This window comes from Arsukibacterium sp. UBA5043 (genome assembly GCA_002415085.1).
In the GTDB taxonomy this organism is placed as follows: Bacteria; Pseudomonadota; Gammaproteobacteria; order Enterobacterales; family Alteromonadaceae; genus Alishewanella.
This window is the reverse complement of the sequence record DIBV01000005.1, coordinates 120,588-178,258: the sequence shown is the minus strand read 5'-3', so window position 1 is coordinate 178,258 and position 57,671 is coordinate 120,588. Positions and strand designations below refer to the sequence as shown.

The following is a 57,671-nucleotide window of genomic DNA, read 5'->3' as shown; positions in this document are numbered from 1 at the left end:
CAGCGAACCGGTAAGTCAAAACAGTTATCGCATTAAGCGCAGTCGCTTTACTGGTTGCAAATTCAATATTTAATCTCGCATTTAATCCAGGCACGGCAAGAGGTGCGACGGTAATCACCATTTCATCGTCAACTGAATAATTAGGAAGCAGCGCTTGTTGCTGCCAGTAAATGTTATGTAAGGTTGCATCAGGACTGTATTTCTCAAGTAATGCTTTGATGCTCTCAACCGGTAATAGCGCGACAATGGCTCCTGTTAACTTACTGCGGGGATCGATTGTTGTCGTGTCTGAAAGCTTTAGCGGAACCTGCATTACAATAAGCTCGGGCATTTGCTGATGTTGGTCGCTATCGGATGTCAGCAACGATTCAGTCAATTCTTTAGACGCTACAAGATAAGTACTTTGTGTTGCGGCATAATCTTGCAAAAATAGTGTTGTCAGCTGTGTCGAAATTGGAGCTAACGATAATAGCATTGCGTCAATTGGCACCGCCTCGACAACCCAGGAGCGGGTATCCACTAACAGTAACGCTTTGGCCAGCGAATGTTGATTTGCCACCTGCACCATTTTATTGCGTGCGTTCTGAGCAAAAATGCCTGAACTTGCTGCCAGTGCAGCATTGGAGTCTGCGGATAACTGTTGCAACTGCAGAGAAAGTTTTTCTAGCTCAAACTCCACTTGCAATATAGCTTTTTCGGTCTGGGCTCGTTGTTTTATGATTTGTTCCTCCGTTTGTATCGTGCGGAACTCCATAATTAACAGGCTGCTTAATACTAAAGATGGAATCATTGCACATAACACAAACTGGACAATTAGCAGGCTTTTTAACGACCATTTTTTTGATGTCATAAACCGGCTGCCAGTATCTGCTGATCGCGTGCTGACACTTTTTGCATAAATTCAGCTGCAGCCGACGCATCAAGGGTTTTGTTTTGATACAACAGCATCCCCTTTTGCATGCCATTCCATACCGAGACCATAGCAGCTGAGGTCGGCATCAGCTGGCTGAGCTCGCGTTGAGCGAGTACTTTTGGGTAAATACCATCTGAATCAGGATAATCTGCCGTGTTTGTTTGATAGCTCTGATAATAAGGGGTGATAAAATGTTTTGTCGCTATGGCTTGCACATTTTCGGGGCGTTGAAAAAACGCAGTCAGTTGTTTAATCTGTGGGGCTTTCTCTGAAGACAGTGACTGATTTGGAAATACCATAACGATATAGGATGCTAAAGGTTTAATTTGCCGGCCTTGTAACTGCGGAAACAATGTAACGCCCAGATCTGACCCTAAACGTTCTCGTGCTGCAGTCAGCGCCCAGGTACCATTGACGGCATAAGCGAATTTTCCCTGATAAAAATCTTCTGAAACACAGCGATAGCCACACTGCATGTTAGTAACGCCACTTTTAGCTAACTGTTGATAAAACTGCAATGCTTGCTGCATGGCCGGCGTGTTCAATGTTACGGTATCATCATAGGTTAAATTTCCACCAAATAAACTGACAAAGATGGAAAACCAGTAAGGCTCCTGATAGTTCAGGGCGAGGGTCTGCACTCCAGCAGCATTGAATAAATCGTGCTGGGCAATTAATTGCGGCCAGTCTGAAGCAGGTGTTTTAACCAATGCTTTATTGTAGAGCATAAGCAAATGATTTCCGGCAAAAAGTGGCACACTGTAATTTTTGTTACGAAACTGCAGGGTCTGCAACGTAGTCGCCGGCATCGCCGTATCTACCATTTCAGGCGGGAGTTCCGATAAGCGCATCAAGTCGGCGTAGCCGATGTTATCGGAAGAAATAATAATAATGTCAGGTGCCCCTTGTTGATCTTTCGCGCGGATCGCTGAGGCCTTTAACTCTTCATTTGGTAATAAATGTACTGCAACAGCAACCTCTGGATGTGAAGTGGTAAAAGACGTTGCTAACGCCGCAAAGTCGGCGTCCAGTTCTTTTGACATATGCCAGATAGTTAACTGCGTTGCGCCATTAGCCCCGCACGATAAAACTAAAAAACAAAGCAGGACAATTCGCAATGGTAACTCCTAAGTAACACATAGTTATTTGCGGGCTGTTAACACTTATTAAAATAACTATAAAGCAATCTACCCGGTACGTCATTACACAACATTAAGTATCCGGGGATTAAGGTATTCCATAGCCTGAACTGGTCCTACACTGATAAGCCAAGTACACTAATGGTTTAATTCAAATGAAGAAGTCATAATGGCAGAATTTAATGTCCAACATAGCCTGGCAGCGCTTGGCCCTACGTTCTCGCTACCATGTCAGCCAACTCCGGTTAAAGCACCAGAGTGGCTGGCTTTTAATTTATCATTGGCCGAAGCGTTGGGCTTACCTGAGCAATACCGGGCCAGTGATGCAGGTTTGCAGCTTTTCTCAGGCAATATGCTTGCCAGCTGGTGCCAGCCTGTAGCGCAGGCTTACGCCGGCCATCAGTTTGCTCATTATGTACCACGTTTAGGGGATGGCCGGGCACTATTACTGGCAGAAATTATCAGTTGTTCGGGCCAGCGGTTTGATCTGCAGTTAAAAGGTGCAGGCCCTACCCCGTTTTCCAGAGGCGGCGATGGCCGCTCGCCTATTGGCCCGGTAATTCGTGAATACTTAGTCAGTGAAGCTATGCATGCTTTAGGCGTGCCCACCACTCGTGCTCTGGCTGCGGTTAGCAGCGGTGAGAGGGTCTACCGCGACGAAACGCTTCCCGGCGCCATTATAACGCGGGTAGCAAAAAGCCATATCAGAATTGGTACATTTCAATATGTCGCTGCATTGGGTGACGAGGCACGGTTAACCGAGTTTACCGACTACGTCATAACACGCCATTATCCGCAATGTGCCAGCCAGAACCAGCCATATCTTGAATTACTGCGATCTGTTATTACTGCACAGGCATCAACCGTAGCACATTGGATGAGTCTGGGCTTTATTCATGGTGTAATGAATACTGATAATATGACCATCACCGGTGAAACCATTGATTACGGACCCTGTGCTTTTATGGAAGCCTTTGATGAAAATACCGTATTCAGTGCCATTGATCGACGCGGCCGCTATGCTTATCGCAATCAACCACCGGTCGCTCTGTGGAACCTCACCCGTTTTGCTGAAACCTTGTTGCCGTTACTTCATGCAGAACAGTCGGAGGCAATAACATTGGCCAGTTCAGCTTTAGAGTTGTTCAATCAGCAGTATCAAACGGCTTACTTAGAAAAAATGACCGCAAAATTAGGTATTCAGCAAAGCACGCCAGATGATGCGCAACTTATCAGTAGTCTGCTGGCATTAATGCAGCAGGACAAAGTCGATTTTACCCTGTTTTTCCGGCAACTAAGTCAGCCCTCGGCCGATAACGCGGGCAAATTATTCAGTGATCAAAACAAATGGCGTGACTGGTGCAGAAGCTGGCAGTCGCGGATAGCCTCGCAGGAGCAAAATGCAGAAGAACGTGCGCTGGCAATGCAGCAGATGAACCCGGCACTTATACCGCGCAATCATTTGGTGCAGCAAGCTATTACTCAAGTCAGCGAGCATGGCGATCTCAGCTTATTTAATCAGTTAAAACAGGCCTGGCTAACACCATTTGAAACTGAAGGCGCGCATGCGGCCTTTAGCCAGCCTGCTACAGAGCAAGAACGGGTTCAGCGAACATTTTGCGGCACCTAGCGGCGCTTTGCAATAATAAGCAATGTTGAGTTATAAACCCTGATTGCATATCGGGGGCTGGGTTAAACCCTGGCAGTCATAAATGTTTCATCTGCTTTTAACAGGCATGTCATCTTTAGTGCCTCTAATGGCTGCAGGTTTCGCCAGAGATATGACTGATGAATACACTGCAAAAGCTAACATTACTGGACACCAGATTGTTTTTCCAGGTCAATTTAATTGGCCAGCTACCTTCGGTAAGAAAACTTAGCCTGGGCTTATCCCGTTGTGGAGATGGCCCACTGTATCTGATTATCGCGTTGTTGCTTTGGCAGTTTGATCATAGCAAAGGCAGTCCGTTTGTTCAGCATGCTCTACTGGCGTTTGCTATTGAATTGCCGCTGTATTTATTGTTAAAAAACGCAATTCAACGCGAACGCCCATCAGGCTCGCAACAGCACGGCTGGGCTCCCGCGATCCGCCCTTCTGACCGGTTTAGCTTCCCTTCCGGTCACACAGCGGCTGCCTTTATGTTTGCCTGGCTACTGGCCGCTTACTATCCTGAATTTAGCTTCTATTACCTATTGCTGGCGTCGGGTATCGGACTATCAAGAGTGCTACTGGGAGTGCATTACCCTACTGATATTCTGGCAGGTGCCAGTTTGGGCAGCGTTATTGCCCTGGCGGTGCTACAAAGCGCACTTTTTATCTTTTAACCGCTAGGCAGGAATAAGATGAAAATACTTTATGGTGTGCAAGCGACCGGCAATGGCCATATTACGCGCGCCAGAGCGTTGTTACCGGCACTGCATCAACAGGGTATTGAGGTCGATTTTCTGTTTAGCGGGCGTCCGCAAGCTCAACTATTCGATATGGAAATGTTTGGCGACTATCGCTGGGCCAATGGATTTACCTTCGCCACTGCCGGGGGTAAAGTACAGCGTCTTATCACTGTTAAACAATTAAAGCCCTTAGCATTCTGGCGGGATGTCCGGCAACTGGATGTGTCAGCCTATGATTTGGTACTAACTGATTTTGAACCGGTAACGGCATGGGCAGCGAAATTACAGGGCGTAATGTCGGTGGGTCTGGCAAGACAATATGCACTTCGTTACCCACTTGCCGGCACACAGTCGGTAAGGTGGTTAAATACAGCGGTAAGCTACTTTGCCCCGGCCCGTCATATGCTCGGCGTGCACTGGCAACCGGCATTTCCTGAGTTATTGCCACCTTTACTGCCGTCATCACCCGCACCAGTTGCCGGTAGCCAGGATCGAAAGTTTCAGCCACCCTTCATTCTGGTATATTTGCCCTTTGAAGATAATTCAGCAGTGATCGCCTGGTTAAAACAGTGTCCCGCCTGGCATTTCAAACTTTATGCTAATGTCAGCAAACCATATTCTGAAGATAATCTCACCATATTGCCTTTAAGCCGCCATGTGTTTCCATTAGATTTACAGCAATGCAGTGGCGTCATATGTAATAGTGGGTTTGGTTTGTGCAGCGAGGCACTTATTGCAGGGAAAAAATTACTGATTAAGCCGTTATCTGGCCAGATTGAACAGGCGTACAATACATATTGTTTGCTGAAAATGGACAAGGCTGAACAGTTTAGCCAATTTACGTGGCAAAAATTATCGGGCTGGCTGGACATGCCAGCCCACTCCCCTCATTCATTACCCGACCCGGCGCCAGCCATAGCTCGTTGGCTTAAACAAGGCTGTGACATACCGGTTGCCGATCTGGCCACGGCAATCTGGCGACAACAACCTGCTACTCATTTTCAGTAATGCTGGTATCCAGCTCCAGTTTTGCCCGCTCAACCAGATCCGGATCTAGTTCAGTTTTCACCGCAACGCCCAATTCTTTAAATTCCGCAGCTTGTTTTATCAGATTACCTTTGCCCGTAACCAGCTGCCCTAATGCTTTGTCATAACTTTCCCGGGCCTTATCTAACTGCTTACCAACACCTTGCATACTGTCTAAAAATGTTTTCAGTTTCTGATAAAACTTTTCAGCCCGATTTGCCAGTTCAGCTGTGTGTTTATTTTGATCCTCAAAGCGCCACAGCTGACGAACGATATTTAGGCTGGTCAGAAGCGTGGTGGGCGTTGTGACCAAAATATTCCGATCTAATGCCTGTTGAAACAATTGGCTGTCGTGTTGCAATGCTGCCACATATGCGGATTCGATAGGAATAAACATAAATACTACCTCAGGGGAGTTTAAACCTGCTATTTGGTAATAATTTTTATCTGCCAGCTCATTGATCCGGTCCTTTACAGCGCTGATATGCGCTTTTAAAGCCAGCAACCGCGTTGTATCGTCCTGGGCATTAACATAACGGGTATAAGCCGATAGCGACGTTTTGGCATCAATAATTAAATGTTTATTCTGTGGCAGATAAATAATCACATCCGGTCGTTGCCGGCCGTTGTCGGTATTGAAGCTTGCTTCGCGCTGATAATCTTTTCCAGCACGCAGACCACTGTTATCCAGAACATTTTCAAGCATCAACTCACCCCAGTTGCCCTGAATTTTGCGTTCCCCTTGTAATGCTTTACTAAGTTGGCTGGCTTCGGTGGTTATTTGCAAATTCAGTGCCTGTAAATGCTTGAGTTCTGTTTTAAGCTCAGCACGCTGTTTGGTTTCTTCAGTGTGTAACGACTCTACTTTTTGTCTGAAACCTTGCATATCTTGTTGTATCGGCGTTAACAGTTGACGCATGCTTTCCTGATTCTGGTTTTTAAACACCTCACTCTTACGTTCCAGAATATTATGAGCTAACAATTCGAACTCTTGCTTTAACACCGCTTTATTCTGCTGCAGCAATTGTAGTTGCTCTTCAAAATGACGTTGCTTCTCTTGCAAGGTGCTGCCTATTCTGGCGTGATCAACAGCCAGCTGCTGATACTGTTGTTGTAGCTCATGATACTGGTGCTGCAGCTGCTGATACTGTTGTTGCCACAGCGAACCATGGTTGTCACTCTTGGCAAGACTAAACTGCAGTTCACGTCGCCGACGCTGCATGGCAGACATCACAATCAGCAACATCACTATCACTGTGGCCAGCACCATTATTGTTATATTGATCGGCGTAAACTGAACATTAGTCAAAGTTAAATCCTGCTGTGCATTATGGTTACGCGGTACGAAGTTGGATAATTAAATTATTATATTTCAACGCAGTTTCTACCTTTGCTTTTAGCGCGATACAAGGCATCATCGGCACGTTTTAAAATAACACTGACATCGTCATCACGCATAAAGCTGGCGACGCCAAGACTCACGGTTAGCGGTTTGCCATGAGAAAAATCAAAACTTTCCACCGCAGATCGTATTCTTTCTGCCAGTAATTTAGCACCCGTGATATCAGTGTGCGGACAAATAACTAAAAACTCTTCACCACCCCAGCGACCAGCAATATCGAGTTCCCGACACTGTTGCAATAAGATACTGGCAAACGAAATTAATGCCTGGTCGCCGGCCATATGGCCAAAGTTATCATTCACCGCTTTAAAAAAATCTAAATCAGCGAGAATGACACTAAACGGACTCTGATGACGAACCGAGCGAGTGATTTCCCGCGACAAAATGTCATCCAGTTTAACACGGTTATACAACCCGGTAAGCGTATCGGTCACCGACAACCGCTGTAATTGACGGTGCTGAGTAGCCAGCGCCTGCATAACCTCGTGTCGGCTGACTTCGTAATAATGAACCATCAACACTAAACAAACTGTGGCAAACACCACATTGAGCCAGGCTTCTAGCGGAAAGCTGTCTGCAGGCCAGGACGATGCACGCCAACTGAGCAGCAATATCAGCAACGTAAAGAATAGAATGGTCGCAATTAATCCTTTTTTACGGCCAAACAGAAAAAACACCAATGGTGGGAAAATACACAGCCAGTAAAGTGAATAAAAATCTGGAGCAGAAACGCCTAAATAAATCAGTAAGAATATGCCAAGTAACGTTGCCGTATGAAATGCCGCCTGACGCACATTATTAAATAGCTGAAAGCGTCGCAAAATAACTGACGCGGCCGCAGCGCTGATAAAATCCAGAAACGCAACACTATATAATGCAAAAAAAGCCAGGTTAATAAAAAAGAAAAAAGTAAATATGACCACCATGCTAAGTAGCATGCCATTGATAAGATAAACCTGCCGATATTCAGGATCGGAAGGTTTAAACTGATGGTTGTTGGTAATAAAGTGTTTTAACACTCAGACCTCTGCCACGTGACTACCCAGAACAAGATAATCAAAAGTTTGCACCACACTACATCACCTTTTAAAAATAGCAGAATATTAGCAGGGTAAATGATCATGCAAATATCGCTAAATACAAACTGCGGCCGCTTAACAGCAGCGTCAGCAACCATACCATAACTGCAATAATATTTTGCTTTATCGTATTTTTGTATTGGCCCATTATTGAAGAATTAACAGCTAACAGCAGTGCCAGACTTATCAATGGTAATAGAATACCGTTAGCAACCTGAGCAAACCAGATCACGGCCAATGGCTTTATTCCCATTGAAGATAAACCAATGCCAATTAATACAATAAGCAACCAGCAAGCACGGAACTGCCCGTTACTCAATGGAATTAACCCATTTAACGCGTAGGCTGCTGCCAACGGCGCGGTGATAGCAGAGCTGACGCCAGCGCCAAGTAAGCCGCCTGCCATTAACCATACCGCAGCGTCCCCCGCCAGTGGTTGAAGCGAGTGCGCCAAATCAACCGCATTGTCTATCTGGTGCGCCCGACCAAAAAACGCTGCAGCTGCTGTCGATAAAATAGCAATTGAAATCAAACCGCCAAGTGGAATTGCGGTTCGAATATCGGCATTGGACAGTGCTAACTGCTGTTTTTTATCCAGCGCAGAGCCTTGCGATTTCCGGGCACTGGCTGCTGCGTGTAAAAAGAGTGAGTAAGGTACGACAGTCGTGCCAACCAGAGCAATCACCGATAACACCGCGCCTGCTGGCAAGGAGGGCAAAAATAAGCCGCGAAGCAACGCCGGCATATCGGGTTTGCTTAAAAACAAGGTTGTCAGAAATGCCAGACTCATCAGTAAAACCAAAGCAATCAAACACCGTTCAATCAACAGATAATTTCGTTGCCACAACACCGTAATAGCCACTGCACCAATCAGCAGCGCCCAGGGGTTAGCCAAGCCAAGCTCGCGTAAGGAGGTAATCAGCCAGCTATGCTGCCACAACGCGTCGGCCCCCATGCTGGCACCACTGATATTTCCCCCCTGATATGCGCTATTGCCAATAACCACAGCCGCAATGGTCAACAACATCATTGGATATTTCAGCCAGGGTTGCTTGAAGACGACGCGTAGATTCTCACCCAGCCCTTGTCCGGTGACAATGCCCAGTCGCGCCGCCATTTCCTGTAATATCAAAGTGGCAATCACAGAAAACAGTAACGCCCAAAGCAACGCGTAACCATAATTTGCCCCGGCCAGCGATGCACTGATTACGGTTCCCGGACCAATAAAGGCAGCGGTAACTAACGTCGCGGGACCCAGCGTAAATAGCGGTGTTTTGGTTTTCATAAAGGCACTACTTATTATTAATCTTATTAGTGAAGGTGCAGCACTAAGCGTGGTAGTGTAGCGGTAATGTCTAAATACTGTCTATCACAGTGTTCTTCAACCAATTGCCGGAGTTGGCTGCACGTTCTCCACTGAGCCGTTATACTACGATAATAACTATAATTGTTTAGACATAAAAGGCACTGTTACTTAAAGCATATAGCTAAGGTTTTATTTTGCGCTTTTACAAGAAAGACATCGTCGTATTTATGCTGGTCAACATGCTAAGCATTGTGATGTTAATGCCATTATCGATTGCGGGCGCTGCTACATTACAACAGCAGCAATCAGACACGAGACTGACATTACGTTTTTGTTATGAAGATAAACAATTACTGCCATATTACGCAGGTGACTCGGTAAAAATACCTGAGCATCCTGGCGCTACGATTGAACATTTACAACACGCAACCGCCGCGGTCGGTATTGGTGTTGAGCTTATACGAATGCCATGGCTGCGATGCTTACAACTGCTGGAGCAGGGTAAAGTAGATGCTCTGGTGGCTGCTTATCATACTCAGCGCGCTCATTATACTGTTTATCCTCAGGATCAGTTAGGCCAACCCGATCCGAGCAAAGCTATTAACAGCAATGCACTGTGTCTGGCCTATCGGTTTGACAACAAACTGCCTGCTAAACTACTTAATAAAGATGCTATGCTAACCATCGCCAGACCTCTGGGTTACCAGGCTCTGCCATTGCCAGCCCATACCCTATTGGTGGATGCTCACTCGCCAGAGCAAGCGTTGGAACTGGTTGTTTCTGGCAGGGTGGATGCGACTACTGTTACATGTGAAATAAATGGTTTAGCGGCAAATCGGCAGGAGATAGACACTCTGCCGCTTAAGGTTCTTCAACCGCCAGTATATTATTCTGTTGGTTATCTGATGCTGAGTAAGCCGTTTTACCAGCAGTATCCTGTTATTTCCACCAAATTGTGGCAGGCTTTGCCGCAGTCTTTAGATCCTAACCGCTATATCGACTATTTGGCGTATCCTCTTGGTTTTTAGAAGCTGGGTTAAGCTATCGCATTAAAAAAAAGGCAGCTCACTGCTATTGATCGTATTTTTTGCAAAGCTAATCTTCTTTTACCCCTTATATCGTTAAATTGAAGTAGCATTACCAAACTAGTAGCGTATTACCAATGAGATAAAGATTATGGATAAGCAAAAGCTTATTACTGCCATGCAAAAAAGTATCATTGGCGTTTTACTGGGTATTAGTTTATTCAGCCAACAAGCCTGCGCCCATATTTTGAAAAATGATCCTGTGCAGGCGAGCGAGCAGACCATAATTCTTATTTCACTGGATGGTTACAGTCAGCAGTATCTTGGAAAGTACCCTGCCCCTAATATTGAACGGCTTATTACTGAAGGTGTTGTAGCAGAAGCTATGCAACCTGCATTTCCAACCAAAACATTTCCAAACCACTACACTATTGTCACTGGGCTATATCCCGGCAATCACGGCATTATTGAAAACAATATTTATGACGCCGATTTTGATAGTATTTTCCGAATGAGTAAGGCTGAAGAAGTTACCGCGGCCCGCTGGTGGCTTGGCGAACCTATCTGGGTAACGGCAGAACTACAGGGCATAAAAACCGGTACCTATTTTTATCCTGGTTCAGAGGCAGCGATTAAAGATGTCCGCCCCACTTACTGGCAGCCCTATGACGGCAAGATCAGGAATAGCGAAAGGGTTCGTTCCGTGTTGCAGTGGTTATCTTTACCTAAGCCACAGCGTCCACGTTTTCTTACGTTGTATTTCAGCACTATTGATGATGCCGGCCATCAGTATGGCCCTGATTCAGCTGAAGTGAAAGCAGCGGTAGCGGAGGTGGACGAAGCAATTGGCCAACTGATTGCCGGTTTAGAACAGCAGAATCTGTATAACGAAGTAAATTTATTGCTGGTATCAGACCATGGTATGGCAGAAGTACCCTCTGAGCAAACTATCATCGTCGATACGTTATTTGATAGCAGCAAAGCAATGCTGACGTTGTGGACCCCGGAAATCGTCTCTATTTTTCCTAAAACAGGTGAGTTAGAACACATTTATCAACAATTGCGGACAGCGCTACCCGATACTGCCCGAGTATATCGTAAGGAGGAATTACCAGCACGCTGGCATTATCAGCAAAGTAAAAGGGTCGCACCGTTACTGGTTATTCCGGAGCCAGGCTGGCGTTTGATCCAGCAAAAGCGCTTTTTTCGTGAGCAAAACAATCCTTCACCGCAACCCGTGACCGGCAGTCATGGTTACGATAATATCGCACCACAGATGCAAGCCATTTTTATCGGCCATGGTCCGGCCTTCGCAAAGGGCCAGACCATCCCTGCCTTTGCTAACATTGAATTATATAATTTAATGTGCAGTATCTTGGGAATTACGCCGGCTGCTAACGATGGTAATCCACAGTGGGCTCAGGCGTTGTTGAGAGCAGGTAAAAAACCTTAGTAAGTTGGACAATACTAAAGCGTTATGGCTATGCTGCAAAAGCTATGTCACGTTATAAACTTTATGTTATTTGAGGATGTCTGCTATGCGCCAACGCTCATTAAGTAATACCCTGCTAACTTCAAAGCTGCTGGCATTAACGCTGGTCATTGCACCTGCTTATACCATAGCGGATGTCAGTAAATTGCAACTTGACGAGCAAATAACCGTTTCAGGCTTATCTTCAGGTGCGTACATGGCAGTACAATTTCATGTCGCGTTTTCCGAACAGGTAAACGGAGCGGCGTTGATTGCCGGCGGCCCACTTTATTGCGCTCAAAATACTCTGGCTACAGCTTTTGCACATTGCATGGGCAAAGCAGATACGAACCCCGATCTTAAGGCGATTAATACTTATTTAAATGAACTGGAGCAAACACAATTGCTGCCAGACACAACACATTTAAAAGATGATAAGGTCTGGATTTTACATGGCCGCGCGGACACTACGGTTAATCCTGAAGTTGGCAAAGCGCTGGTCAGGCAATACCAGCAATGGGTGGCGCCAGAAAACCTGAAGTTTGTAGCGGATAAGAGCTTTGCTCATCATTTTCCGACAGATAACAACGCAGGCACAGCCTGCGACGTTTCTGAGCCGCCATTCATTGCAAATTGCCAATATGATGCAGCGGGTGCGCTGTTACAGCATCTGCTCGGCCCGCTTGATGCCAAAGCAGATACCAGCACCGGCGACATGTTGGAGCTTACCCAATCACAGGCTGGCAGTTTAATGGCAAAAACCGGCTATGCTTACGTGCCAAAGCGTTGCAAAGCTGGCGAGCCATGCCAGCTACATATTAGCTTTCATGGCTGCAAACAGCATGTGGCAGCAGTAGGCGATGCTTATATTACTCAGACAGGTCTTAATCTTTATGCAGACAGCAACAATCTGGTAATACTCTATCCCCAGGCAGCACCCAGTGCGTTTAATCCACATGGTTGCTGGGATTGGTGGGGTTATACCGGTGAGCAGTACATTACGACGCAAGCGCCGCAACTGCAGGCGGTAATGTTACTGGTTGAACAACTCATGGCTAAAGATTAACGTTCATTTCTGAAACGCGCCTTGCAGCAGCTGTTCAAGACACTGCTGTTTAATCCCGTAAAACTGTTTTATCGAAGCGATTTGTTGTAATGCTTCACTATTTACTACCGCATTTTTGCGTTTAGTCGCCAGGATCATTTTGTTTTTACTGGTATGTTCCAGCGAGATAAATTCAAATACTTTGGTGTGATAGCCGTGCGCTTCCAACAGCAATGCCCGCAGACTGTCAGTTACCATTTCTGCTTCCTGCCCCAGATGGATACCGTGGCTGAGCATGGGAGCCATGACGTCTGGCAAACGGATCTGTGGCCGGATTTCTTTATGGCAACAGGGTGAGCACATAATAATTTCAGCGCCAGTACGAACCCCCATATTGATAGCGTAATCTGTGGCGACATCACAAGCATGTAAAGCCACCATCACATTAATGCCGCGCGTCTGAAAATGCTTAACATCACCTTGTTCAAAATGAATACCCGATAGGTTTAGTTTTGCTACTGTGTTATTACATAAATCAACCAGATTCTGGCGTAGCTCTACGCCGGTAATTTTTGCTGTTAATCCCAGCGTATGACAAAAGTAATCATGCATCGCAAAAGTGAGGTATGCTTTACCCGAACCAAAATCTGCCACATGTAACTGTGTTGCTTGCAGTAAGCCGCTGTCTTTGACAGCAGCCTGTAATATTTCAATAAATTTATTGATCTGCTTCCACTTATTAGCCATCGCAGGAATTATTCTGCCCTGGACATCCGTCACACCAAGGGCCGTCAGGAATGGTCGGCTTTGCTCAACAAAACGCTGTTTTTCTCTGTTATGACTGATATCTGCAGTTTGCTTAGTGCTTATTTTTTTACTATTAAGCAATACCTTGCCTTTTTTACTTATTGTCATCTGGGTTTCACTGGCGTTTGCTTGTAATTGCGCGGCTTTAAACTCTTCAGGCAATAAAGTACGCAGTAGGGCAAGAGCGTCTGCCGCCCCATAATTTTGAGTTTGATGATTAGTCTGGTATTGCCAGACAAAACGCCAGCAGATCTTTGATTTAATTTCTACCGGACTGATTTCGAGCCGCCGTAATTGTAATGCAGGCCCCTGATACTTGCTAAGAACCAAACGGATCAATTGCTGCTCTTGCATCAGTTGTTCAATTAACGAGAAAAAACGTTGCAGCTCAGTATTACTGCTTTGTTCAGAGGATGTAAATGAAGTAGGCAAAGTAGCAGTCAACGTCTGATCCTGAATTTAAAACTATAACAAACAGCAATTATACCACTGTCAGCTGGTTTCAGGCACTTCGCGCTAACATTGTTGGTTGATTAAAAGGGCTAACTCGGTTGCGAAGCACACGCACAACACTCGCCCGCTTAATCACTTTACCTGCCAACGTTTGCACGTCAGCTAACATTAAACAACTTACACAGTCGGGATCTTCAGCAACAACCAACGCCGCTACCCTGCCATCGGCACCAACAATACTGACTAAATCACTATGCTGTACCGCTGAGGTTACTTGTTCAGGAAAGTACCAGCTTTTGTGAGCCTGCAACTGTAAATATTGAGCGCTAAGCGCGTGTAAACATAATTCCAACGTCTCAGCATAACCCAGGGTCAATGATTCCAGGCTTTCCAGATATTGCCAGAACAGCTCTGCTTCATTTACCGCGAAACGCTGCTGAACCGGCTTAACCGTTAATTGTTGCAAGGTTAAATTAGAGCAAAACTGAGCTTGCTCACTAATATCCAGTAGTAAGCGGTCGCGTTGTTCACAGTATGTCCAGCTCCAGCGCTCTGACGGCGTTAACATGGTCAAATCCTTTGCAATCAAGTTATTGAATTATCTTTTTATTTTCATCACTATAGCATGCTGATCAATACATTAAAGACTATTTCTTCATATCAAAGCCGGATCGTGGATTGATCTTTATAAGCCGTCAATGATCGTCTTTATCAACGTTGGTCCCCGGTAAATAAAACCTGTATATACTTGCAGCAAGTTGGCACCCGCTGAAAGTTTTGCCTGGGCAGAATCACTGTCATTAATTCCGCCTACTCCAATAATGGGCAGCTTCGGACCAACCGCCTGACGCAACTGGCTGATGATATCTGTACTTTGCTGCTGAACAGGTAAACCACTCAGCCCACCAGCTTGCTCCGCATGTGGCAATCCGGTTACTAAGCTTCTGTCCAAAGTAGTATTAGTCGCAATTGCACCATCCATTTTGCTTTTTAGCAGCGTTTCAGCAATCTGACTCACTGCCAGATTATCCATATCAGGGGCTATTTTAACGAACAATGGCACATATTTGTCATAGTGGGCTTGTAAATCCAGTTGCTCATTTTTGAGGGTTTGCAACAAATCAAGTAAAGCTTCACCAAATTGCAGATCGCGCAGGCCAGGTGTATTTGGTGATGATATATTGATGGTAATATAACTGGCGTGAGGATATACCTTACGCATGCAGCTGACATAATCGTCTTTACCACGCTCATTACTGGTGTCTTTGTTTTTACCAATGTTTATGCCAAGAACACCTTTATAACTGGCGTTTTTAACATTATTTACCAGATAATCAACACCTTTATTGTTAAATCCCATCCGGTTAATGATTGCTTCTGCCTGAGGTAGCCGGAAAATCCTGGGTTTATCATTACCCGCTTGTGGTCTTGGTGTTACCGTCCCTACTTCAATAAAACCAAATCCCATCTGGCCAAAAGCATCAATACAATCAGCGTTTTTGTCCAGACCCGCAGCCAAGCCTACTGGGTTCTCAAAACAAATACCCGCTACAGTTACTGGTTTTGGCGCAACCTGTTGGCGCCACAACATTGATGCTGGGGTATGAGCTAATCGTTTCAGGCTGCCCAGCGCCAGATCATGAGCCCGCTCAGCATCACAGGTAAACATTAGTTTTTTTGCAATAGAGTAAAACATAGACGCCTTCATTAATAAAAAAAATACCCCGGACTTACCGGGGTATTGTAACCATTGTATCGGCTTATTTCAGCATCAAACTGATTGACTTAACAACATCAGTTCACGCATGGCTACAGAAAACTTAGCAAACTCATGGCTCTTAGTTGTTTTAAACTCGGCCAGCATTAAGCGCCAGCGTTCAACCAGAATTTGATGTTGGGTTAACCAGGTTGCAATGACTTCATCTGCTGAACAGGCTTTACCACAATTTCGAACAACCACCGCCGTTAAAGAGCGCTGCTGCCAGTCCAGTTCTTCCCGGTACGATGCCCTTGCCAGTGCTTGCCAATGATTGGCAACGGGTTGCTGGGTAATCTGTTCCAGGAACCAGTGTAAATCCAGTTTGTCGCCAAGTTTGAAGTAAATCTCTGACACAAGAGCCAGAGAGGTTCCCTGATTATCACTGACCTGAGCAATATCCATTACCGAGAAAACCGTACTGAGCTGCGTTAAATAACGGGCTATATCAGCGGGGATACCTTTGCTGATCAAATCTTGCTCGTTATCACGAAGCTGAGCAAGTTCAGCGTCTGCGAGATAATTGGCCAGCTCATTTGATATCGCCTGATAAGCCGGTTTAAAGAAATCTACTGTTTGCTGAATGTCCATGGTTTTATTGCGATGGCGGATAAACCAGCGGGTTGCCCGGCGCATAGTGCGTCGCAACTGGAACAGTAACCGGTTTTGGAGCGATGCTGAAATATCATTATCCAGTAGCTCAAGCTGCTTCCAGAATTTTGACAAATCAAATAAATCACGGGCAATGGCGTAACACATTGCAACTTCACCAATTGTTGCACCCGTTTCTTCCAGCATTCGTTGCGCGAAATTAGGGCCCATTTCATTAACCAGCATATTGGCTAATTTAGTGGCAATAATCTCTGCTTTTAACGGATGGTTTTCCATCTCTTTGGCATACTGCTTTTGTAGTACTTCAGGAAATGCCGTAAATAACTGTCGTTTAAAGTAGTTATTATCAAAAATTTCGGGCAGTACCAAACGCTCCTTCAATACCATTTTGCCATAAGCGGTTAATATCGCAAGCTCCGGACGAGTCAGACCAATCCCTTTTACCATCCGCTCTGCCAGTTCATCGTCGCTGGGTAAAAACTCCAGTTCGCGGTTAAGCTTGCCGTCTTTCTCCAACGCATGAATAAAGCGAGTGTATTCCTTAATCTGCTCAGAACCCAGCAACGACGACAGGGTAATACTCTGGTTTTGCCGATAGCATTCTTTTAATACTAACGCTGCAACATCGTCCGTCATCTCATTGAGTAATTTATTGCGCTGTTTCAGGGTTAAATCACCACTTTGCACCAACGCGTTTAATAAAATTTTGATATTAACTTCATTATCTGAGCAGGTTACGCCCCCTACGTTATCAACAAAGTCAGTATTTATCCGCCCGCCGTTAGCAGCAAACTCAATACGACCGCGCTGCGTGGCGCCAAGGTTACCGCCTTCACCAAATATTTTCGCTTTTAATTCTCTGCCGTTAATCCGTAACGGTTCAGAACCACGGTCACCCACTTCGGCATGGCTTTCTGACGTCGCTTTAATGTAAGTACCAATACCGCCGTTCCAAATCAGATCTACGGGCATCATCAGACATTCACGGATCAGTTCATTTGGCGTCATGCTGGCTTTGGTGGTGCCTAGCATTTCTTTCATTTGCGCTGACAATTTTATTGATTTAGCGCTACGTGCGAATATGCCGCCCCCTTCAGAAATAAGGGACTTGTCGTAATCCTCCCAGGTAGAAGTGGGCAGATTAAACAAGCGCTCACGTTCAACATAGCTGCTAGCTGGATCCGGATTCGGGTCAATGAAAATGTGCATATGGTTGAACGCGACTTGTAAGCGAATATGTTTAGATAACAACATGCCGTTACCAAATACATCGCCAGCCATATCGCCAATACCCACACAGGTGAAATCTGTAGTCTGGCAATTAATACCCATTTCACGGAAATGCCGTTTAACCGCTTCCCAGGCCCCCCGGGCTGTAATCCCCATCTTCTTATGGTCATATCCATTAGATCCGCCTGAGGCAAAGGCGTCACCCAGCCAGAATCCATATTCTTCTGAGATGCCATTTGATATATCGGAGAAGGTTGCCGTGCCTTTATCGGCGGCCACAACCAGATAGGGATCATCTTCATCTAACCGGGTAACATTGGCAGGCGGTACTATGCTGCCCTTAACAATATTATCGGTAATATCCAGCAATGCCCGGATAAAGATCCGGTAACACGCTTTACCCTCTGCAATAAACGCATCGCGGCCACCGGTTTCCGGCAGCTTTTTACATACAAAACCACCTTTGGCACCTGAGGGGACAATAACGGTATTTTTAACTTGTTGCGCTTTTACCAGGCCCAGCACTTCAGTGCGGAAATCTTCCCGACGATCAGACCAACGCAGCCCGCCCCGTGCAACTTTACCAAAACGTAAATGTACCCCTTCTACCCGCGGTGAATAGACAAAGATTTCATACATTGGCAATGGCAGCGGGATATCAGGAATTAAATCGGGTTTAATTTTAAACGAAATATAAGGTTTATCAGTACCGTCAGCGGCTGGCTGATAATAATTGGTACGTAACGTCGCATTAATCATATAAACAAAACGACGGATAATCCGGTCGTCATCAAGATTCGCAACCCCTTCCAACTGGGTATTAATTTGCTCTTCTAGCTTTTCTATAGACTTAACAGTGGCTTTGGATGATGGCGAAAACTTTTTATCAAAAAGTTGCACCAGTAAACCTGCAAGCTCCGGATAACGGGTAAAGGTACTTTCAACATAATTCTGACTGAAGGTTCCCCCTATCTGCCGTTTATACTTGGCAAAAGCGCGAATAATAGAAGCCTGCCGTCCGGTCAAACCTGCCCCTAAAATAAGCCGGTTAAAACCGTCATCTTCCAGTTGCCCAGCCCATACTTTGGCAAATGATAACTGAAAGCTTTGCTGTGCTTCGGCAAAATCCAGCGGAACTTCCCCGTTGAGCTGCATGGAGAAATTTAAAATCCAGCTGACAGAACCATCAGGAGATTTGACCGCATAAGGTGTTTCACCTATAACCCGTAAGCCGAAGTTTTCCAGCATGGGTAAGACATCTGACAAATGGATCGGGTGATCCTTATGGAACAGGTTTAACCGCACCGCTTTGCTATCTTTACTTTCTTCTTGTGGCCGGTAAAACAACATCTCTAGCTTATTGTCGTCGTTTAATGCTTCCAGTTTGCCGATATCTACCAACGCATCGCTTGGCAGCATTTCTTCTTTATAGGCTCTTGGAAAACTATTAACATATTTACGTCCCAATTCCCGGCCCCGGGCTTCCCCATATACGCCGGTTAATGCCGTTTCTAATTTGTCTTCCCAGGTACGGGCTGCTTCGACCAGATTACGTTCAATATCTTTCACTTTATACTCAACATGGCTATCAGTGATCCGCACCAGATAATGGGTACGGGCCAACACGGATTCTGAAAAATAGGTAGTAAACTCTACCGGCTCGTCGGTGCCCAGTGCCCGTTGTAAAATGGCCTGAGTTTCTTTTCGTAGCTGAGTGTTATAACGCTCGCGCGGGACATAAACCATAGCCGTAACAAATCGGCCAAACGCATCTTTGCGCATAAACAAACGGGTCATGTCACGTTCTTGCATCTGCAAAACGCCCATTGCGACATACAGCAGTTCGTCGGCTGTTGCCTGGATCAACTCATCCCGGGGATAGGTTTCAAGTATATTTAGCAATGCTTTATAAGCGTGCGTGCCGGTAGCAAACTCAGACATTGCCATGACCCGGGCCAGCTTACTTTTAAGCAGTGGAATATCTGCAGCACTGTTGTTGTATAACGAGGATGAATATAAGCCGATAAAACGATGCTCGCCTACAACCTTGCCATCTTTATCAAACTGCTTAACGCCAACATAATCAATGTAAGCCGGCCGGTGTACCCGGGATTTGTTATTTGTTTTGGTTAACACCAAAATTGTCGGGCTTAATGCTTGTTTGCGACCGGCATCAGGCAAAGCGGATAACATCAGGTCGCGGGAATCAGAGCGACGCATCAGACCTAAAGAGCTGGAATCAATTCCAGCAATTTTATAATCACCTTTGACCGGCGTCATTTTATATTCGCGATAGCCAAGTAAGGTAAAGTTATCCTTAACTAACCAGTTCAGAAAATCTGTTGTTTCTTTAATTTCATCAGCAGCGGCCTTACCGCTGTTTTTTGCATATGTTTTGATTACGTCTAGTAATTTTTGTCGGGTTGGCTGCCAGTCCTGCACCGCCAGCGACACATCTTCCATTACCGAGTGCAATTCACTCTTTAACGATTGTATCGTGGACTCCTCTGTTATCCGATCGATTTCAATATGAAATACGGTTTGCTGGGTACTGGAGTTATTGCTACTGCCTAGTTTGAAGAAATCAGTAATATGGCCCGCTTTATCGCGCTGTGTCTGTAAGGGATAATGCAGGAGTAAATGTGCTGCGATACCGTGCCGGGTTAACGCCATGCGCACCGAATCAACCAGAAATGGCATATCCTTTACTACTATTTCTACGATAGTATGCTTGGATTCCCAACCGTGGCGCGATATCTCGGGATTGTAAACCCGGATCCGGGCCTCAGCCTCAGCATGTTGATTAAAGGTTTGCCATAAACTTAACGCCGCACCATACAGATCACTGTCATTGCGACCCACTAAATCTTCGTTCGACATATTGCCATAAAGGGTGTAAGCAAATTTCTCCACCAGCTTAGGCTGATCTTTTACTTTTTGAGTTATCAGTTTGCTTACGTTTTGTAGTAGTACAGAAGGATGACCGTCTATCAGTGCCATTATTGTATCCTTTTTAAGAGCACAGCTTTACCAGCTGGTTCTAGCTAACATACAAGGTCTTGTCTGCTGCGCAGTGTAGTGACTATTGTAGCGCTTTTGAAGCACTATTTCCGGCTTTTATGCTGGTTAAACCAGTGGTTTTTAAGGCTTTTGACAACTTATTCAGTTCGTCTAAATAGAAAATGGCCTTTCGGCCATTTTCATGTTTAAACATGCAAAAATCTTTTTCTGCCGTTAACGATTATTCCGCCAGAACACTGCAGCTAAAGCTGGCAGTACCACTATTGCACCCAACATATTCACAATAAACATAAAGGTAAGCAGGATCCCCATGTCGACCTGGAACTTCAATGCCGAAAACACCCAGGTACTTACCCCAACCGCCAGCGTGATACCGGTAAACAACACAGCGCTGCCGCGCTCTTTCAGCGCTTCAAAATAGGCCTGCCGCAAAGGCATACCGTCTCGTAACAACTGACTCATGCTGGACAAGATATAAATGCCATAATCAACACCGATACCCACACCAAGCGCAATAACAGGTAACGTCGACACGGTCAGACCAATCTGCAGTTTTGTCATCAATGCAGTGGCCAGTACCGATACAACATATAGCGGCACTACCACGGCAATTGTAGCCCGCAGTGAGCGAAAGCTTAATAAGCATAAAATAATAACAGCACCGTATACGTACCACATCATTGGCTGCTGTGCCGCCGACACCGCTTCGTTAGTCGCAGCCATTACACCCGCAGGGCCAGAGGCCAGCATAAAGCGGGTTTGTTCATCGCCAAGTTCAGCGCCATATTTTTTCGCGGCGAGTACCACCTGTTCAATAGTTTCAGCTTTGTGATCTTCCAGAAACACCATCACCGGCATTACCGAACAGTCTGCATTTAACAACCCGGTACTGGTTTCAACTCTGGAAGTGGCCTGCACCAGAGACTGAGGATTTCGAGGTAACACCCGCCACTTCTGATTACCTTCGTTATAAGCGGCGTTAATGCTTTTTGATACCGATGCCAGCGATATTACTGATTGCACCCCGGGGACATTTTCCATCAACCACTGAAATTGATCGATCCGATCCATAATGTCATGCTCAGTACAGGCACTGGGAATGGTTTCAACCATAATATTGATATAGTCGACAGAGATAGCAAAACGATCGGTAATAAGCTTGGTATCAAGATTATAACGGGAGTCTTCGTGTAAGGACGGCGCCCCCTCATGTAAATCGCCAATCTTAAGTTGCTGACTTTGCCAGTATCCAAGGGCAAATAACACAGCAGTAACTGCAATAATGGCATACGCAAAACGTTTGGTTGCAAATGCTGATAACGCGTACCAGAATTTATCCGCCTTAACTGAAGGCGACGCAACTCTCGCTTTGTATGCTGCGCTGAACTTAACAAAAGACATTAATACAGGAAGCAAAATCAGGTTGGTCAGAATGATAACGGCTACACCAAGGCTGGCGGTAATCGCCAATTCACGAATAACCCCAATTTCTATGATTAATAAGGTTAAGAAACCTACGGTATCAGACAATAAGGCGACGCCGCCAGGGACCAATAGCTTACGAAAACTGGACTCAGCCGCAGTTTTCGCGTCCATACCGGCCGCAACACGTTTGCCGGTAGAGTTAATCATTTGCACACCGTGACTAACACCAATAGCAAAAACCAGAAATGGTACCAGAATAGACATCGGGTCAATGCCAAAACCGAGCATTGTCAGAAGCCCCATCTGCCACACCACCGCGATAAGTGAACAGGCAATCGGCAGCACCGTCAGCATGATTGACTTAGAAAAGAAAAATACCATCAATGCGGTGACGGCAATTGCAACCAGAAAAAATAACACCACACCTTTGGCACCTTCGGCGACATCACCCACCATTTTTGCGAAGCCAATAATATGGACACTAATTTGTTCACTCTGGTGCTTGGCCCTGATATTTTGCTCTAAGGCCGTAGCAAAATCGAGTGTATCGACAGCTTCTCCGGTTTCGGGGTCAATCTCAAGCAGTTGCGCAGTGATCATCGCACAACTGTAATCATCGGCGACCATACGACCAACGATACCCGCTTTCTCAACGTTGGATTTTACCTTGGCAAGGCCACGTTTATCGGCAACAAAATCGGCAGGGATGACCGGTCCTCCAGCAAAGCCATCCTCAACAACTTCGATAAAACGTGTGCTGGGACTGAACAGTGACTTTACCAATACCCGATTCACGCCCGGGGTATACAAGACGTCATCATGCACCTGGCGGAATGTTTCAAAAAATGTTGGGTTAAAAATATCGCCGCTGGCATCGCAAACAGCGATGAGAATATTGTTGGCGCCACCAAAATCTTCAGCATGTTCCAGATAGGTCTGCATATATTCATGCTTTAACGGTATATTTTTGGTAAAAGAGGCATCCAGTTTAATATCAGTTGCTTTTACCAGTAAACCGACAGTAACCAGAAGAAAAACGACAAGCACCAATAAACGGTGCCGGAATAACGCATATTCAAATTTATTAACCAGTGAATTTACACTCATATTATTCAGACTTATCCAGATTTAATACTTTTATGCCAACCTCAGTGACCAGCAACATCCTGTTATCTAACGCGACGCCATTTAAAATCGCTTTGCCATCTTCCTGCGAACGTTCCGTAAAGCTTACGCCGTCATCAGTGCTCTGAAGTAACGTACCAGCATTGCCGGTAAGGTAAATGTTTCCCATTGCGTCACTAAATACGCTATTTAAAGTAGCCGATTCACTTATCTCAATTTGTTGCCAATTCTGGCCATTGTCTTCACTACGAAAAACATGGCCGCGTAAACCGACAGCCAACAAACCCATTTCTGGGGTACGGTGTAAATCAAACAAAGAACCGTTATAGAACTCCTCTAATCGCTGCCAACTGGAGCCAAAGTCTAAGCTTTTGGCTATAAAACCGGCTTCACCTACCATGTACAAGGTATTGCCATCAATAAATAGTCGATTAAAATGTGGTAAAATTGAACTCAGTTCCTGCCGGTAAATATCTGGATCAGTTTGTTGTAAGTCCAGCAGATATTCTTTATCTTCTTCAGCGGCGAGCTCGACAAATAATTCCTGTTCCCAGGTACTACCACCGTCGGTCGTAACATAAAATAAGCCATAAGCACCAACCGCCATACCATGCTGAGTATCCCGGAAATAAACATCAAGCAGGGGCTTATCATCTTCTGGTAAAAATTGCTGCAGCTGCCAACTGGCTCCACCATCGCTGGTCGCAAGTATTAATGCGTCATGCCCTACCGCCCAGCCATGTTGCTCATCAACAAAAAACACTGCAGTTAGCATACTTTGAGTCGGCACCGGAGACTGTCGCCAATGGGTAGCATCGTTACTCAATAAAATATGACCACGTTCACCTACCGCCACATAAAAATTGTCGCTGACTTTTTGCACATCGGTTAGCAACGACTCTGCAGTAAGCGGCATTATATATGCTGCCTTGGCTTCTTCGACAGAATTAACATCGGCCAGCACCTGCAATGCTGTACTGCTTAACATAATGCAACTGCAAGCCAAAAAAAGTTTTTTAAACATAGGCAGCATAACTACTCTTAAAATTGCAAAATAAATTAATTACTGCCACAACCAAACGTAAGGCAGAAATTAAAACTAAAAAAAACGGCCAGCTAATGCCAGCCGTTTGAACACTAACGTAACTTAACGAGTTCCTTCACGACGTAATGCTGCAGGCGTGAAATCATTGTCAGAAAGTTCGACTGAGAAATCATACATTCTGTCTTCATTATCCAGACCGATAGCAATATAGCGGCGTGAATTAAGATCATGATAAACTTCCAGCGTACTCCAATGAGTGGGTACTTCATAATAGTTCAAGCCGTGCGCAACCGCTACCCGGTACATATCTCCGCGGTTATCATACAAATCAGCGACATGGATCTGCCAGCTGTCTTCATCGATATAAAATACCCGCTTACCATATACATGGCGTGTACCGTCTTTAAGTGTTGCTTCAACTACCCAAACTCTGTGCTTTTCCCAGCGAACATAGTCAGGATTAATATGACCGGCCATCAGAAGATCTGCATATTTCACTTCTTTGCTGTGCAGTTTGTAATCGTTATAAGCAATATACATTTCCTGCTTGCCTTTCAACTCCCAGTTATAACGGTCAGGTGAGCCGTTAAACATGTCGAAATCATCAGTGGTACGCAAACCATCGGAGGCGGTACCTGGAGCATCGTACGCCACGTTTGGTGCACGACGAACACGACGTTGACCGGTATTATAAGTCCATGCCTGACGAGGTGTTGCTACCTGATCCATCGTCTCATGTACTAATAATGCGGTACCTGCCAGTCGCGCTGGAGAGGTAACGCTTTGCTTAAATCTGAACAAAATGTTTTCAGCTTCCAGGGCGTCTGCCGTAGCATCCGGATGCGAATACTTAAACATAATTTGTTCATCAAAACCGATCACCGTATAAGCACCGTTAGAGGTAGGCGCTGCCTGGCCACCATTTCGGCTTGCTGCAACACCACGGTAGCGAACAATATGGTTCCAAACCGCTTCCAGGCCGTTTTCTGGTATCGGGAATGGGATACCAATAGCCGCGTTGACCAAACCGTTACCACCTTGAACTAACTCAGCTTCCGTAGCAATTTTCTGGGTAGCATCATAAAAATACTGTGGAAAAGATGCACTACGACGGGTTGGATACACATTCATCTTAAACGTGTCAGGATAAATATCAAAAAGCTGTATCATACCCGGGCTCAAAAACTGCCGATGATCTGCCACATTAGATTTATCAATGGTTAAAACAATTTCATCTGTGGCAAACGGGTCTATATGGTGGTCACCTGGGCTGTATCCTGCCGGTGGATTGGTGATACCACCAGTCCATGCCGGGATAGTACCATCAGCATTTCCAGCTTTCTCAGCACCAAGCGGTGTTAAATCACTTCCCAACCTGGCAGCTTGTTCTGGTGTTATCTTTGCCAGAGCGTTGCAACTGACAATTAGCGCAATCGCTGAAGACAATAGGGTGAGTTTTTTCATAATCGGCTCTCGTCCCTTAAATAGAGTATTTAATATTAAAAGATACAAAGTCACGGTCGGCAACATTATTAGTGGTACCTACTCCGCCCCAGAACCAATTGTACGACAGTTCAGCTGACCACTTGCTTAAGTAATCAAAACTTACTGCATAAGCCGCTGATTTGCGGTCTTCAACAAACATAAACAATGGGTCTGGAGTAATACCATTGACGTCATGCGAGAATACCAAACGCTGTGACATATTTACGCCGGCAAAGACGTTGTTGTAGTCTGCTTTGGCCAGAATACGATAACCCCAGGCTGAAGCCGTAGGAAACGGATTAGTTTCCGGGCCATCGGATAAACCGGTGTGTAAGCCAGGTGCCGGGCCATTTGTTCCAACCAACGGGCCACCGCTGCGATCTGTACCTGGACCATTTAAGCGTAATACGTCTTGTGAAGGCATGTCCTGAATTTGGATACCACCTACTTCTGCCAGCATAGTGAAGTTGTCAGCGGCCAGTAGACGGGTTGGTCCAAATAAGTGAGTAAAAGTCATTTGAGCTTGCAGGGTGTCACGTAAAATAAAGCCCTGAGCCGGATCACCTGGTTGAACCTTCACTCCAATTTCACGGCCAATCTGTGAGATCCCGGATAAATCAGGACGTAATCCTGCATTTGCCAGCTGCTCCGGCATACCTGCATACAGAATTTCAACATCATCAATTTGAAGTGGATCATCCTGGCGGTAAGCTATTTCACCAGCAACTGAGGTTGTGCCAACAGTCGTGTTGAAGCTGAAGCCATACAATTTGATATCTTCCGGATATTCCAGCTTACCTTTTGAGAATGCCAGTAAGTTATCAATATTATCAGCAGTTAAATTACCTGCCAGCTGCGCTAAATAACCAATATCCTGCTGAATTGCAGCGCCTCTGAAATCAGAAGCAACGCCAGAGATTACTGGTACCCGGCTGTGATAATTCATGTAGTAAAGCGCAAATTCAGTATCATTTAACGCCGGTGAGAAATATTCAATTTTCAGACCATACTGGCCACCATCTTCCGGTTCAATTCTGCCATCAGTTCCCGTTGGACGAAGCGCAACTTTGGTTGGATATGCCAGATAAAGCTGAGCGGCAGTAGCGGGATCCAGTTGACCGGCAGCAACAGCCGAACCGATACCATTTAAGTTTTGCAACAGATACGCCAGGTCAATGTCCGGGTTTCCAGAAAAACCTAATTGAATATTCTGACCATAACCGCCACGGCCAGCAAAATCGTTTGTCGAGAAATAGGTGCCTGGAGGTGGCAGGTAGCTTTCCTGCCAGGAATACTGATAAAACATTTCGGTCGACAGATTTTCAGTCCAGCCAACGGACAGCGTAACCATACCTGTTGGAATAAAGGCTTCTTTTAAATCTGCACCGGGTGCCCGCAGAATGCCGACATCTACCGGAGTAATATTAATACCATGTGGAATAAAGGTACTTTCACCCCAGCTAAGTACCTGGTTACCCACCCGCACCGTCACAGGGTTCATGCCGTCGTTAAACGAAAAGTTGCCATAAAGGTAGGCGTCTAAAACCCTGAAATCCTTACAGGCAAGCTCACTGGATTCTGAATCAGCGCAAGGGTCAACCTGCTGACCGCTTAACGGATTACTGTAAGCGAAATCACCATCGTTCATCGCAAAGTCGTAGAAATACATGAAACGGCCGAAAAAGCCGATATTATCTTTAGTGATTGATAATTCATGCAGACCTTTGAACAGGCTGGAGAACATATCACCGCGGTCAAAGTTAAGATTGCCTGCATCACCATTGCTTGAGTAACCACCAGGCTGAGCCCAGATGTCCGCTGGCTGATAAATTAAGTTAGTGGCCGCGTTATAGCCTGTCCAATCAAAACGTGGGTGGTTTACTTTTGCTATTGTATCCCAGTTACGCTCTTCAGTTCGGATACTGGCCCCATATGAAAAGGTTGAGTCAAATACAACCTGGAAATTGCCAACGTCAAAGGTTGCTGCTTGCGCAGGCACAACAGACAGTGCCAGTAGTGCAGATGCAACCCCTAAGGCTAACGGACTTTTATAAAAAGTATTAGGCCTTCTATTCATCTTGTGATCTCCCCCTGTCCCTGCAGGTATGTTTTGTCTTTTTAATTATTATGCTGAACCAACTGCTCGGAGCTCAGCTTGCATCACGGAAATAATTACATCATTTTAGGGTGTTAGCAAGGCCTCTCCTTGCGTATATCTGTTGATTTTTATTCATTTTTTATTAATTGCAGCATCTGCCTGATCGGATAATCGCACTTTCAGTTTAATCATTGACTTAAGCATGTTGAGACCACTTCATAAGCTAATGAAATTAAAGGTCAAACCAGATGAAACTGCAAAGCTTTGTTTTAATCCAATGTTTAAAGTATTAACTCTAATTAATTTTTTCTAACCGTTCAAAAGCCCCACTTTGGGTTAACGACAGCCTGAAGCGACCACGCAAACCCAAATCTGAAAAAAAAGGCTGGAAATGCTTTAATCCCAGCTGGATCCGCTCTCCACTATCGGCAGTGACAACCACATAGCGCAGCGAACCCTGGTAATAAAGCAGGCATTTATCCCTGGCCAGGAAAGCATTAAACAGAAATTGTCGCTTCATGGCAGACTTTTAGTAATTTTCTCATAAAGATCATTGCTTAACGATGGCTGCGTTGCCAATTGCTGCAATGCTGCCACCATATGGTCCCGCCGTTGATCGTTAAAACGTTTCCAGGCTAGCAAAGGGGTAATTAAACGCGCCGCGACCTGCGGGTTTATCACGTCCATCCTGCTGACGACGTCTGCCAGGCAACGATATCCATTACCGTCGGCACGATGAAATTGTTCCGCGTTGCGCATGCTAAAGGCACCGTACAACGCCCGAACCCGGTTAGGGTTCTTCCAGCTAAACAGCGGATGGTTACTCAGGGTATCTAAACTATCAAATACGTCATCGTTGGGATTACTGGCCAGCAAAGAAAAATATTTGTCCATAATCAGTACGTTTTGATGCCATTTCGCGGCGAAGTGTTGTGCAAGATCATTAAATCCGGCAATACCGGTTTGTTGCGCGGCAAAAAGCGCGGCCAGACTATCGGTCATGTTATCTGAATTATTATAGTGTTGGTTGAGCAGCACAGGACCATCACTGGTGAGAGCAAGATAACTTAAACAACAATTACGCAGCGCCCGGGCACCTGCTGCCTTCTCTGTATAATGGTAAGGTGCGGTTTCTGTCAGCTGATAACAGTTAAGCCACTCTTTAGCGAGCACACTTGCCAGTTGCAATTTAATCGTCTTCAGGCTGCTGAGGATGCCAGACACCGGTATATACTGATACTGCTCGGCCAGGGTATTAAAGTCAGGTAAAGATAATAACTCAGCCGTCAGAGCATGATCCGCCAACGGCTGGCGAAGCCACTGGCGCATTATAGTCAGCAACGCATCGGGTAATTCCAGCTGCGTGTCAGGTTGGGTTATTTTGTGCCTTATAAAGTCAGACCAGAATACCTGCATCGCATCCCACTTGGCAAAACCGTTGTTTGCTTTCTCAGCAATCAACAATAATTGGGATAACTGATAGTTTTGCTGCAGTTTTACTGGTGCAGAAAAATTCTCCCAGACAATTACCGGTTCACTGGCCAAATTGCTGAAACTAAAATGTTCAGTCGGCTCGCGCAGTGTAATAAGGTGTTGCTGATTCACTTTGCCATCATGACTTAATAATTGTAATTGCAATGGTATCAGCAATGCATGCTTATGCGGTTGTTGTTCGGTAGCTGTATGTTCCTGATTTACCACCAGATGCAGCGTGGCATCCTCAGCACTATAGCGTTGTTTTAGTGTTACCACCGGGGTGCCAGCCTGGCTATACCACCGCCTGAACTGAGTTAAATTTGTGTTATTAGCATCTTGCATCGCGTCAATAAAATCATCGCAGGTTACGGCCTGGCCATCGTGACGTTGTAAATAGAGCGCCAATCCTTTGTTAAAACCAGCCTGACCAAGCAGGGTTTGCAGCATCCGGATAACTTCAGCCCCTTTATCATAAACCGTTACGGTATAAAAGTTATTCATTTCAAGAACATGCTCAGGGCGGATCGGGTGTGCCATCGGTCCGGCGTCTTCGGCAAACTGAGCCGTACGGATCAGCTTTACCGCATCTATCCGGTTTAATGTTGCCGAGCCCATATCTGCGCTAAACTCCTGATCCCTGAATACCGTTAACCCTTCTTTTAGACTAAGCTGAAACCAGTCCCGACAGGTTACTCTGTTACCGGTCCAATTATGAAAATACTCATGGCCAATTATTGATTCAATATTGAAGTAATCTTTGTCTGTAGCAGTACTGTCATCCGCCAGTACATACTTACTGTTAAAAACATTGAGTCCTTTATTTTCCATCGCGCCCATATTAAAAAAATCAACTGCAACAATCATATAAATATCCAGATCGTATTCCAGATTGTAGCGTGTTTCATCCCAGCGCATTGCCCGTTTAAGTGCCGCCATCGCAAAATCACCTTTGGCCAGCTGCCCCGGCTCTACAAACAGCTGCAAGCTTACAAGCCGGCCGCTGGCAGTGGTGAAACTATCTGAAAGACAATCGAAGTTGCCGGCGACCAACGCAAACAAGTAACAGGGCTTGGCAAAGGGATCATGCCAGCTCACACGGGTGGTACCATCAGCCCGTTGCTCAGTAGCCACTTTATTACCATTGGCAAGCAAATAAGGATACTGACGCTGATCAGCAATTATATGGGTGGTATAGACTGACAACACATCAGGCCGGTCGGGATAAAACATGATTCGACGAAAACCCTCTGCTTCACATTGAGTACAAAACACATTATCGGCCAGATAAAGCCCTTCCAGCGCCGTATTTGCTGCCGGAGAAATCTCAGTAATTATCAGCAGAGCGAAATTGTCTGGAACTGCAAAGATAGAAAGATGATCGTCAGTAAGCTGATACTGTTCCGGACGCAGTTCAACGCCATCAAGCGCGATATATTTCAGGCTCAGCTGCTGACCATCCAGTATCAACGGCACTCCCGGGCACTGCTGCTTGATGTTCATCAACGCAGTAACCCGGGTAGCGTCAGGGGACAGTTCAAAGGTCAGCTCAATTTCAGGTATCAGAAAATCTGGCTGCCGATAATTGGCCAGGCTACGGCTGCTGCGGGCTGAATTACTGCTCATAATTTCTCCTTGAGACCTTTGGAATCCGCTGGTTCTGAGTTTGAAAAAGCCTGAAATAATTCAGGCTTCTGATTGTGCTAACTTTTTAAAATCTCTGTTTGCCGGGTGGTTGCCGGAGGTGATAACCGCAACACCTTTATACCGAGATAGGCATAAACGATCGACAGCAGTGGATTAATTAAGTTAAAGAATGCATAGAATGCATAATCAAGCGGACTTACCCCCAACACACTGTGCATATAAGCACCGCAGGTATTCCATGGTATCAGCGGGCTGGTGATCGTACCACCGTCTTCTAATGAGCGTGACAGATTTACCGGCGCCAAACCACGGCGTTTATATTCCTCTTTAAACATCCGTCCAGGCATTACTATTGACATGTATTGATCCGCAGTCAGTAAATTAGTAACGAAACATGTCGCAATAGTGCTGGTGATTAACGAACCTGTGCTGCTGGCAAAATAGAGAATTGACTCTACAAATTTACGCAATAATCCAATTTTCTCGATTGTTGCGCCAAACATCATGGCACAAAACACTAACCAGATCGTATTGAGCATACTTGCCATACCGCCGCCGCTCAGGAGCTCGTTCAGGTTGTTATCGCCGGTATCTACGGCAAACCCAGCATAAAAAGTATGCCATACTAATTTAAAAACACCGACAGTCGCAGGCAGACTGCTATCAATCAGGCGAGCCAATAACTCTTGCTGAAAAAACACTGCCCATAATGCGCCAAGTAACGCACCAATAAAAACGGTTGGAAAAGCAGGAACTTTCTTGATGGCCATTGCCAGCAACACCAGCAGCGGTACCAGAGAAACCAGGCTTATAGCAAACTGCTGCTTTAACACCAGACTAATTTGTTCGATACGGGCAAAATCAGCGGTAATGTCACTGTTAAAACCAATAATGGTAAACAATAACAGCGCCAGCACAAAGCTTGGCACGGTGGTCCAGAGCATATGTTGGATATGTTGAAAAAGTTCAGCTCCGGCGACTGCTGGCGCAAGGTTAGTAGTTTCGCTCAGTGGCGACAGCTTGTCACCAAAATAAGCACCTGACACAATGGCCCCGGCAGTAATTGCCGGCGATAACCCCAGCCCTGAGGCGACCCCGATTAGCGCGACACCAATGGTGGCTGCAGTCGTCCAGGAACTACCAATACTCATTGCCACAATACCGCAAAGCAAACAACTTGCGGCGTAAAACCAGCTTGGGCTTAATAATTGTAAACCATAGTAAATCAGTGTGGGAACAGTACCAGAGAGCATCCAGGTGCCTATCAGCGCGCCAACTGAAAGCAGTATAAGAACCGCCCCCAACGACAGTGATATGCCCGACACCATGGCGTTTTCCATGGCCTGCCATTTATAACCATTCTTTAAACCAATGATGACTGCTACCGCTGTTGCAATAAATAAGGCAATCTGGTTGGGCCCATATGAGGAGTCGTTGCCAAATAAATAAACCGATGCCGAAAGTAACACAATCAGGACGATAACCGGCAGCGCTGCATCCAGAAAACTGGGATGTTTTTCAGTCATTAGTGTAGCTCCAATTTAGCAAAGGCGCTTGCAGCGCCTTCTAATATTATTATGATGGAAGAGGCACCGCCTCAGAGCGAACGGTAAAACATCAGCAAAATGATCACCGGACAAACGAACTTGACATACCAAGGCCAAATCCGCCAGAACCAACTGTTGTCAGCCTGTGAATCACCTTTTTTCAGCTCAGCTAAAATGGAATTTCGGTTCCATACCCAGCCCGCAAAAATACACAGCATTAAGCCGAGCAGAGGTTGACTGTATTGTGTTGTCAGTGCAATCACAAAACCAAACAGCAATTCAAAGTTGCACAGAATAAGTACGCTTATTGCGAAAATAACAGCAGCGATGAGCCAAACTGCCCTGTTGCGCGCTACTTTGCGGTTTTCGACAACATATGAAACCGGTACTTCAAGCATTGAAATAGAAGACGTTAGTGCCGCTATCGACATGAGCAGGAAAAAAGCACAGGCTACAACTAATCCGACCGAGCCCATGGTGGCAAACAAAGAAGGCAATACCGTAAATATTAACGTGTCTTCAGCCAGTAACTGGCCATTTGCGCCAAAGATTTCAACGCCATTATGTAACGCGACATACATTGCCGGAATAATCAGTAAGCCAGCCAGAACCGCCACGCCAATATCGACTAGCGCGACAGATGCACCTAATTTAGGCATGTTTTCTTTGTGGCTGACATAGGAGCCGTATATCAGCATTGTGCCAACGCCCAATGACATGGAGAAAAAGGCCTGGCCCATCGCACTTATCAGTAAGTCCGGATTAAGTACTTCTTTGAAGTCAGGAAGAAGATAAACTTTCAAACCATCCATAGCGCCGTCCTGAGTCATCACATACCCAAACAGCAACAGCATCAACACAAATAAGGTTGGCATTAACCGCACAGACCAACGTTCAATACCATTAACCACCCCACCGCTGACGATGCCGACAGTTAACAACATAAAGATGCCACAGAACAAAATATTTCGAGGTAATGAAGACGCTACCAGCCATCCTGCCAGTTGCTCAAGCCCGGCCAGACTGGCTAGCGCTTCCAGGGTATAAGACAGCATCCAGCCGCCGACAATACCGTAGAACGCCAAGATTAAAGAGACGGTGGCAATACCCCACATTCCGACAATACGTCCGGAACGACCTTTAGAAACCGAGCCAAGAGCATCAACTACATTCGACTCGGTCGCCCGACCAATTAATAATTCAGCCATCAGCACCGGGTACGCCAGAACAAACGCCAGCACCAGATACATCAGAACAAAAGCGGCTCCGCCGTTACTGGCCACCTGAGACGGAAATCCCCAGACGTTGCCTAACCCCACTGCAGACCCGGACGCTGCCAGAATAAATCCAAGCCGCGACGAAAACACACCCCTAGTTGTCATAATTAACCTTTATAATTATTTTTATATTTGGCTGAGCCTAACAAAAAGCGGTAATAAATACCGCTTTTAAATTGCTATTTACGCCTTGTTTTTATTTCTTAGCCATCCGGCTTATTCTTAATAAATCAGCCGTTATATTTGCCGCTTCTTCAAGAAATGGGTCCAGTTCAGTGATCATCTCAGGCGCATCATCAACAGACTGCACTTTTTCAAGTTCAAATCTGACCAGCCGCTCGTTAACCCGGGCAAGTTGATCCGCTTTATCTTTATCACGTTCGCTGATCCGAACAGATTCTTTCAAAGACACTGTTTTGTCATTCTGGCGCTGCTGATAGTCTTTTATATCCTGCAACATATAATCAAACTCAGTCTCCTTGCTAATTCGCTGCTGATGTTTCTCAAGCAATACCGGCACTACTGCCTGAATATCATTAACACTGGCGTATTTAGCAGGATTAATCGAATCCCATGGCAACGCGTGCTGCTCTTTGCTTTCGCCCCACTCTGCAGGATCAATAGCGGTAGGAAAATGAATATCCGGTATTACTCCCTGATGCTGAGTACTGCCACCGTTAATGCGGTAAAACTTAGCAATTGTATATTGTACGCTGCCCAGCGGTTCTTCAAACATATCGTAAATACGACCTAAACCACGGTGTTGTTGTACAGTACCCTTACCAAAGGTTTGTTCACCGACGATAATCGCCCGGCCATAATCTTGCATCGCTGCAGCAAAAATCTCTGACGCTGATGCGCTGTAGCGGTCAACCAAGACAGTTAATGGGCCATCGTAATAACTTACCCCATCCGTATCCGGAGATTCCGTTACTTTGCCATCTCCCTGACGAATTTGTACTACCGGGCCCCGGTCGATGAATAAGCCGGTGAGCAGCGTCGCTTCCTGCAGCGAACCACCGCCATTGCCACGTAAATCGATGATAATGCCATCAACCTGCTTTTGTTTTAATTCGACCAACAGCTTTTTAACATCTTCAGCCAGATTATTGTAAAAACCCGGGATGCTGATCACACCGATGTTCTGATCGAGCTCGTTTAGTTTAGGATCTAACACTTCAGCTTTGGCAGCACGGTCTTCTAACCGTATTTTATCCCGGACAATAGTGATTACATCCGCTTTGTTGCCAGCAATATCACTACCACCCAGCACCTGTAATCTGACCGTGCTTCCTTTGGGTCCCTTAATTAAGTCAACAACATCATCCAGTCGCCAACCAATAACATCAACAAAGTCGTCACTGTCCTGAGCAACGCCAATAATCTTGTCTTTGGGCTTTAATTTCTGAGTCTGATCCGCTGGTCCACCAGGTACCAGACTTTGAATGACGGTATAATCTTCGTCAGCTCTTAGCACGGCACCAATGCCCTCAAGTGACAAGTTCATCTCTTGCTGGAATCGATCAGCATTGCGTGGGGACAGATAAGAGGTATGCGCTTCAATCGCCCGGCCAAACGAATTCATCACAAGCTGAAACACATCTTCACTGTTTGTCTGGCTCAACCGCTTCTGGCTGTTCCGGTAACGTTTGGTCAGGATCTCTCTGATTTCATCGTCTGCTTTACCCGTCAGCTTTAAATTAAGCGCATCAAACTTGACCCGTTGCCGCCATATTTCGTTTAGCTCAGCTTGATCTGCAGGCCACTGCACGTCTTCTCTATCGTATTGATAACTATCATCTTTGCTAAAATCAAACTCTTGTGAAAGCAAACCAATAGCAAAATCAAACCGCTCTGCCCTGCGTTGCATCGTATGATTAAACATGTCAAAAGCAAAATTCAAATTGCCTTTGTTTAAACCGTCATCAAATTCATCACGAAAGCGTGAAAATGTATCAACATCGGACTGAAGAAGTACGTTTCGGTAATAATCCAGATTTTTAAGATACATATCAAAAATGCGACCTGACAACTCATCGTCAAGTTGCATCGGTACATAGTGACTACGGGTAAACAGCGCGGTTATCCTTTTACTGGCTGTAGCATGATGGGAAGCCTGGGCCACAACTGGCAGCACCAGATCGTCTTCAGATTTGCCTGGTTCGGCTTGCACAGCCAAAGCCAACATTAAACTTGCCGCTAAAATGGATAATTTCTTCATAAGCTACTCTGCGTTAATCAGGCCTGATACAAACTGTCCCGCCGGGTTTTGACTACCATCCCGGACGAAAGCTGCACCGTTACATCATCTTTATGCACTTCAAGCACGGTTGCTATCATTGGAGACTGGCCTAACTTAACCAATACACTAGCACCTACTTTCAGTTGCTCATCTGCTATTGCCTCTAAAGCCGTTTCTTTGGCTACCGCAGGGGTAGTTTTAGTCACTGCTTTACTGCTTAGCTTAGTGCTGTTAGAGCTACTATTTGTCGATTTGTTCGGCTTTTTTTTGTAAGCAGGTTTGTCGCTAGCGGGTTTCGCCTTGGCTTTCTGCTCTGCGATGCGCGCCTTACGTATTTCGGCTGCTTTATTTTTACTCTCAGTCAGGGTATTTAGGGCATGATCAGCTTGCTGTTGATCAATTTGCTCACCTGCTTCGCCTTCCAGATTTACGCGGGAAACGCCGGGCTGGATCGCTTCCAGATACCGCCAACTGGACGTATAAACCCGTAGTGCCTGGCGTAATTGCGTTTTACTTACCAGGCTATCCTGCTCGAGCCTGGCGGCAAGATCTTGAAAAATGCCTATTTTAAGTGGCTTTACCTGCCCCTTGACACTAAAGCATAAAGGAAATTGTTGGGCCAGATATGCCAAGACTTCTTTAACATTAGTCAGTTTATTAACGTCACGCTCGTTGGCCGACGTTTCTTCTGCTGTCGAAGTATTCCGGGCTGTATTTAACGCTTCAGTGGAGGTTGTCATTAAAATTTACTCTTCTTCATCATCTGCATTAACATCCGCATCTGCTGCATCTGCAGCGTCCGCATCATCAATGCCCAATTCAATTTGTTGTCGCATAAATACCAAAGCCCAACCGGTCAGTTCATGCTCATCAACGTCCAGCAATAAGGTATCAGTTCCTAATTGCTGCCACAGTTGAGGCATTATCTTTTCTATCTGCTCAGTGGCAAGATCATCGGGCAAGGCGTCCCAGACAGCATGAATAATACTGTTAATCTTATCGGTTACCAGTTCTTCTTCGCCATCCCAGTCACCAACTTCAGACTCATTCAATAAGTAATCCTGAACTGTCAGTGCGTCCTTCATTGCGTTTCGGTCAGCCGTTGTTCAAGCAATTTGACCAACGTCTCCAAATGTTGCTGATCACAACTATCAAACCGTGACAGCAGTGGACTATCGATATCCAGTACCGCAATGATTTTCTGCTGAAAACGCACAGGTAACACAATTTCTGAGTTGCTGGCGGAGTCACAGGCAATATGGCCAGCAAATTGGTGTACGTCTTCAACCAACTGGACCTGACCAGTAGCAACTGCAGTACCACACACCCCTTTACCAACAGGGATCCGCACACATGCTACCTGGCCTTGAAAAGGCCCGAGCACTAGCTCATCATTGCGCATTATATAAAAGCCAGCCCAATTTAAATCAGGCAGGCTGTTGTATAACAACGCGCTAAGGTTGGCCATATTGGCAATAACATCGGTTTCGTCGGCAATGAGCGCCTGAGCTTGCTGTAGCAGCAAGCCGTATTGACTGTTTTTTTCGCTAGACATCGATTTGCGGTTTCTGTTTACCAAATATCAAAGGCATTACATTACTTGGTTTGCAGGTTAATTTAAACCTTTTTAATGTGAAAGACTGCCCATAGCAGCATGAATTCTGCAAGCAGATGAAGAAACTGGCTATAAATCACGCAAACTGTGGCATCAACCGCTAAATTGCATTGGGTTCGCCGGATAATAACAAGCGCTGGTCTGGGGCTGGTGCTCGAAAAATCGGGTGTCCTTATAAGGTAACTTCATAAAGCCACCTACTCCCTCGCCAGTGATCAACGGAACTTTGCTCAGAATGCTGGCTAATAAAGACGAAAATTCTGGTTCGGCTGTGCTATCTAACAACCGGTAGTAGCTATGAACTTTCATGTAAAGTGAGGTAACCTCAAAAATAATACAACCGGTATGCCGGAGCAGGTTTAGCTGGGCAATATCGTCCATGATTGCTTCAGGCAAAACGAGTTGCTCGTCCGGATCCTTTCCATCTTCAAAATAGGAGTGTTGTTTACTGGCTTCATCCTGGCTGGCTATCGGCGCCCTCTGGTAAGGGATCCGGGCATTTATGGGCACGATAAAAGGCTGACCGGTGGATTCACGACTAATATGAATGGTATTGCGGGCATCAAATAGACAGGCTTTAAAAACACCGAGTTTGCCAATAGCGCGGCCCAGAATAACCACATTATTGACCGCATGACTGAACGCCACTTTCAGACTTTCGTTATACAAATTTAAACTGGAATCAATATAAACTCCGTCGGCCTGCCAGTGAATGGCCAGGCCGCCGACGACAGGGTAACGAGCCAGCCGGCCCACAGCAGCAATAAAGGCTTTCTCAGTCTCGCCCATCCCTTCCAGGTAATTCTTGTAGTAACGTTCTAATTGCACATCATCAACATAATGTAAGTCGGCATCTTCCTGATGCTCCCGTAAAAACGATTTTCTCGATGAATAGACAACGGTATCCAGCTCTTGCTTTTGAGCGCTACACCAGACGGGTAGCAGCGCATCGTCTGGCAATATTGGCAATGGCGGTAGCACCAGTTGGATAAGTTGGGGCATTCTGGCTATAAAATAATCACCTGCCTGCTGGCGCAATTTCTGATCGTCTGCCAGCATGCTGTCCAGCATAGTGGCAAACTCCACGGGTAAGCCTAAACTTCGGGCAGGTATCGCTAAACGGCCAAAACGACAAGATTGTGCCGATGCCAGAGCATAAAGCGTACTGGCAATGCCCTGCTCATCAAATCGCGGACTGGAAAGTGCCCCGGTTCGTTGCTCCGGACCAATGAAATAGACATCACCCATCCTGGCGTTAGAATGCTGTAAGTCAGCTGACATAAGCTGCATCACATTATTTTCCAGGTACTGTCCCTGACTATCTAACTGAGCATGCACAGACGAGCCCCAGTCTATTAAACTAATTTTGCCGGTCTGCTCATCAAATACCAGATTAGAAGGCTTAATATCGCCATGCACTATCGGCGCTGCATTGCCATTAATCTGTTGCTGACGCAAAAAAAGCAGTAACTCAGCCAGTTGACCAGCGATATCGATCAATAACCGCACGGGTAAACGCCCTACTTTGAGGCTGTATTGCTCCAAATCCAGGCCAGTCGCCCTGCCCATCATTAAGATGCCCTGCTTTCTAACTACCTGATACGTCACATAAGCCGGCACCGCCGGATGGTTAACGAGTGACAACATGTAAGCTTCGTCAGCCAGGCGCTCCTGAATATGCGGCGCTAAATTTATCCTTGAAAATTTAAACACATAAGAAACATCGTCCTGACCCAAACCAGCAAATGCAAAGCCATAGGCACCTTTGCCGATCAGCTCTATCTGGCGATACCCCAGTTTCTCCAGCTCTTCAATACAAAGCGCAACCCAGTCCTTGAGCTTTTTAGCATCATTGGCATTGAGTAAATAGACAGATTGCTCTTCCGGAATATAGAAGTTTCGCAGTGGGATCTTTTCGGCTTTATCCGGCATGCCATTCCTGTTAATTCTGATAAATCGCTTTTGTTATGCCATAACACAACGTTGCTGTGCCCAACGTCGCAGGCTGCTAATCCGTTCAGCCATCACAACTGACAACGGTTGGGTTTCATTCAGCTCAGCCAGTAAATGATCTTGGCTAAAACCGCCACCGTCGGTATGCATCCGATAACTGGCGCTTACCACGGCCTGCTCCAGCTCTGCACCTGAAAATCCCTGGGCCAGCGCAACGCACTGATCAAGCTCTGCATCGCTCAGGTTTAACTGCCGCCGCTGCAGATGTAACGCCAGCAGCGCCTTAATTTGTCCGCTGTCAGGTAGATCCACAAAAAATATTTCATCAAACCTGCCTTTTCGTAATAATTCTGGCGCCAGGATGTCGATGTTATTTGCCGTGGCAACCAGAAATACCGGTTTGTTCCGCTCTGCCATCCAGGTTAACAGAGTTCCCAGGATCCGTCGGGTAACGCCATTGTCGTTATCACCACCTGCCAAGCCCTTTTCTATTTCATCAATCCATAGCACACAAGGAGCCATTGCATCAGCCTGCGCCAGCGCCTGACTAAGGTTCTTTTCAGTTTCACCAATATACTTATTATACAGTGCAGCCATATCCAACCGTAACAGCGGGATCGCCCAGGCGCCAGCAATTGCTTTTGCAGTCAAACTTTTACCGCTTCCCTGCACCCCGGTTAATAAAATGCCTTTTGGTGTATCCATGCCATTCTGCCGAAATGCGTGCTGACGTTGCAACAGCCAACGTTTTAAATTTGTCAGACCGATAACGTCATCCAGATTTTTGGTATCGACTATCTGACTCAGGGTTCCGCCACTTTGCAACATAGAGAGCCTGGCCTGATTAATTCGCGGCAGGTCGGCGGCCGTTATCGCTCCATCATCCGCTACGGCTTTGTAGGCGAGGCGTCTGGCTTCATCAAACGTCAACCCCACTAAATTGTGAACTAATGCACTGACATCTGCCGGCGCCATCTCTACCAACTGGCCATGCTCGCGGCTGTATTTATCAGCGGCTTCACCAATCATTTGTCTGATCTGCTGCTCGCCTGGCAGTGACAGCTGAAAACGGTAGCTTAAGCGTGCCAGTTCCGGCGGTGTATCTAGTGCATAACTCAACAAAATCAACGTATGCCCCAGGCGTTCATGTGCTTGGGCAATTTCTTTAATAAACCGGATGTGACGAGGTTCATTTAAAAACGGATGAAAGTCACACAACACGTAAATTCCCGGCACGCGGGTGCCTTTAATTTGTGCCAGCAACTGAGCGGGTTCGATATTGAACGCTTGCGGACTGCTCTCCCGGTCGGTTCGTTGCAATCCGTCCGTAATGGTCCATTGAAACACCGGACGCATTAAGTTAACGGCCAGACGTTTAATCAATGCCAGTGCCCGCAACTCTTCATAAGTTTCAATAAGAATAAGGGGGCTCTTTGCCTGCACTAACACCCTCAAGTCTTCAAATTCGTACATTTCAATCCTTGTGCCGCTCGATGCGTCAACCATAAAAAAACCCACTGCTATCGTGGGTTTTTATCAGAAACGCTTAAGCTTGCCAACTGCTTAAATCATGTTAACCAGCATCGAGGTTGGCTGTTCCAGATACTGTTTCCACAAATTGGTAAAACGAGCTATCGTGCCGCCATCGATGATCCGGTGATCGCCTGACCAGCTTATCTGCATCAGTTGTCTGGCTTCCACTTCACCTTTGGCATTAAAGCGCGGCAGGTTTTGCACCTTACCCAACGCCACTATTGCCACTTCCGGTTTATTAATGATCGGGGTGGCGACAGTACCGCCAATCGCACCAATATTAGAAATCGTAATAGTACCGCCTTTCAGGTCAGCCGGGCTAACCCGACCTTCCCGGGCAGAATCTGTTAAACGGCCAAGATCGCGGGCAATATCCACAATCGATTTCGCCTGACAACCTTTAACGTTTGGCACCAGTAAGCCCACTTTTGAGTCAACCGCTACCCCAATGTTATGCTCACTGAAATAGCGCAATTCAGTGCAATCGCTGTTGGGCTGGCTGTTCATAACCGGAAAGTCTTTAATCGCCAGTGACAGGGCCTTCATAAAAAATGGCATCATGGTCAGCTTCACGCCTTGCTTAGCATAACTGTCTTTCAGGCTTAATCGCAGGGCGATAAGCTCAGTTAAGTCAATCTCCTCGCAGTAGGTAAAGTGCGGAATAGTCGCCACTGAATCGGCCATCTGCCGCGCCATTGCCGCCTTGATACCTTTAATAGGCTCAACTCTGTCTGCAGATTGGGCGGGGCCCTGAACCGGCGCAGCGGTTCTGGCGTCAGATTGAGTTTTGGCTTTGCCTGCGGCTGCCGGCTTATTGGTACCTTCAGCAAAAGCCTTAACATCTTCTTTGTAAACCCGGCCTTTATCACCCGAGCCCTGTACCTTTGCCAGGTCAATACTTAGTTCACGGGCCAGTCTGCGTACCGCCGGGCTGGCCAATGCCTTACCGCTACTCACTGCAGTAGTATTATCAGGCTTTGCCAGCTCAGCTTTGTTCTGCCCGGCACTTTCAGCTTGTGCCGCACCAGCCGGTGCGGTTGCAGCTTGTGAAGCGCCAGCCGTTATTTCGCCGCTTACCTGCATCGCAAATAACGGCGAGTGTACTTTGGCAATATCGCCTTTGGCGTAATACAATTTACTGACCACACCGGAGTATTTCGCTGGAATTTGCACCAGCGCTTTATCAGTCATCACGTCACAAACCGGTTGATCTTCGACAATGGTGTCGCCTTCAGCAACCAGCCAATCGACAATTTCACACTCAACAATACCTTCGCCAATATCCGGCAGAATAAAGTCTTCACTGCGGCTGCCGGAAGCATCTGCACTGGTGCCGCTTTGAGCTGGCGCCGTTGCGGCTTGTGCTTTAGCCGCGGCCGGAGTTGCTTCGTTGGCTGCTGCGCCGCCGGCAATTTCCATTTCAAATAACGGTGCATGCACCTTGGCTATTTCACCTTTGGCGTAATACAGTTTGCTGACCACACCGTTGTGCACCGCCGGGATTTGTACCAGCGCTTTATCGGTCATCACATCACAAACCGGCTGATCTTCTTTAATGGTGTCACCTTCGCTAACCAGCCATTCCACAATTTCGCACTCGACAATACCTTCGCCAATATCCGGCAGTATAAAATCCTGTTTCATGCCATCTCCTTAGAAATTAACCGAGCGCATAATGGCTTCGTAGGTTTTAAGATGATCGGCCACATATTCTTTTTCCAGTGCCAGCGGGTACGGCGTATCTAATCCACAAACCCTTTCTATTGGACTTTCCAGATGCAGGAAACACATTTGTTGAATGGTAGCGGCAATTTCACCAGCGAAACCACCAGTTAACGGTGCTTCATGGTTAATTACCAGCCGGCCGGTTTTTTTAACTGAAGCAGCCACGGTATCAGCATCCCACGGCAAAATGCTCCGTAGGTCGATAACTTCACACGAGACACCTTGCTCTTGTGCCATCGCCACGGCCTTATCAACAATTTCCATCTGTGCGCCCCAGGCTAAAACAGTCACGTCTTTCCCCTGCTGCACCACATCTGCTTTGCCTAATTCGATTTCATAATAGTCTTCGGGCACTTCACCGGTTGACGCCCGGTACAATTTTTTCGGTTCAAAAAATATCACCGGATCCGGACTGGCAATTGAGGCCAGCAACAAACCTTTTGCCTGATACGGGTCACGCGGGATCACCACTTTTAAACCCGGGGTATGGGCAAAGTAGGCTTCAGGTGACTGGCTGTGATAATGACCACCCGCGATGCCACCGCCGTATGGGCTGCGAAACACCAAACCGCCAACATTAAACTCATTACCTGAACGGTAGCGGAACTTGGCTGTTTCATTAACGATTTGATCAAACGCCGGGAATATGTAATCGGCAAACTGAATTTCCGCTACCGGCTTCATACCTTGTGCTGCCATACCATTGGCAAAACCGGCGATACCCTGCTCAGTTAATGGAGTGTTGAAACAACGGGCTTTGCCGTATTTTTCCTGCAATTTGCTGGTTGCCCGGAAAACACCGCCAAAATGACCAACGTCTTCCCCAAAACATACTACTGAATCATCTTTAGCCATGGCGATATCAAGCGCATTATTAATCGCTTGCAGCATATTCATTTTTGCCATTAGTCCATTCTCCCCGACGTCACCGGATAAGCATCCGGGTATTTTCTGATATGTTGTTTTAGTTCATCTAATTGTTGTTGTAACGCCGGGATCGGTTGTTGATACACATCAGAAATCAAATGTTCTATTCCAGGTTTTGCTACTTTTTCAGCAACTTTTAATGCATCCAGAATTTCACCACGCAACTTTTCAATTTTTGCTTTGTCAGCCTCTTCGTCCAGCCAACCCTGTTTTACCAACCATAAACGAAAACGCGATATAGGATCGGTTTTGCGCCACAACTCTTCTTCTTCTTTTGAACGGTAGCCACTTGGGTCATCTGAAGACGAATGGGCGCCTAAACGATAAGCCATCGCTTCAATTAACACGGGTTCGTTGTGCTCAAGCGCGAATTCACGGGCCATTTTTGTCGCCTGGTACACGGCAAGAATATCAGCACCATCTACGCGCAGCGCTTTCATACCATAACCCACTGCCCGACACGCAATACCATCACCGACAAACTGCTCATTGGCAGGAGTCGAAATGGCATAACCATTATTGCGGCAAAAAAACAATACCGGAGCTTTATGTACTGCTGCCATATTCAGACCAGCATGGAAATCGCCTTCTGATGCGGCACCTTCGCCAAAGTAACAAATGGTGGTTTTATTCAAGCCACGCAGTTTCTGGGCATACGCGTAACCGCTGGCCTGCGGGATCTGAGTACCAAGGGGTGACGATATGGTCATATAGTAAATGTCTTTACTGCCATAATGCACGGGCATCTGCCGGCCTTTTCCCAAATCTTTTTCATTGGAAAAAAGCTGGTTCATAAACTGTTCCAGGCTGAAACCGCGATAGCGCAGTGCGCCTTGTTCACGGTATTGCGCCATTATCATATCTTGCTCATCCAGGGCGGCAGCACTACCTACCGTAGTTGCCTCTTCTCCCAGACACTGCATGTAAAAACTGATCCGGCCCTGGCGCTGCGCTGCCAGCATCCGCTCATCCAGTACCCGGGTAAACACCATGGTGTCATACATTTTCAGGGCGGTTTCTTGATCCAGAGTCGGTTTATCGGCACCATCGTAAAGGTTGCCATCGTCTTTAAGAATTCGCAGAGTGGGAATCTTTAACGCATCACCGGCAGTAAAAGCTGCATTATGCACCGTGGTGATGGTGGCATTATTTGGGTTGGTCATAGCTATCTCTTGGGTTGTGGACACGCTGTCGATTATGGTTATTTGCCGGGAACTTTACCTTTACGTAAACTGCATTGCAACCGTGCTCTGGCACAAAAAAACCTGACCGCCGGCTAAGCTGTCAGGTTATATTTACTGTTTGCCAGGCAGTTCATTGGCCTTGCAGCACGGTTTTATTGCAGATTATCCATCACACTGCAGGGTACCACCATCAGCATTGCCCGCTGACCCACCGCGACATTAGCATTTGGAAATATCAATGCTTCACCTTGTTGCTCAACCCGATATTCAGTATCACCATCTGTTGCTAACAGAGTGCCGGGCGGATAACTGGTAAAGTTTTCAATATCGTCAGCAAAATGTAATTTAAAGTCCTGAGTCTGTTTGATAATAGAGCGATACACTTGGTACATATTGAACTGACTATGATCAAACAAACCAGATTTAACCGGCTCATTACGAATTAACGCTCGCAAACTGGTATCCGCCCCGGCAAAACGGTCCATATCGTTCTGGCCAAATGGCTTCACCTTACCAAGTTCAATGGTAAATGAATTTGCGCCATGCTCATTGGCAGCATAATAGCTAAAAGTACTGGCCGGTGTTTGCATCAGCAGCACCGTATACACATCACAGGCTGCTAAAAATGCAAACTCAGCCTGGCGCCAGGGCTTACCATGTAAATAGGGATACACTGCAAACTTTTCAAAACGCGATCCGCGAATCGCGGTATGCAAGTCATATAAACTACGGTTATGCGTTACAGGCTTGGTTACGGGTAACCTTTGATAGAACTGACTAACATACTGCTCCAGCCTTTTTGCACGCTGTCTTTCAGCATTAATTAAACCCGCGCCTTTGCTATGATATCCAGAGAACAGTCGGTTGAGGTTTTCATCAATTTCCCGCTTTCCGGCATTAATTGCCGGGGGGTTGCCAAACAATACCAGCAAGCGGACTTTGACGGCTAACTGCTCAGTCAGTATGTCCTTTACTATCGCAGCACAAATTTCAATGGGTGCCGTTTCGTTACCATGAACACCGCATGACAACACCACATCTTCCGTTGTTTCACCGGCAGGCTCGAAGCTTATTACCCCACTATCCCATACCTTAACCTGAATACCGTTAGATAAAGTAAAACCGAATGGTGCTAAGCCATCTGGATTATCCAGGGTAAGCTGTAGAAAATCATCAGCAGGTATTAGTTGCTGTGCCATATATTGTCACTCCTTACACTTGGCAGTTGCAGCGTGTGCTTTTTCTCTACTGTTATTGATCAGTTTTCTGATATTCGACCACCTGATTGCGGCCCCGGCTTTTCGCTTCATACATGGCCTTGTCAGCATCAGCCAATAGCAGCTTGATATCATATCCGCTGACATTACTGCCACTGACACCAAAGCTGGCACTCAGGCTGAATTGATGTTCAGTACTATTGCAATCAATACTGGTAATGGCATCCCGGCATATCTCGGCAAGTAAGGTTGCTTTATCTAATTCACAACCAGGCATCATAATAGCAAATTCTTCACCACCAATCCGACCAAATATGTCGTTGGATCGCATAAACTGCTTACATGCCTGCACTATCTGCTGCAGTGCCCAGTCTCCGGTAGCATGGCCAAACTGGTCATTAATGGTTTTAAAGTGATCAAGGTCAAACAAGATCATCGCCAGCGGCAAGTGTTTGGCCTGACAATACTTTAATGCCTGCTTGGCCTGATTATTAAAATGGTAGCGGTTACTGATACCGGTCAGTTGGTCAAACTCTGCCATTAATTTAAAACGCCTACGGCCAGTCAGACCGCGGTATGCCAGCAGCAGGGCAATTCCGCCAATTAACGCAGCTAACAGCAGCAGTAAACGACTGTTTTTTACCTCTTCCTGATAAATGCTTTGTTGTAAAAACAACAGTTCGTTATCTCTGTCCAGTAAGTTAATCCGCTGGTTTTTTAATTCAATCTCAGATTTAACCGTATGATAAGCCGCTTGCTGCTTCGCTTTACCGGCGTTAAACTCTTCTTCTACCTGATACTGTTGTTCCAGATACTGCAAAGCCATCGCATAATTTTTTTGCTGCTTCGCAATCTGGTATAAGGTGGCATAAGCGTCGACCAGCGCAACGTTATTTGGACTGCTTTTAGCCACAAGTAACGCCTCAGTCGATAACATAGCAGCCTGCTGCACGTTACCAAGCTGCAGCTGAGCTTGTGCCGCGCGAACTGACACTTGCGATATCAGCATTGGATAATGTGTTTGTTCTATCTGCGTAATGTATTGCTGATAAATAGCCAACGTTTTAGCGGGTTCATTATTTTTCAAGAAATACTGCATCAAATGGTGTCTGGCAATATTAGCAGGAATGAATTCTCTGGCCGCCACACATTCATCTACCACAGTATTTGTTTCATTTTCGGTAGCAATACTGTCAGTGTGTTTAAATTTTGCTTCAAGTGCAATAACGTTGATCCGACACGCTAATTTAGGGGATATCGAATTAAAATCAATGTAGCGCAAATATAATAGCGATAAATCATAACGCTCGAGCTGGTTATAAGTAAACATAACTAAAACAATAACCTGCGCCATTAACACCGGGTCAGTAATCGCAGATATAGAATTGGTTAACTGCTCAAAGTGGGAAAATGCCAGCTTATGGTTATTTGACAATAGTAAGACATTAACAGCCAACATCCGGGCTTTAATAATCATTGTCGAATCTGAGGAGACATCCAGTAATTGAGTCAGTAGCGGCAATACCCCATCATATTGCCCCAGCAGAGCCTGTTCATAAGCATTTAGCAACATTAAATACTCAATATCCGCAGTTTCAGATAAAGGTAATTGCCTTAGCCTGGCTAATCCGGCTTTAAACTGCGATTGATCTTCCAGTCTAATATTGTCCAGGTAGGTTAACTGTTGTCGAATAGTTAGATTTTGCTCAGCTGCAGGACTCTTTGCCAATATTGCAGGCTCGTTTGCAAAACCTGCAGGTACAATAACCAGCAGGCTTAGCAACAGCACAGCGCCAACCATAATAATTTTCATCCGCTCAGTCTGCTGTGTTTTACTTCTCTTTTAATTAAACCACCCGCTTAATTTCAGGCTCTGCAGGTTCGGGTGTATCTTCCGGCTGCTTTGCGGGTTCATCGTCAGGCTTCGGTTCTTCAGCTGGTAAGATCATACAGACAATTTTATTATTGGCATGCAGCAGTTGTGCTAATTTAATATCGTCATGCTGACATATTGCCTGCTGGATTGCCGGGTCGAAATTTAACGGGTTAACAACCTGTTCCAGTTGAGTATCTGCCAGATGGCGCAGCGTCGCATCCTCTCCCAACCGTTGTAACAACTGTAATACATTACTATTCATGCTGAACGTCCTGAAATCGTTATCTTAGTTATTATTTTTGCAATTTATAGTCATTGCTGTTCTCACAATACACAAAGCCAAGGCCGCTAACCAGCTTTTTTGCGGCCAGATTGTCACTAGCAATATTACATACGATGTTATTTACGACGCTCAGTTGAGACAGCGTCTGAAACAAGCCAGTTAAGGCTTCGTGAGCCAGTCTTTTGCGCTGAACAGCAGGCAACAGCATAATGCCAACCTCTGCGGTAACGGTGACAGAATCGGCTGTTGCATCGTCCGCTTTGAAGGTGACAGCCATTAGTCCGACCGCTGTCTCGGCTGGCCGTGCGGCAATAACCATATAAAGCCGGCTTTCCACTGCCATCTCGCTCAATGCTCCATTGTTATGGTGCAGCGCCGCGGCAAAACTGGTGTTTAGCTGGGCATCCGTTAATGGCTCAGCAATCCATTGCATTACCTCTTTACTACTATAAAGTTGCCAGTAAAGCGTTTGATCAGATGCCACCATTCTTCGTACCCGCAACAACGGCGTGTCAAAACAAACGCTATGGTTAAGCAGATTACTGATAGTTGGCATCATCAGCCTGCAGCGCGGCGAGTTTGTCCAGCATTTGCTGGTTGGCGACCATTTTAGTCGCCGGCGGGATCACCAGGGTCGTTTTAGGATCCATTTCGGCATTCACCAGCTCAGCCAGCGCCAAAGTTGTGATCCGCGGCTGCTGAATGGGTAAGGTTACCGCTTCATACAATATTACCTGATGGTTTAACGGATAATATTCCGCTAACAAGTCGATAAGTAACTGCCGGTAACGGCCATCCGTGCCACGCTTAGCCAGGCTGCGATCCCCCGCCACCCCAACCTGCCATAAAATAAGATATGCTGCGGTATCAATACAACGTTTATAAAACATAAACTGGCTGGTTTCAAAATGCTGGCAGCCATAGGTGCCAGGGTCTATTGCTAAATCGGCTATCAGGCAGTCCTCTGCCGAAATGCCTGGCTCCATATGGGCGGCAAAGCCTTCAGCTTTCGCCTCGGCAATCGCTTTATGCGGTACCCAGGCAAATACCCCTGGATGACCGTAAAACGCCCCCACTACTCTTTTATTAAGCCTTACCTCGCTTAATATCGCCGCGACCATTTGCTGATAGCTAAGCATCCGCGACACCCCGGTCTGATAATAAGGCTGCAACGAGCGAACATCGTTATTCATCTCGCCTACCCATTGTTCCGTAATGCCGTCAGCGACTAACAAAAATACCACATCGGCTTGTTCAATATAGCTGCGACTTAATGGACTAATATGCGAGCCTAATGTCATACCGGTACCGACACAAACTAAACTGCCTGTTTGCTGCACGTGTTTCTCCACTTTCGCTTTTATTTTAAATTTTGCTCGGTTGCCGCTGCAGCCTCATCAATAGCACGTAATCCCTGCTCATTGAAAAAGCTAAAATCAATGCTGCTGACATCGCTGTGCCACAATCTTATTACTTCCAGAAACTCCGGATCTTGCCTGATTTGCGGCATGACTTTATTTATCCTTGATATTTGTTCCTTGCCCCAGGCGTTATTTGCACAACCTATTGCACCAGCCACCGGCTGCTGATCATTTTCTGAAATTGCAATGGTCACCATATTACGACTGTATAACTGCTGAAAATAGTTGGCAATCATGGGGTAATCAATGGTGTAGTCTAGCCTGCCCGAACTGATCATGTGTAAAATGGCAACAGCGCCTCCCGGGCCCGAACGGGCCAGATAGGGGTCTTGTTCATTTATTAAGGGCTGCAACACACCATAACGCCTGCCTGAAGGATAGCCCAACCGGAAGCGAGAGTCTGCCAGTAGTTCGGCTAATGATATGGGTTCACCATAGAGGGCCCTTAACGTTTTAGCTGTATTTTCGTCAGTAATGATGTGATGCGGGTAATAAAGGTGCGTGGGCATACTATAGATGGCTCTGGTCTCTCCTTCTGGTTTAAAAATCATACAGGGAAAACACACCGGCTCTCTATTGTCCAGTGCCTGAGCGATCCGGGGTTGCGGCATTACCAGATATCTAGGCCGGGTTTCTGACATGTAGCGATGGACCACTTTGATTAACACGTCACATACACCCTGGCGTTGATATTCGCCATGTAACACATGGAACGGGGGGGCGTCATTAATTGCCCAGTTTAACCTGTCGTTATCTGCAGGTTCTTCAGATGCTTTTGGCCTCGTCTGAATTTCATTTGTTATTTTATCGGCAAGGTTTGTCTTGGTGGCAGCTTGCACCATTACGGTTAAGCCACAGCAGAGCAGCAACACTTTCATTAGCTGACTAACTAATTTCCTGAACAAAAATGACACCTGCCCGACCTCAGCTGATCTGAAAAACCATGCTTAACTTTACGCATAGCCTGTCGCAATTGCCAAATTTTTATCAATAAAAAACCCATCTTAAGATGGGTTTCAGAAAAAGGCTAGCTTTACGCCCAACCTGATTAAAACTTAATCTACGATGTTACACCGCGTTAAGTGCCATACTTTACTGACATAATCTTCAATTGAGCGATCTGATGTAAACTTACCAACTAACGCGGTATTCAGAATGGCTTTTTTTGCCCAACCGGCTTTGTCACGGTACCAGCTGTCTATTTGCTGCTGCGCTTTTGCATATGATTCAAAGTCAGCCAGCACCAGATAAGGATCTCCCCCTTCCAGTAAACTATGTTTGATTGCGGCCAGTTCACCAGGTTTGCCGGGGGTGAAGTAATCCGTTTCCAACCAGTCTAATATAGCCTTAATTTCCGGATTATTATGATAGTACTCATAACTATGGTAACCCTTAGCATACAGCGCTTTCACTTCGTCAACGGTGAGTCCGAAAATTGCAATATTGTCACTACCCACTTCTTCAGCAATTTCAATATTGGCGCCATCCAGCGTACCTACTGTTACCGCTCCGTTTAACGCCAGTTTCATATTGCCGGTGCCCGACGCTTCTTTGCCCGCTGTTGAAATTTGCTCTGAGACGTCGGCTGCCGGGATCATTTTCTCGGCCAGCGTTACCCGGTAATTTGGCATAAACACCACTTTTATCCGGTTTTTAACCCGTTTATCGTTATTTATTTTGTCAGCAATTTTATTGATAGCAAAAATAATCTCTTTCGCCAGTTTATAGCCTGGCGCTGCTTTGGCGCCAAAAATAAATACCCGTGGCACCATGTCATAATCCGGATTTTGCAGAATGCGGCGATACAGCGCCAGTATATGCAGCAAATTCAGGTGCTGGCGTTTATATTCATGCAGCCGTTTAATCTGAATATCGAAAATCGCTGTAGGATCAATATCGATACGGGTCAGTTTTTTAACTTCTTTGGCAAAATCAGCTTTGTTTTGCTGCTTGATTGCCATAAAGCGATCCTGGATTTGTGGATCGTCAGCAAAATCTGCCAGCTTGCTCAATAATTTAAGATTAACCGGCCAACCGTCATCTACTTTTTCATCCAGCAATTTAGACAATCTTGGATTACAGGCTTTTAACCAGCGTCGAGGAGTAACCCCATTAGTCACATTAGTAAACTTGTCGGGCCAAAGCGCCACCATTTCCGGAAATAAATCGGATTGCACCAGCTTGGAATGGATTTCTGCTACACCATTTACTTTAAATGAACCGACTACTGATAGATGACCCATCCGAACCATGGGTTCGTCACCTTCCTCTATTATGGATAGCTTACGTTTTTTTGCGTTATCGCCTGGCCATAATACGTCGACCTGCTCAACCAGAAAACGGCGGTTAATCTCATAAATAATTTCAATATGCCGTGGCAATACTTTTTCAAACAGCCTTACCGGCCATCTTTCTAAAGCTTCTGGCAGCAAGGTGTGGTTGGTATAAGCAAATACCTGCTGGCAAAGTGCCCAGGCGTCGTCCCAGCTCATATCGGCCCGGTCAATCAGAATTCGCATCAACTCCGGAATCGCCACAGCTGGGTGTGTATCATTCAGCTGAATAACGACCTGCTCTGGAAATTTGCTCCAGTCATCGCCATGCGCTCTTTTATAGCGACGGATAATGTCTTTGAGTGAACACGAACAAAAAAAGTATTGTTGAATCAGCCGCAGCTCTTTACCTGCATCCGTTTCATCATTTGGGTAAAGTACTTTAGAGATGGTTTCCGCTTCAATATTTTCACGTGCTGCATCAATATAGCCGCCGGAATTAAATACATCCCAGTTAAAAAAGTCGCTGGCCCGGCTTTCCCACAGGCGCAACACATTCACTGAACTACCGTTATAACCCACCACAGGGATATCCCAAGGTACGCCCTTAATAATCCGACCTGGGTGCCAGACTTTTTTCATGGTTCCTTGCAAGTCATATACGGTTTCGACGTAACCATAAACAGAAACTTCCTGTACCGACTCTGGCCGACATATTTCCCAGGGATTACCATATTCACGCCAGCTATCTGGGCGCTCTATTTGCCGGCCATCCTGAAAACTTTGTTTAAACAACCCATGTTCATAATGAATGCCGTAGCCAATGGCCGGATAATTAAGGGTAGCCAAAGAGTCAATAAAACAGGCAGCTAAACGGCCAAGACCGCCGTTACCAAGCGCCATATCTTCTTCCTGATCTTCCAAATCAGCTATGTTCATTCCAAGTTCTGACAAAGCTTGCTTAGCCTGCTCGTGCAAACCTAAATTATGCAAGTTGTTACTGAATAAACGGCCCATCAGATATTCAAGACTAAAATAATGTAAAGCGCGGGTATCTTGTTGATAATGAGTGCGCTGAGTATTGCGTAGACCGTCATAAACCTGTTCATTTACCGCGGCACAAGTTGCACGCCACCAGGCCTGGCTGCTGGCTTTATTCACATCTGTACCCAGACTGGAATGCAGGTGTTTAATAATATTCTGTTTAAGTTGTTCAGTTGTCGCACCGCTAACAGCGGTTTTCGGTGAGGTTGCTTTCTTCATTGCCAATCCTGAAATTTACTGAGCTTGTTAGTTAGACCAATTTACTGAGCTGAGCCAATATTATTGTTAAATGTAGAAATATTACGAAAACGATACCTTAATTTAGCTCATTTGGCAAAATAAAGGCCGCCCGTGTAATAAAATTACACAATGAAGCGGCCTGGTGTTGCGTTCACAGAGTACGGAAAACCTGATCTACAAAGGCTTTGGCATCCTGTTCTAACAACTGCAAGTGCTGTTGATCAACAAAACTCTCCAGATAAATTTTGTAAGTATTCTCGGTACCTGATGGCCGCGCGGCAAACCAGCCATTGCTGGTGACCACTTTTACGCCACCTAAATCAGCCTGGTTACCTGGTGCCTTGGTTAATACCGCCACAATTGGATCACCCGCGAGCTCAGTTTGGGTGACACTGGCAATATCCAGTGATTTTAACGCCGCTTTTTGTGCTGCGTTTGCAGGAGCATCTAATCTGCGATACAGCGGAGATCCCAGCTCTTTGGTAAGTGCCTGATATTGTTGATATGGATCAACGCCGGTTTTCGCCAGCATTTCTGCCGCTAACAACCCCATAATAATGCCGTCTTTGTCGGTGGACCATGCTTTGCCATCCAGTCGTAAAAAGCTGGCGCCGGCGCTCTCTTCGCCACCAAATGCCAGGGTACCCTTGTGCAATCCATCAACAAACCACTTAAAGCCCACAGGCACTTCACACAATATCCTGCCCCGCGCAGCCACCACTCGGTCAATCAATGCACTGGATACCAGGGTTTTGCCAATAGCCAGACTGGCAGACCACTGTGGCCGGTTCGACAGCAAATAGTTAATGGCTACCGCCAGATAATGATTAGGGTTCATTAAACCGCCACTGCGGGTAACAATTCCATGGCGATCAAAATCGGGGTCATTGCCGATGGCAATATCGAACTGGTCTTTTAACTGAATTAAATTAGCCATTGCGCAGGCGGACGAGCAGTCCATCCGAATTTGACCGTCTTTATCTAACGGCATAAACGCAAACGATGGGTCTACTTTATTATTTACTACCGTGATATCAAGACCATACTTTTCAGCAATTCGGCCCCAGTAACCAATACCAGAACCACCCATGGGGTCAACACCAATTCTGATACCGGCTTTTGCAATTGCAGCCATATCTATTACATTTACCAAATCGTCGACATAATGCTGAATGTAATCAATATGCTGGCAATAACCTGACTGAATAGCCAGGCTGTAGGGCATCATCTTTACCCCATCAAGATCTTTCGCCAGTAGCTCGTTAGCACGTTGTTCTATCCAGTTAGTGGCATCCGTGTCTGCCGGCCCGCCATGGGGGGGATTATATTTGATACCGCCGTCCTCAGGCGGGTTGTGTGATGGCGTAATAACAATACCGTCTGCCAGTTTGCCATCTGCCCCCTCGTTTTGAGTGAGAATAGCGTGTGATATCACCGGTGTTGGGGTGTAGCCTAAATCTTTCTGGATACAAACCTGAATTTTGTTGGCGATCAACACTTCCAGTGCAGAGGCAAACGCGGCCTCTGACAGGCCATGCGTGTCTTTTCCCAGGAATAGCGGCCCGTTAATGCCCTGAGCTTTGCGATAATCAGCAATAGCCTGACATATCGCTAACACATGCGGCTCATTAAATGAGCAATGAAGGGCACTGCCCCGGTGGCCAGAGGTACCAAAGGCGACTTTATGCTCGGGATGCTGGTGAACATCAGGCTCCAACACATAGTAGGCTGTCATTAACCGACTGATGTTGGGAATAAGATCGTTTGGCACTTGTTGTCCAGCCAGGGGATGTAAAGACATACTCGTTCCTTATAATAAATCGCGGATCCGCTCAGCGTCCTGCTCACTATAACCCAGTTTTATGGCCGTTTCGGTTAACATCATTTTTTTTCTGGTGGTATTGGAATTGGTAATTACCCAGAAAGTGGTGTTTGGAATTTGTTTCGGATTGGTACTGCTGCCGGCCTCGGACAGCGCCTCTGCTGTGGTGGCAAAATACAACCGGTTACGACCTTTAATATCCAATACTTTACCGAATTGCTTCTTGTGTACCCGTGCCAACACTGAAAGCAAATATAAAAAACGTCCTACTACACTCGATTCTGCCTGTAAATCCTGCCGGCTAACCAAATCGAAAACCGTACCCGGGTTAGCGGTTTCAAGAGTCACTGCAGGTTTTAATGGTTCAACCTCAACCGTTTCAGGTTTTGCTACATCTGCTGAAGTCTGGCTTGCTACCTGCTCACCGAGCAGTAATCGACGTAAAATATCAGAAGCACTTTCGCCGATCTGGCGGGTTTGTGTAGCAATGTAGTGATATAAATCATCTTCTATTTCAATGGTTTTCATGTTTTTTTCCGTCAACTGTATGTTGGGCCATTATATAAAGGCTTTGCCACTGACGCCAGCAGCTTAATTTGATAAAATACCAGCCTAGTTTTTTCAGTGAGTTAGCAATGATTCTACATTCCCACAGCACCGGTTCCGGACAACCTCTGATATTACTACATGGGTTGTTTGGCAGTTATGACAACTTAGCTGGTATTGCCCGCACCTTGAGTGACCAGTGGCACGTTATCAGTATCGATTTACCTAATCATGGCCAGTCACCCCACAGTGACACAATGGATTATTCCAGTATGGTGGCGGATTTGGCTGCAACCCTCGATAACCTGAATATTGCACGATGTGCCGTATTGGGTCATTCACTTGGCGGCAAATTAGCAATGGCATTTGCATTGGCTCACCCTGAACGGGTAACTGAGCTTATTATTGCTGATATTGCCCCGGTTAGCTACGCCAGAAGCCATCAGGCCGTTTTTGCCGGTTTAAAAGCAGTAGACACCGCAACGGTTGCCAATAGAACGGAGGCTGACCAGCAACTGACTAAGTATATAACTGAGCCCGGTGTGCGGCAGTTCTTATTAAAAAGTCTGCATAAAACCGAGCAGGGTTTTGCGTGGCGCTTTAACTTATCAGTGTTAGCTCAATGTTACGACCAATTGCTCAGTTTTCCTGAGGGTAATGCCGCATATTCAGGTCCGGCACTATTTATTAAAGGCGCGGAGTCTGATTACATATTGCCAGAGCATCGGTCTCAGATAATGCAATATTTCCCTGAGGCGCAGGCAAAAATAATCAATGGTACAGGCCACTGGCTGCATGCCGAAAAACCAGCCGTATTTACCAAGCTGGTTAAAGACTTTTTATTGAGCCAGCACACTAAAATTTAGCAACTTTTGTGCTATAGTGCGGCCAATTTTTCAGGTATGGCCAGAGCAGATGACCATTGCACAATTTGAAACCATCGGATTATGGCTGGGCCTAGCAGTACTCTATATTTTTATAGTGCTGGCAATTAATGATGTACTGAAAAAGAGTCAGGCTCCACGGTTTGGTCGTTTATTCGTCTGGCTGGTGTTGTTTCTATCACCGCTGGTGTTTGTGATTAAAACGGTGGTCCAGTATTTTCTGGAATAACAAGGTTGAGATTGATGGCTAAAATCGCCACTGATCGCACCACTATTGATTTGTTTGCGGCTGATAAGCGGCCGGGACGGCCTAAAACCAACCCGTTGCCCAGGCAAGAGCAGCTTAAGCTAAATAAACGCAATCAGATTAAACGCGATCGTAATAACGGCTTAAAGCGTATTGAATGTAAAGTGTCAGCTCAGTTATACGATGCGCTTAGCGAGGCAGCCGAGCAGGCAAATACCACACGCAGTAACTTAATTGAACAGCTTTTAGAGCAAGCTTTATCCAGGTAAGAAGGCAATTAACCATGGCAACTGTAGGAATTTTTTTCGGTAGCGATACCGGCAACACTGAGCATATTGCAAAAATGATCCAAAAAGAGCTGGGGAAAAACCTGGTTGAGATCCGTGATATTGCTAAAAGCAGCAAAGAAGACATTGCCGGCTTCGACTTACTGTTACTGGGCATTCCAACCTGGTATTACGGTGAAGCACAGTGTGATTGGGATGATTTTTTCCCTGAGCTGGACGGTATCGATTTTAATAATAAACTTGTCGCAATTTTTGGTTGTGGCGATCAGGAAGATTACGCTGAATATTTTCTGGACGCGATGGGCACATTACGCGATATCATCGAACCTAAAGGCGCTATCATTGTTGGAAACTGGCCAACATCAGGCTACAACTTTGTGGCATCAAAAGCGTTGGCCGATGCCAACCACTTTGTTGGCCTGGGTGTCGATGAAGACCGCCAGCCAGAGTTGACTGAGCAACGGGTAAAGCAGTGGTGCAAACAGGTTTATGAAGAAATGAGCCTGCAGGAATTCGCTGACCTTTAACCCAACTGATAAATAATAAAAAAGAGG

45 protein-coding genes (1 of these 45 only partly in view) are annotated in these 57,671 nt (G+C 46.0%); 10 read left to right on the top strand and 35 right to left on the bottom strand.

From position 1 onward, the window contains the following. Both B2Q61_RS06495 and B2Q61_RS06490 read right to left on the bottom strand, forming a co-directional pair. Positions 1-850 carry the 5' portion of a hypothetical protein gene (locus B2Q61_RS06495; protein WP_290615714.1) on the bottom strand. 227 nt of this gene lie to the left of the window's left edge, so only the first 850 of its 1,077 coding nucleotides appear in the window; it begins with the start codon at positions 848-850; the stop codon falls past the left edge of the window. Next, positions 847-2,031: a sugar ABC transporter substrate-binding protein gene (locus B2Q61_RS06490; RefSeq protein ID WP_290615716.1), complete on the bottom strand. Its 1,185-nt coding sequence runs from the start codon at positions 2,029-2,031 to the stop codon at positions 847-849. Before B2Q61_RS06490 ends, B2Q61_RS06495 begins: the two co-directional genes overlap by 4 nt. 190 nt (positions 2,032-2,221) lie before the next feature. Between B2Q61_RS06490 and B2Q61_RS06485 the strand changes: the two genes are divergently transcribed. The 3 genes from B2Q61_RS06485 to B2Q61_RS06475 all read left to right on the top strand — a co-directional run bounded on the left by B2Q61_RS06485 (position 2,222) and on the right by B2Q61_RS06475 (position 5,451). After that, positions 2,222-3,682, top strand: a complete 1,461-nt coding sequence (locus B2Q61_RS06485) for a protein adenylyltransferase SelO (protein WP_290615718.1) — start codon at positions 2,222-2,224, stop codon at positions 3,680-3,682. Between the two features lie 158 nt (positions 3,683-3,840). Further along, complete coding sequence (locus B2Q61_RS06480; protein WP_290615720.1) at positions 3,841-4,377, top strand: phosphatase PAP2 family protein; 537 nt, start codon at positions 3,841-3,843, stop codon at positions 4,375-4,377. An 18-nt stretch (positions 4,378-4,395) separates the two neighbouring features. Continuing rightward, positions 4,396-5,451 (top strand): glycosyltransferase family protein, encoded by a 1,056-nt coding sequence (locus B2Q61_RS06475; RefSeq protein WP_290615722.1) that lies wholly within the window; start codon positions 4,396-4,398, stop codon positions 5,449-5,451. On the opposite strand, the gene B2Q61_RS06470 is transcribed toward B2Q61_RS06475, so the two are convergent. From B2Q61_RS06470 to B2Q61_RS06460, 3 genes are all read right to left on the bottom strand, one after another. Beyond that, positions 5,435-6,778 carry a DNA recombination protein RmuC gene (locus B2Q61_RS06470; RefSeq protein WP_290615724.1) on the bottom strand — a complete coding sequence of 448 codons (1,344 nt, stop codon included), beginning with the start codon at positions 6,776-6,778 and terminating at the stop codon, positions 5,435-5,437. The two genes, B2Q61_RS06475 and B2Q61_RS06470, sit on opposite strands and share 17 nt — an antisense overlap. A gap of 56 nt (positions 6,779-6,834) precedes the next feature. Next, positions 6,835-7,890 carry a GGDEF domain-containing protein gene (locus tag B2Q61_RS06465; protein WP_290615726.1) on the bottom strand — a complete coding sequence of 352 codons (1,056 nt, stop codon included), beginning with the start codon at positions 7,888-7,890 and terminating at the stop codon, positions 6,835-6,837. Between the two features lie 100 nt (positions 7,891-7,990). Then, positions 7,991-9,235 (bottom strand): Nramp family divalent metal transporter, encoded by a 1,245-nt coding sequence (locus B2Q61_RS06460; protein WP_290615728.1) that lies wholly within the window; start codon positions 9,233-9,235, stop codon positions 7,991-7,993. Between the two features lie 215 nt (positions 9,236-9,450). On the opposite strand from B2Q61_RS06460, the gene B2Q61_RS06455 reads away from it, so the two are divergent. The 3 genes from B2Q61_RS06455 (at position 9,451) to B2Q61_RS06445 (ending at position 12,818) form a co-directional block, all read left to right on the top strand. Further along, entirely contained in the window at positions 9,451-10,284 is an 834-nt protein-coding gene (locus tag B2Q61_RS06455; protein WP_290615729.1) for an amino acid ABC transporter, read from the top strand. 148 nt (positions 10,285-10,432) lie between these two features. Beyond that, positions 10,433-11,734, top strand: coding sequence for an ectonucleotide pyrophosphatase/phosphodiesterase (locus B2Q61_RS06450; RefSeq protein ID WP_290615731.1), 1,302 nt, complete (start codon positions 10,433-10,435; stop codon positions 11,732-11,734). An 85-nt stretch (positions 11,735-11,819) separates the two neighbouring features. Next, the gene (locus tag B2Q61_RS06445) at positions 11,820-12,818 is read left to right on the top strand and encodes a PHB depolymerase family esterase (RefSeq protein WP_290615733.1); all 999 of its coding nucleotides are present in this window, start codon (positions 11,820-11,822) and stop codon (positions 12,816-12,818) included. A gap of 3 nt (positions 12,819-12,821) precedes the next feature. Here B2Q61_RS06445 and B2Q61_RS06440 read toward each other — a convergent pair whose 3' ends face one another. The 30 genes from B2Q61_RS06440 to seqA form a co-directional block, all read right to left on the bottom strand. After that, on the bottom strand, positions 12,822-14,048 hold the full coding sequence (locus B2Q61_RS06440; RefSeq protein ID WP_290615735.1) for a class I SAM-dependent methyltransferase: 1,227 nt from the start codon (positions 14,046-14,048) through the stop codon (positions 12,822-12,824). 58 nt (positions 14,049-14,106) lie between these two features. Beyond that, positions 14,107-14,625, bottom strand: coding sequence for a cell division protein ZapC domain-containing protein (locus B2Q61_RS06435; RefSeq protein WP_290615737.1), 519 nt, complete (start codon positions 14,623-14,625; stop codon positions 14,107-14,109). Positions 14,626-14,742: 117 nt separating this feature from the next. Then, entirely contained in the window at positions 14,743-15,753 is a 1,011-nt protein-coding gene (gene pyrD / locus B2Q61_RS06430; protein ID WP_290615739.1) for a quinone-dependent dihydroorotate dehydrogenase, read from the bottom strand. Between the two features lie 75 nt (positions 15,754-15,828). Beyond that, positions 15,829-20,655 (bottom strand): NAD-glutamate dehydrogenase, encoded by a 4,827-nt coding sequence (locus B2Q61_RS06425; protein WP_290615741.1) that lies wholly within the window; start codon positions 20,653-20,655, stop codon positions 15,829-15,831. A gap of 234 nt (positions 20,656-20,889) precedes the next feature. Next, positions 20,890-23,208: an efflux RND transporter permease subunit gene (locus tag B2Q61_RS06420; protein ID WP_290615743.1), complete on the bottom strand. Its 2,319-nt coding sequence runs from the start codon at positions 23,206-23,208 to the stop codon at positions 20,890-20,892. Between the two features lies 1 nt (position 23,209). Further along, on the bottom strand, positions 23,210-24,214 hold the full coding sequence (locus B2Q61_RS06415) for a WD40/YVTN/BNR-like repeat-containing protein (protein WP_290615745.1): 1,005 nt from the start codon (positions 24,212-24,214) through the stop codon (positions 23,210-23,212). 159 nt (positions 24,215-24,373) lie between these two features. Further along, positions 24,374-25,735, bottom strand: coding sequence for a DUF1329 domain-containing protein (locus tag B2Q61_RS06410; protein WP_290615747.1), 1,362 nt, complete (start codon positions 25,733-25,735; stop codon positions 24,374-24,376). A 16-nt stretch (positions 25,736-25,751) separates the two neighbouring features. Continuing rightward, on the bottom strand, positions 25,752-27,833 hold the full coding sequence (locus B2Q61_RS06405; RefSeq protein WP_290615749.1) for a DUF1302 domain-containing protein: 2,082 nt from the start codon (positions 27,831-27,833) through the stop codon (positions 25,752-25,754). Between the two features lie 316 nt (positions 27,834-28,149). After that, entirely contained in the window at positions 28,150-28,374 is a 225-nt protein-coding gene (locus B2Q61_RS06400; protein WP_290615751.1) for a DUF2835 family protein, read from the bottom strand. Beyond that, positions 28,371-30,953, bottom strand: coding sequence for an aminopeptidase N (gene pepN, locus B2Q61_RS06395; RefSeq protein WP_290615753.1), 2,583 nt, complete (start codon positions 30,951-30,953; stop codon positions 28,371-28,373). Before pepN ends, B2Q61_RS06400 begins: the two co-directional genes overlap by 4 nt. A 77-nt stretch (positions 30,954-31,030) precedes the next feature. Continuing rightward, entirely contained in the window at positions 31,031-32,500 is a 1,470-nt protein-coding gene (nhaC, locus tag B2Q61_RS06390) for a Na+/H+ antiporter NhaC (RefSeq protein WP_290615754.1), read from the bottom strand. Positions 32,501-32,571: 71 nt separating this feature from the next. Beyond that, a complete protein-coding gene (locus tag B2Q61_RS06385) occupies positions 32,572-33,903 on the bottom strand; it encodes a sodium-dependent transporter (RefSeq protein ID WP_290615756.1) in 1,332 nt (443 codons plus the stop codon). 91 nt (positions 33,904-33,994) lie between these two features. Then, the gene (prc, locus tag B2Q61_RS06380) at positions 33,995-36,019 is read right to left on the bottom strand and encodes a carboxy terminal-processing peptidase (RefSeq protein WP_290615758.1); all 2,025 of its coding nucleotides are present in this window, start codon (positions 36,017-36,019) and stop codon (positions 33,995-33,997) included. Between the two features lie 17 nt (positions 36,020-36,036). Next, a complete protein-coding gene (proQ, locus tag B2Q61_RS06375) occupies positions 36,037-36,780 on the bottom strand; it encodes an RNA chaperone ProQ (protein WP_290615760.1) in 744 nt (247 codons plus the stop codon). Between the two features lie 6 nt (positions 36,781-36,786). Continuing rightward, a complete protein-coding gene (locus B2Q61_RS06370) occupies positions 36,787-37,092 on the bottom strand; it encodes a hypothetical protein (RefSeq protein WP_290615762.1) in 306 nt (101 codons plus the stop codon). Between the two features lie 29 nt (positions 37,093-37,121). Beyond that, positions 37,122-37,595 carry a GAF domain-containing protein gene (locus B2Q61_RS06365; protein ID WP_290615764.1) on the bottom strand — a complete coding sequence of 158 codons (474 nt, stop codon included), beginning with the start codon at positions 37,593-37,595 and terminating at the stop codon, positions 37,122-37,124. A 153-nt stretch (positions 37,596-37,748) separates the two neighbouring features. Continuing rightward, the gene (locus B2Q61_RS06360; RefSeq protein WP_290615766.1) at positions 37,749-39,587 is read right to left on the bottom strand and encodes a protein kinase domain-containing protein; all 1,839 of its coding nucleotides are present in this window, start codon (positions 39,585-39,587) and stop codon (positions 37,749-37,751) included. Between the two features lie 33 nt (positions 39,588-39,620). Beyond that, positions 39,621-41,081, bottom strand: a complete 1,461-nt coding sequence (locus tag B2Q61_RS06355; protein ID WP_290621883.1) for an AAA family ATPase — start codon at positions 41,079-41,081, stop codon at positions 39,621-39,623. Positions 41,082-41,171: 90 nt separating this feature from the next. Next, positions 41,172-42,785 carry a dihydrolipoyllysine-residue acetyltransferase gene (locus tag B2Q61_RS06350; RefSeq protein ID WP_290615770.1) on the bottom strand — a complete coding sequence of 538 codons (1,614 nt, stop codon included), beginning with the start codon at positions 42,783-42,785 and terminating at the stop codon, positions 41,172-41,174. Positions 42,786-42,794: 9 nt separating this feature from the next. Then, positions 42,795-43,772, bottom strand: coding sequence for an alpha-ketoacid dehydrogenase subunit beta (locus B2Q61_RS06345; protein ID WP_290615772.1), 978 nt, complete (start codon positions 43,770-43,772; stop codon positions 42,795-42,797). Next, entirely contained in the window at positions 43,772-44,956 is a 1,185-nt protein-coding gene (locus B2Q61_RS06340; RefSeq protein ID WP_290615774.1) for a thiamine pyrophosphate-dependent dehydrogenase E1 component subunit alpha, read from the bottom strand. The genes B2Q61_RS06345 and B2Q61_RS06340 overlap by 1 nt, the downstream gene beginning before the upstream one ends. 173 nt (positions 44,957-45,129) lie before the next feature. Beyond that, positions 45,130-46,176 carry a succinylglutamate desuccinylase gene (gene astE, locus B2Q61_RS06335; RefSeq protein ID WP_290615776.1) on the bottom strand — a complete coding sequence of 349 codons (1,047 nt, stop codon included), beginning with the start codon at positions 46,174-46,176 and terminating at the stop codon, positions 45,130-45,132. A gap of 52 nt (positions 46,177-46,228) precedes the next feature. After that, positions 46,229-48,007, bottom strand: coding sequence for a GGDEF domain-containing protein (locus B2Q61_RS06330; protein ID WP_290615779.1), 1,779 nt, complete (start codon positions 48,005-48,007; stop codon positions 46,229-46,231). A 34-nt stretch (positions 48,008-48,041) separates the two neighbouring features. Next, complete coding sequence (locus tag B2Q61_RS06325) at positions 48,042-48,332, bottom strand: hypothetical protein (protein WP_290615781.1); 291 nt, start codon at positions 48,330-48,332, stop codon at positions 48,042-48,044. Between the two features lie 31 nt (positions 48,333-48,363). Beyond that, positions 48,364-48,912: a GNAT family N-acetyltransferase gene (locus B2Q61_RS06320; RefSeq protein WP_290615783.1), complete on the bottom strand. Its 549-nt coding sequence runs from the start codon at positions 48,910-48,912 to the stop codon at positions 48,364-48,366. Further along, positions 48,893-49,693 (bottom strand): SAM-dependent methyltransferase, encoded by an 801-nt coding sequence (locus B2Q61_RS06315; RefSeq protein ID WP_290615785.1) that lies wholly within the window; start codon positions 49,691-49,693, stop codon positions 48,893-48,895. The genes B2Q61_RS06320 and B2Q61_RS06315 overlap by 20 nt, the downstream gene beginning before the upstream one ends. A 20-nt stretch (positions 49,694-49,713) precedes the next feature. Then, positions 49,714-50,679, bottom strand: a complete 966-nt coding sequence (locus B2Q61_RS06310) for a hypothetical protein (protein ID WP_290615786.1) — start codon at positions 50,677-50,679, stop codon at positions 49,714-49,716. 150 nt (positions 50,680-50,829) lie between these two features. After that, the gene (locus B2Q61_RS06305; protein WP_290615787.1) at positions 50,830-53,310 is read right to left on the bottom strand and encodes a glycogen/starch/alpha-glucan phosphorylase; all 2,481 of its coding nucleotides are present in this window, start codon (positions 53,308-53,310) and stop codon (positions 50,830-50,832) included. Between the two features lie 172 nt (positions 53,311-53,482). Next, entirely contained in the window at positions 53,483-55,132 is a 1,650-nt protein-coding gene (pgm, locus tag B2Q61_RS06300) for a phosphoglucomutase (alpha-D-glucose-1,6-bisphosphate-dependent) (protein WP_290615789.1), read from the bottom strand. A 9-nt stretch (positions 55,133-55,141) separates the two neighbouring features. Then, positions 55,142-55,681 (bottom strand): replication initiation negative regulator SeqA, encoded by a 540-nt coding sequence (seqA, locus tag B2Q61_RS06295; protein ID WP_290615791.1) that lies wholly within the window; start codon positions 55,679-55,681, stop codon positions 55,142-55,144. Positions 55,682-55,788: 107 nt separating this feature from the next. Between seqA and B2Q61_RS06290 the strand changes: the two genes are divergently transcribed. The 4 genes from B2Q61_RS06290 to fldA are packed head-to-tail and all read left to right on the top strand — an operon-like array spanning position 55,789 to position 57,644. Beyond that, entirely contained in the window at positions 55,789-56,565 is a 777-nt protein-coding gene (locus tag B2Q61_RS06290; RefSeq protein WP_290615793.1) for an alpha/beta fold hydrolase, read from the top strand. Positions 56,566-56,614: 49 nt separating this feature from the next. After that, entirely contained in the window at positions 56,615-56,812 is a 198-nt protein-coding gene (locus tag B2Q61_RS06285; protein ID WP_290615795.1) for a DUF2788 domain-containing protein, read from the top strand. A 14-nt stretch (positions 56,813-56,826) separates the two neighbouring features. After that, complete coding sequence (gene ybfE, locus B2Q61_RS06280; protein WP_290615797.1) at positions 56,827-57,099, top strand: LexA regulated protein; 273 nt, start codon at positions 56,827-56,829, stop codon at positions 57,097-57,099. 14 nt (positions 57,100-57,113) lie between these two features. Continuing rightward, positions 57,114-57,644: a flavodoxin FldA gene (fldA, locus tag B2Q61_RS06275; RefSeq protein ID WP_290615799.1), complete on the top strand. Its 531-nt coding sequence runs from the start codon at positions 57,114-57,116 to the stop codon at positions 57,642-57,644. The last annotated feature ends 27 nt before the right edge of the window (positions 57,645-57,671 follow it).

What these genes read in the sequence shown, in the direction of transcription:
- B2Q61_RS06480 (WP_290615720.1), top strand. Translation starts at nt 3,841, where the DNA reads ATGAATACACTGCAAAAGCTAACATTACTGGACACCAGATTGTTTTTC.
- B2Q61_RS06320 (WP_290615783.1), bottom strand. Translation starts at nt 48,912, where the DNA reads ATGATGCCAACTATCAGTAATCTGCTTAACCATAGCGTTTGTTTTGAC.
- astE (WP_290615776.1), bottom strand. Translation starts at nt 46,176, where the DNA reads ATGGCACAGCAACTAATACCTGCTGATGATTTTCTACAGCTTACCCTG.
- B2Q61_RS06445 (WP_290615733.1), top strand. Translation starts at nt 11,820, where the DNA reads ATGCGCCAACGCTCATTAAGTAATACCCTGCTAACTTCAAAGCTGCTG.
- pyrD (WP_290615739.1), bottom strand. Translation starts at nt 15,753, where the DNA reads ATGTTTTACTCTATTGCAAAAAAACTAATGTTTACCTGTGATGCTGAG.
- B2Q61_RS06460 (WP_290615728.1), bottom strand. Translation starts at nt 9,235, where the DNA reads ATGAAAACCAAAACACCGCTATTTACGCTGGGTCCCGCGACGTTAGTT.
- B2Q61_RS06415 (WP_290615745.1), bottom strand. Translation starts at nt 24,214, where the DNA reads ATGTTAAGCAGTACAGCATTGCAGGTGCTGGCCGATGTTAATTCTGTC.
- B2Q61_RS06400 (WP_290615751.1), bottom strand. Translation starts at nt 28,374, where the DNA reads ATGAAGCGACAATTTCTGTTTAATGCTTTCCTGGCCAGGGATAAATGC.
- B2Q61_RS06340 (WP_290615774.1), bottom strand. Translation starts at nt 44,956, where the DNA reads ATGACCAACCCAAATAATGCCACCATCACCACGGTGCATAATGCAGCT.
- proQ (WP_290615760.1), bottom strand. Translation starts at nt 36,780, where the DNA reads ATGACAACCTCCACTGAAGCGTTAAATACAGCCCGGAATACTTCGACA.
- B2Q61_RS06330 (WP_290615779.1), bottom strand. Translation starts at nt 48,007, where the DNA reads ATGAAAATTATTATGGTTGGCGCTGTGCTGTTGCTAAGCCTGCTGGTT.
- B2Q61_RS06305 (WP_290615787.1), bottom strand. Translation starts at nt 53,310, where the DNA reads ATGAAGAAAGCAACCTCACCGAAAACCGCTGTTAGCGGTGCGACAACT.
- pgm (WP_290615789.1), bottom strand. Translation starts at nt 55,132, where the DNA reads ATGTCTTTACATCCCCTGGCTGGACAACAAGTGCCAAACGATCTTATT.
- B2Q61_RS06355 (WP_290621883.1), bottom strand. Translation starts at nt 41,081, where the DNA reads ATGTACGAATTTGAAGACTTGAGGGTGTTAGTGCAGGCAAAGAGCCCC.
- B2Q61_RS06365 (WP_290615764.1), bottom strand. Translation starts at nt 37,595, where the DNA reads ATGTCTAGCGAAAAAAACAGTCAATACGGCTTGCTGCTACAGCAAGCT.
- fldA (WP_290615799.1), top strand. Translation starts at nt 57,114, where the DNA reads ATGGCAACTGTAGGAATTTTTTTCGGTAGCGATACCGGCAACACTGAG.
- B2Q61_RS06350 (WP_290615770.1), bottom strand. Translation starts at nt 42,785, where the DNA reads ATGAAACAGGATTTTATACTGCCGGATATTGGCGAAGGTATTGTCGAG.
- B2Q61_RS06360 (WP_290615766.1), bottom strand. Translation starts at nt 39,587, where the DNA reads ATGCCGGATAAAGCCGAAAAGATCCCACTGCGAAACTTCTATATTCCG.
- nhaC (WP_290615754.1), bottom strand. Translation starts at nt 32,500, where the DNA reads ATGACTGAAAAACATCCCAGTTTTCTGGATGCAGCGCTGCCGGTTATC.
- B2Q61_RS06345 (WP_290615772.1), bottom strand. Translation starts at nt 43,772, where the DNA reads ATGGCAAAAATGAATATGCTGCAAGCGATTAATAATGCGCTTGATATC.
- B2Q61_RS06485 (WP_290615718.1), top strand. Translation starts at nt 2,222, where the DNA reads ATGGCAGAATTTAATGTCCAACATAGCCTGGCAGCGCTTGGCCCTACG.
- B2Q61_RS06285 (WP_290615795.1), top strand. Translation starts at nt 56,615, where the DNA reads ATGACCATTGCACAATTTGAAACCATCGGATTATGGCTGGGCCTAGCA.
- pepN (WP_290615753.1), bottom strand. Translation starts at nt 30,953, where the DNA reads ATGAGCAGTAATTCAGCCCGCAGCAGCCGTAGCCTGGCCAATTATCGG.
- B2Q61_RS06450 (WP_290615731.1), top strand. Translation starts at nt 10,433, where the DNA reads ATGGATAAGCAAAAGCTTATTACTGCCATGCAAAAAAGTATCATTGGC.
- B2Q61_RS06420 (WP_290615743.1), bottom strand. Translation starts at nt 23,208, where the DNA reads ATGAGTGTAAATTCACTGGTTAATAAATTTGAATATGCGTTATTCCGG.
- B2Q61_RS06435 (WP_290615737.1), bottom strand. Translation starts at nt 14,625, where the DNA reads ATGTTAACGCCGTCAGAGCGCTGGAGCTGGACATACTGTGAACAACGC.
- B2Q61_RS06475 (WP_290615722.1), top strand. Translation starts at nt 4,396, where the DNA reads ATGAAAATACTTTATGGTGTGCAAGCGACCGGCAATGGCCATATTACG.
- ybfE (WP_290615797.1), top strand. Translation starts at nt 56,827, where the DNA reads ATGGCTAAAATCGCCACTGATCGCACCACTATTGATTTGTTTGCGGCT.
- B2Q61_RS06425 (WP_290615741.1), bottom strand. Translation starts at nt 20,655, where the DNA reads ATGGCACTGATAGACGGTCATCCTTCTGTACTACTACAAAACGTAAGC.
- B2Q61_RS06325 (WP_290615781.1), bottom strand. Translation starts at nt 48,332, where the DNA reads ATGAATAGTAATGTATTACAGTTGTTACAACGGTTGGGAGAGGATGCG.
- B2Q61_RS06385 (WP_290615756.1), bottom strand. Translation starts at nt 33,903, where the DNA reads ATGACAACTAGGGGTGTGTTTTCGTCGCGGCTTGGATTTATTCTGGCA.
- B2Q61_RS06290 (WP_290615793.1), top strand. Translation starts at nt 55,789, where the DNA reads ATGATTCTACATTCCCACAGCACCGGTTCCGGACAACCTCTGATATTA.
- B2Q61_RS06405 (WP_290615749.1), bottom strand. Translation starts at nt 27,833, where the DNA reads ATGAATAGAAGGCCTAATACTTTTTATAAAAGTCCGTTAGCCTTAGGG.
- prc (WP_290615758.1), bottom strand. Translation starts at nt 36,019, where the DNA reads ATGAAGAAATTATCCATTTTAGCGGCAAGTTTAATGTTGGCTTTGGCT.
- B2Q61_RS06410 (WP_290615747.1), bottom strand. Translation starts at nt 25,735, where the DNA reads ATGAAAAAACTCACCCTATTGTCTTCAGCGATTGCGCTAATTGTCAGT.
- seqA (WP_290615791.1), bottom strand. Translation starts at nt 55,681, where the DNA reads ATGAAAACCATTGAAATAGAAGATGATTTATATCACTACATTGCTACA.